Source organism: Flavobacteriaceae bacterium (assembly GCA_014075215.1).
Classification (GTDB): Bacteria; Bacteroidota; Bacteroidia; order Flavobacteriales; family Flavobacteriaceae; genus Polaribacter.
On sequence record CP046177.1, the window covers coordinates 3,111,955 to 3,169,625 of the forward strand.

General features: G+C 33.8%; 52 protein-coding genes, 1 tRNA gene and 4 pseudogenes (2 of these 57 only partly in view). 33 read left to right on the top strand and 24 right to left on the bottom strand.

The window, feature by feature from the left end:
* The 4 genes from GKR88_15495 to GKR88_15510 all read right to left on the bottom strand — a co-directional run.
* Positions 1-1,015 carry the 5' portion of a hypothetical protein gene (locus GKR88_15495; protein QMU65550.1) on the bottom strand. The gene continues 260 nt to the left of window position 1, outside the view, so the window shows 1,015 of its 1,275 coding nt (coding positions 1-1,015); its start codon is at positions 1,013-1,015; its stop codon lies beyond the left edge, outside the window.
* 391 nt (positions 1,016-1,406) lie between these two features.
* The gene (locus GKR88_15500) at positions 1,407-1,826 is read right to left on the bottom strand and encodes a hypothetical protein (GenBank protein ID QMU65551.1); all 420 of its coding nucleotides are present in this window, start codon (positions 1,824-1,826) and stop codon (positions 1,407-1,409) included.
* A 350-nt stretch (positions 1,827-2,176) separates the two neighbouring features.
* Complete coding sequence (locus GKR88_15505; protein QMU65552.1) at positions 2,177-2,380, bottom strand: hypothetical protein; 204 nt, start codon at positions 2,378-2,380, stop codon at positions 2,177-2,179.
* A 125-nt stretch (positions 2,381-2,505) separates the two neighbouring features.
* Entirely contained in the window at positions 2,506-2,694 is a 189-nt protein-coding gene (locus tag GKR88_15510; protein QMU65553.1) for a hypothetical protein, read from the bottom strand.
* Positions 2,695-2,829: 135 nt separating this feature from the next.
* Here GKR88_15510 and GKR88_15515 point away from each other — a divergent pair, with 135 nt between their 5' ends.
* Positions 2,830-3,300, top strand: a complete 471-nt coding sequence (locus GKR88_15515) for a hypothetical protein (protein ID QMU65554.1) — start codon at positions 2,830-2,832, stop codon at positions 3,298-3,300.
* Between the two features lie 22 nt (positions 3,301-3,322).
* On the opposite strand, the gene GKR88_15520 is transcribed toward GKR88_15515, so the two are convergent.
* The 3 genes from GKR88_15520 to GKR88_15530 all read right to left on the bottom strand — a co-directional run bounded on the left by GKR88_15520 (position 3,323) and on the right by GKR88_15530 (position 7,912).
* Positions 3,323-3,787, bottom strand: a complete 465-nt coding sequence (locus GKR88_15520; GenBank protein ID QMU65555.1) for a DNA repair protein — start codon at positions 3,785-3,787, stop codon at positions 3,323-3,325.
* A 296-nt stretch (positions 3,788-4,083) separates the two neighbouring features.
* Positions 4,084-4,156: transfer RNA gene (locus tag GKR88_15525), tRNA-Met, on the bottom strand.
* Positions 4,157-4,480: 324 nt separating this feature from the next.
* On the bottom strand, positions 4,481-7,912 hold the full coding sequence (locus GKR88_15530; protein ID QMU65556.1) for a methylmalonyl-CoA mutase: 3,432 nt from the start codon (positions 7,910-7,912) through the stop codon (positions 4,481-4,483).
* A gap of 220 nt (positions 7,913-8,132) precedes the next feature.
* Between GKR88_15530 and GKR88_15535 the strand changes: the two genes are divergently transcribed.
* The 4 genes and pseudogenes from GKR88_15535 (at position 8,133) to GKR88_15550 (ending at position 13,645) form a co-directional block, all read left to right on the top strand.
* Positions 8,133-10,121 carry a urocanate hydratase gene (locus GKR88_15535; GenBank protein ID QMU65557.1) on the top strand — a complete coding sequence of 663 codons (1,989 nt, stop codon included), beginning with the start codon at positions 8,133-8,135 and terminating at the stop codon, positions 10,119-10,121.
* A gap of 14 nt (positions 10,122-10,135) precedes the next feature.
* The gene (locus GKR88_15540) at positions 10,136-10,669 is read left to right on the top strand and encodes a DUF4136 domain-containing protein (GenBank protein QMU65558.1); all 534 of its coding nucleotides are present in this window, start codon (positions 10,136-10,138) and stop codon (positions 10,667-10,669) included.
* 281 nt (positions 10,670-10,950) lie between these two features.
* A complete protein-coding gene (locus tag GKR88_15545) occupies positions 10,951-11,589 on the top strand; it encodes a DUF4197 family protein (GenBank protein QMU66747.1) in 639 nt (212 codons plus the stop codon).
* Positions 11,590-12,033: 444 nt separating this feature from the next.
* Positions 12,034-13,645 (top strand): annotated as a pseudogene (locus GKR88_15550) (family 16 glycosylhydrolase).
* Here GKR88_15550 and pyrF read toward each other — a convergent pair.
* The 3 genes from pyrF to GKR88_15565 form a co-directional block, all read right to left on the bottom strand.
* Complete coding sequence (pyrF, locus tag GKR88_15555; GenBank protein ID QMU65559.1) at positions 13,642-14,460, bottom strand: orotidine-5'-phosphate decarboxylase; 819 nt, start codon at positions 14,458-14,460, stop codon at positions 13,642-13,644. The pseudogene GKR88_15550 and the gene pyrF sit on opposite strands and share 4 nt — an antisense overlap.
* Before the next feature lie 152 nt (positions 14,461-14,612).
* Positions 14,613-15,470 carry an IS3 family transposase gene (locus GKR88_15560; GenBank protein ID QMU65560.1) on the bottom strand — a complete coding sequence of 286 codons (858 nt, stop codon included), beginning with the start codon at positions 15,468-15,470 and terminating at the stop codon, positions 14,613-14,615.
* On the bottom strand, positions 15,470-15,841 hold the full coding sequence (locus GKR88_15565) for a transposase (GenBank protein QMU65561.1): 372 nt from the start codon (positions 15,839-15,841) through the stop codon (positions 15,470-15,472). Before GKR88_15565 ends, GKR88_15560 begins: the two co-directional genes overlap by 1 nt.
* Before the next feature lie 103 nt (positions 15,842-15,944).
* On the opposite strand from GKR88_15565, the gene GKR88_15570 reads away from it, so the two are divergent.
* The 14 genes and pseudogenes from GKR88_15570 to GKR88_15635 all read left to right on the top strand — a co-directional run bounded on the left by GKR88_15570 (position 15,945) and on the right by GKR88_15635 (position 26,188).
* Positions 15,945-16,913 (top strand): ABC transporter permease subunit, encoded by a 969-nt coding sequence (locus tag GKR88_15570; GenBank protein ID QMU66748.1) that lies wholly within the window; start codon positions 15,945-15,947, stop codon positions 16,911-16,913.
* A 44-nt stretch (positions 16,914-16,957) separates the two neighbouring features.
* A complete protein-coding gene (locus GKR88_15575) occupies positions 16,958-17,443 on the top strand; it encodes a redoxin family protein (GenBank protein QMU65562.1) in 486 nt (161 codons plus the stop codon).
* A 30-nt stretch (positions 17,444-17,473) separates the two neighbouring features.
* Entirely contained in the window at positions 17,474-18,229 is a 756-nt protein-coding gene (locus tag GKR88_15580) for a triose-phosphate isomerase (protein QMU65563.1), read from the top strand.
* Between the two features lies 1 nt (position 18,230).
* Positions 18,231-18,641 (top strand): hypothetical protein, encoded by a 411-nt coding sequence (locus GKR88_15585; protein QMU65564.1) that lies wholly within the window; start codon positions 18,231-18,233, stop codon positions 18,639-18,641.
* A pseudogene (gene prmA / locus GKR88_15590) lies at positions 18,641-19,470 on the top strand (50S ribosomal protein L11 methyltransferase). Before GKR88_15585 ends, prmA begins: the two are co-directional and overlap by 1 nt.
* A 26-nt stretch (positions 19,471-19,496) precedes the next feature.
* Positions 19,497-19,772 (top strand): ATP-dependent Clp protease adaptor ClpS, encoded by a 276-nt coding sequence (locus tag GKR88_15595; protein ID QMU65565.1) that lies wholly within the window; start codon positions 19,497-19,499, stop codon positions 19,770-19,772.
* 1 nt (position 19,773) lies between these two features.
* Positions 19,774-20,046, top strand: a complete 273-nt coding sequence (locus GKR88_15600) for a hypothetical protein (GenBank protein QMU65566.1) — start codon at positions 19,774-19,776, stop codon at positions 20,044-20,046.
* 163 nt (positions 20,047-20,209) lie between these two features.
* The gene (locus tag GKR88_15605; protein QMU65567.1) at positions 20,210-20,953 is read left to right on the top strand and encodes a hypothetical protein; all 744 of its coding nucleotides are present in this window, start codon (positions 20,210-20,212) and stop codon (positions 20,951-20,953) included.
* Positions 20,937-21,278 (top strand): helix-turn-helix domain-containing protein, encoded by a 342-nt coding sequence (locus tag GKR88_15610; GenBank protein QMU65568.1) that lies wholly within the window; start codon positions 20,937-20,939, stop codon positions 21,276-21,278. Before GKR88_15605 ends, GKR88_15610 begins: the two co-directional genes overlap by 17 nt.
* A gap of 119 nt (positions 21,279-21,397) precedes the next feature.
* Entirely contained in the window at positions 21,398-22,726 is a 1,329-nt protein-coding gene (locus GKR88_15615; GenBank protein ID QMU65569.1) for a cation:dicarboxylase symporter family transporter, read from the top strand.
* Positions 22,727-22,746: 20 nt separating this feature from the next.
* Positions 22,747-23,781, top strand: a complete 1,035-nt coding sequence (gshB, locus tag GKR88_15620; protein QMU65570.1) for a glutathione synthase — start codon at positions 22,747-22,749, stop codon at positions 23,779-23,781.
* Positions 23,782-23,855: 74 nt separating this feature from the next.
* Entirely contained in the window at positions 23,856-24,686 is an 831-nt protein-coding gene (locus GKR88_15625) for a hypothetical protein (GenBank protein ID QMU65571.1), read from the top strand.
* A gap of 37 nt (positions 24,687-24,723) precedes the next feature.
* Positions 24,724-24,990: a DUF2442 domain-containing protein gene (locus GKR88_15630; protein ID QMU66749.1), complete on the top strand. Its 267-nt coding sequence runs from the start codon at positions 24,724-24,726 to the stop codon at positions 24,988-24,990.
* 40 nt (positions 24,991-25,030) lie between these two features.
* Positions 25,031-26,188, top strand: coding sequence for a DUF1704 domain-containing protein (locus GKR88_15635; GenBank protein QMU65572.1), 1,158 nt, complete (start codon positions 25,031-25,033; stop codon positions 26,186-26,188).
* An 81-nt stretch (positions 26,189-26,269) separates the two neighbouring features.
* Here GKR88_15635 and GKR88_15640 read toward each other — a convergent pair whose 3' ends face one another.
* Together GKR88_15640 and GKR88_15645 are read right to left on the bottom strand one after the other, a co-directional pair.
* A complete protein-coding gene (locus tag GKR88_15640; GenBank protein QMU66750.1) occupies positions 26,270-27,325 on the bottom strand; it encodes a T9SS type A sorting domain-containing protein in 1,056 nt (351 codons plus the stop codon).
* A gap of 237 nt (positions 27,326-27,562) precedes the next feature.
* Positions 27,563-28,774, bottom strand: coding sequence for a methyltransferase domain-containing protein (locus tag GKR88_15645; GenBank protein QMU65573.1), 1,212 nt, complete (start codon positions 28,772-28,774; stop codon positions 27,563-27,565).
* A 141-nt stretch (positions 28,775-28,915) separates the two neighbouring features.
* On the opposite strand from GKR88_15645, the gene recG reads away from it, so the two are divergent.
* A complete protein-coding gene (recG, locus tag GKR88_15650) occupies positions 28,916-31,015 on the top strand; it encodes an ATP-dependent DNA helicase RecG (GenBank protein ID QMU65574.1) in 2,100 nt (699 codons plus the stop codon).
* Positions 31,016-31,166: 151 nt separating this feature from the next.
* Positions 31,167-33,572: a DUF4968 domain-containing protein gene (locus GKR88_15655; GenBank protein ID QMU65575.1), complete on the top strand. Its 2,406-nt coding sequence runs from the start codon at positions 31,167-31,169 to the stop codon at positions 33,570-33,572.
* Positions 33,573-33,617: 45 nt separating this feature from the next.
* Here the strand turns inward: GKR88_15655 and prfA are convergent, their stop codons facing one another.
* A complete protein-coding gene (gene prfA / locus GKR88_15660) occupies positions 33,618-34,694 on the bottom strand; it encodes a peptide chain release factor 1 (protein QMU65576.1) in 1,077 nt (358 codons plus the stop codon).
* Positions 34,695-35,025: 331 nt separating this feature from the next.
* Between prfA and GKR88_15665 the strand changes: the two genes are divergently transcribed.
* Positions 35,026-35,373: a hypothetical protein gene (locus tag GKR88_15665; GenBank protein ID QMU65577.1), complete on the top strand. Its 348-nt coding sequence runs from the start codon at positions 35,026-35,028 to the stop codon at positions 35,371-35,373.
* 100 nt (positions 35,374-35,473) lie between these two features.
* Here the strand turns inward: GKR88_15665 and GKR88_15670 are convergent, their stop codons facing one another.
* The 4 genes from GKR88_15670 to GKR88_15685 all read right to left on the bottom strand — a co-directional run bounded on the left by GKR88_15670 (position 35,474) and on the right by GKR88_15685 (position 39,674).
* Positions 35,474-36,097: a hypothetical protein gene (locus GKR88_15670; protein ID QMU65578.1), complete on the bottom strand. Its 624-nt coding sequence runs from the start codon at positions 36,095-36,097 to the stop codon at positions 35,474-35,476.
* Between the two features lie 69 nt (positions 36,098-36,166).
* Positions 36,167-36,700, bottom strand: a complete 534-nt coding sequence (locus GKR88_15675; GenBank protein ID QMU66751.1) for a hypothetical protein — start codon at positions 36,698-36,700, stop codon at positions 36,167-36,169.
* A gap of 5 nt (positions 36,701-36,705) precedes the next feature.
* Positions 36,706-38,301 (bottom strand): hypothetical protein, encoded by a 1,596-nt coding sequence (locus tag GKR88_15680; protein QMU65579.1) that lies wholly within the window; start codon positions 38,299-38,301, stop codon positions 36,706-36,708.
* Between the two features lie 194 nt (positions 38,302-38,495).
* Entirely contained in the window at positions 38,496-39,674 is a 1,179-nt protein-coding gene (locus tag GKR88_15685; GenBank protein ID QMU65580.1) for a phosphoribosylformylglycinamidine cyclo-ligase, read from the bottom strand.
* 612 nt (positions 39,675-40,286) lie between these two features.
* On the opposite strand from GKR88_15685, the gene GKR88_15690 reads away from it, so the two are divergent.
* Positions 40,287-41,300: a glutamine synthetase gene (locus GKR88_15690; protein QMU65581.1), complete on the top strand. Its 1,014-nt coding sequence runs from the start codon at positions 40,287-40,289 to the stop codon at positions 41,298-41,300.
* Positions 41,301-41,354: 54 nt separating this feature from the next.
* Here GKR88_15690 and GKR88_15695 read toward each other — a convergent pair whose 3' ends face one another.
* Entirely contained in the window at positions 41,355-42,290 is a 936-nt protein-coding gene (locus GKR88_15695; GenBank protein QMU65582.1) for a calcium/sodium antiporter, read from the bottom strand.
* Positions 42,291-42,730: 440 nt separating this feature from the next.
* On the opposite strand from GKR88_15695, the pseudogene GKR88_15700 reads away from it, so the two are divergent.
* From GKR88_15700 to GKR88_15730, 7 genes and pseudogenes are all read left to right on the top strand, one after another.
* Positions 42,731-44,061 (top strand): annotated as a pseudogene (locus GKR88_15700) (hypothetical protein).
* A gap of 115 nt (positions 44,062-44,176) precedes the next feature.
* Positions 44,177-44,329, top strand: coding sequence for an SsrA-binding protein (locus tag GKR88_15705; GenBank protein ID QMU65583.1), 153 nt, complete (start codon positions 44,177-44,179; stop codon positions 44,327-44,329).
* On the top strand, positions 44,293-44,559 hold the full coding sequence (locus GKR88_15710) for a hypothetical protein (GenBank protein QMU65584.1): 267 nt from the start codon (positions 44,293-44,295) through the stop codon (positions 44,557-44,559). The genes GKR88_15705 and GKR88_15710 overlap by 37 nt, the downstream gene beginning before the upstream one ends.
* A 70-nt stretch (positions 44,560-44,629) precedes the next feature.
* Entirely contained in the window at positions 44,630-45,343 is a 714-nt protein-coding gene (locus tag GKR88_15715; protein ID QMU65585.1) for an IS1595 family transposase, read from the top strand.
* A 128-nt stretch (positions 45,344-45,471) separates the two neighbouring features.
* Entirely contained in the window at positions 45,472-45,825 is a 354-nt protein-coding gene (locus GKR88_15720) for a transposase (protein QMU65586.1), read from the top strand.
* 19 nt (positions 45,826-45,844) lie between these two features.
* Entirely contained in the window at positions 45,845-46,798 is a 954-nt protein-coding gene (locus tag GKR88_15725; GenBank protein QMU65587.1) for a DDE transposase, read from the top strand.
* Between the two features lie 665 nt (positions 46,799-47,463).
* Positions 47,464-48,546, top strand: a complete 1,083-nt coding sequence (locus tag GKR88_15730) for an AI-2E family transporter (protein QMU65588.1) — start codon at positions 47,464-47,466, stop codon at positions 48,544-48,546.
* A gap of 212 nt (positions 48,547-48,758) precedes the next feature.
* Here the strand turns inward: GKR88_15730 and GKR88_15735 are convergent, their stop codons facing one another.
* Positions 48,759-48,899 carry a hypothetical protein gene (locus GKR88_15735; GenBank protein QMU65589.1) on the bottom strand — a complete coding sequence of 47 codons (141 nt, stop codon included), beginning with the start codon at positions 48,897-48,899 and terminating at the stop codon, positions 48,759-48,761.
* Positions 48,900-49,373: 474 nt separating this feature from the next.
* Positions 49,374-49,562, bottom strand: coding sequence for a hypothetical protein (locus tag GKR88_15740; GenBank protein ID QMU65590.1), 189 nt, complete (start codon positions 49,560-49,562; stop codon positions 49,374-49,376).
* Between the two features lie 266 nt (positions 49,563-49,828).
* Here GKR88_15740 and fdhD point away from each other — a divergent pair, with 266 nt between their 5' ends.
* Positions 49,829-50,635, top strand: a complete 807-nt coding sequence (gene fdhD, locus GKR88_15745; protein ID QMU65591.1) for a formate dehydrogenase accessory sulfurtransferase FdhD — start codon at positions 49,829-49,831, stop codon at positions 50,633-50,635.
* Positions 50,628-52,922: an FdhF/YdeP family oxidoreductase gene (locus tag GKR88_15750; GenBank protein ID QMU65592.1), complete on the top strand. Its 2,295-nt coding sequence runs from the start codon at positions 50,628-50,630 to the stop codon at positions 52,920-52,922. The genes fdhD and GKR88_15750 overlap by 8 nt, the downstream gene beginning before the upstream one ends.
* Before the next feature lie 208 nt (positions 52,923-53,130).
* Here the strand turns inward: GKR88_15750 and GKR88_15755 are convergent, their stop codons facing one another.
* The 4 genes and pseudogenes from GKR88_15755 to GKR88_15770 all read right to left on the bottom strand — a co-directional run bounded on the left by GKR88_15755 (position 53,131) and on the right by GKR88_15770 (position 57,454).
* On the bottom strand, positions 53,131-54,396 hold the full coding sequence (locus GKR88_15755) for an outer membrane protein assembly factor (protein ID QMU65593.1): 1,266 nt from the start codon (positions 54,394-54,396) through the stop codon (positions 53,131-53,133).
* Positions 54,396-55,070 carry a hypothetical protein gene (locus GKR88_15760; protein QMU65594.1) on the bottom strand — a complete coding sequence of 225 codons (675 nt, stop codon included), beginning with the start codon at positions 55,068-55,070 and terminating at the stop codon, positions 54,396-54,398. Before GKR88_15760 ends, GKR88_15755 begins: the two co-directional genes overlap by 1 nt.
* 52 nt (positions 55,071-55,122) lie before the next feature.
* On the bottom strand, positions 55,123-56,091 hold the full coding sequence (locus GKR88_15765) for a glycoside hydrolase (GenBank protein ID QMU66752.1): 969 nt from the start codon (positions 56,089-56,091) through the stop codon (positions 55,123-55,125).
* Positions 56,092-56,599: 508 nt separating this feature from the next.
* A pseudogene (locus tag GKR88_15770) lies at positions 56,600-57,454 on the bottom strand (hypothetical protein).
* A 179-nt stretch (positions 57,455-57,633) separates the two neighbouring features.
* On the opposite strand from GKR88_15770, the gene GKR88_15775 reads away from it, so the two are divergent.
* Positions 57,634-57,671: the 5' end (the start) of an NAD(P)/FAD-dependent oxidoreductase gene (locus GKR88_15775; GenBank protein ID QMU65595.1), read on the top strand. Its footprint extends 1,270 nt past the window's final position; only the first 38 of its 1,308 coding nucleotides appear in the window; the start codon lies at positions 57,634-57,636; its stop codon lies beyond the right edge, outside the window.

Here is a 57,671-nt window from a genome sequence, read left to right on the forward strand (position 1 = left end):
TAAAATGTTTCATCAGGTTTTTAGTTAACGAGTTTTTATGGGTAAAAACGATTTGTTTTATTTTAGCATCGTTCTGTATTAGATTTTTTAATATTTCGTTTCCATTAGCTTTACCATTTACTAAAACAGGTTCGTTTTCGGTTTCACAAAGCAAATGTGTGTACCAAGGGAATTTACTTTCTGGCTTGTATATTTTGTTGTTTACAATCACAGCTCGTAAATCCTGTAACATAAAAGCATATTGATGCTGCTCTTTGTTATTTTTAAAATTAGCAGCTTCAGATTGCGATACTTGAAAGGTGTATTTTTTAGTAACACTTCTTTTTAATCTGTTTTTAGATGCTACTTTTATATAAAATACTTGCTTTTCTGCATCATATTTTATTTCTTTAATTTCACTTTCAATATAGCTTTTTACTATTGGCTTATATTTTCTAGTTAAAGCAGAAAGTTTTTGGTTTTTATCATTAACCGCATCTTTAGAGATATATTCTTTTGAGAATTTTTGTAATGAGCCATAGGGTTTAAATAAATTTTCTATTGCTTGGTCGCTTTGCTCAGTAACAGCGTCTCTTTTAGCTTTAAATTTTCTTGCTCGATCCTTAAATTGATCCATCGTTTCAAATTCACTTTTCTTTAGGTACTTTTGAAAAGCAATTTTATAATAATTTTCTCCTCTTAATCTTCTTCGTTGATTTTCTAAAAACTTTCTTTGAAAGCTTTTACTTTTGATACTTTTTGACAAACTTAGATCTTCATAAACAGTGGCGTTTTGAGAATCAAACATTTGTAACTTTATCCCTCTTTCATTTAATAATTTTTTATACTCTTTTTTTACTTCTCTTAATGGTATAATACCTTTAATTCCCTCCACACGCATTTTTATCACTTTGCTTAAAACAGATCGATAATACTTTTGCTCTGCTTTTTCGAATTCTTCAATTTGATTTTGTGCCTGTAGGTTACTTACTGCCATTAGAAAAATGACACTTACTGAAATGATTAATTTCTTCATAAAATTGTTTTTGTTGCTTTTTGAGGAACGCTAAAGCAGATTATTTAAAATGTAAATTGATTAAATAAAGAGTAATAAAAAAGGTGCGAACCTCACCAAATCAGCTAGTAAGGTATCGACAAACACCAAAAGGACTGAAATAGAATATTGGAACACACCAGTATTGGTGTATTACAACTATTTCTTCCTTTGTTTAAAATTTGTCGATTTTTACTAGAGAAACAGTACACGCTTTTTAAAACGCTTGTATGTTGAAATTATTTATATTCTTATAAAATGATTTTTTTATTTAAAAAAGTAAATATATAAAAATCTACCCTTTAAAAAAGAATATGATATAACAAAACCTCGTTTTCTCAAACGAGGTTCCTAAAATTGAGGTGTTTGTCAATTATAACTCGAAAGCTAGTAATTGTTTCTCAATTTCTGCCTTACGATGCTCTAATGTACCTTTTAGATGATTGGTAACTAAATGAATCAAATTGGTATTGGTCGTTTTAAATTCTAAACCACTAGAATCCTTGATACAGAAACTTGCAGAATCTGATTGATTGTACTTAAAACGATTTATATCCGTCAAAGTATCTGACAATCGAGTTCTTTGTTTTGCTAAACCTTGTAATTGCTCAAACTTTTGCATTCTGTCATCTAGATTGATTACAGGAACTTCTGGTTGAATTACTGGTTTAAGTTTAGGAGGAATAGGTGTTTCTTTTTTACCTACTGCTTCATTAGCTAATTTCTTTTGAACCTCTTTTTTTGGAGTTACCGATTTGATTTTTGCTACTCCATTTTTTACTACTGTTGCCATAATTTTAAATTTTTAAGATTAAACATTCTATTTTGTTGGATTGCTGGTGGCTACAGCAATTCCAAAACAAGGCATTTAAAGCCGAAGCGTTGGAAAAGGCAAGGCAGTAGCGGTTATTTTTTCTTTTTGGAGAAAAAATGTTCGGACTCCCGAAGGGTTTAGCCTTGATAAAGCGATGGATAGAGGCTAACTTTGCCCTTGTTTGGAATTTGTGGTCAATAGCCATCTTTATTAGAATGTTTTGTCTCTTTTTAAAATAATGGCGTTTATAAAATATATATTAAAAATTTGTACTACTCTTAAAAAAGGCAGCACAAATTAAATTTCTGTAAAGATGTATGAAAAAAGGGCTATATCTCAACCCCTAATTCATTGGTTAGATTGTAAGCTACAGTTTCGAATGCGAACCAACTCATAAAGTTTTTCAAATCACCATCGATTGTTAATGTTTGACCTGTTTGCGTTTCGTACGCTTCACGAAGCTCTTCTATTTCAGCATAATGTGTGTCATAAAATTTATGAGTATCTACATAATAGGTTAATTCTGAAACCATTCCAGAAATACATCCGTAACGGAACAAATCATCAAAAAAATCTGTGATATTTTCTGAACTGTAGGCGAGAGCTTCTTTTGCTACTAGATTTTTTATCGTTTGAGGTTCATTTTTAACAATAGCGATTACTCATCTAAATCAGTTTGTAAAGTCACGCACTTATTTAAAAGGTAAAAACGACCTTCAGAAAAGGCTTGTATATATAGAATATCCTTGATTTCTTTAATAGCTTCCTCATTTGTTAAAACTTTATCAAAGTGCTTCTTATATAACTCTTGAAACTCAGAAATAGCCTTCGCAGGAAATTCATACATACACGAAATGTTAAAGAGAATCATTTATATCAGTGAAGAGGGGTATTCACCAAAAGAAAATTGTACAATTTAAATTCTTTTAAAAGGTATATCGAGTGTTATAACTTATGTATTATTTTTTAATCGTTATTTAATATGATGGATTTTTGGGGTGCGCCAAGTTTTGATAGTTTATATCAAAAGTTTATTACAGGAAGTACTGGAGGAAAAATATTCATAATGAAAGAATTTAAAAGCGGAGATACTTCTTTAGGTAAAGGAGCAACAGTTCTTTTAGAAAAAGCAAATGGGTTTCTGTTGTCTGTATTGCAAGAACAATATTTAAAGGACAGTTCTTATATGATTGGTGATATTGAATTATTATTCAAATTAGCAGATGAAAACAGCCAAACTTTAATTGAATACTATAATCAAGAAAGAATTAAAAATGTGATTAAAGCTCCAAAAAGACAAAGTCAATTATATGCTATCTTAAGAAAGTATAAAACCTATTCGTTTTTCTTTAAAATTGAGAAAAAAGAAAGAAAAATAAACAACCACTTTAAAACAAACATATACACAAAAAGCGAGGGTGTTCTCGCTTTTCTATCCTTAAAAATATTTTGATAATAAAATCAATACTTTAGGTTTACAATTCTCCATTATCAGCGAAACTGTAATATCTGTCTTCAGTAATGATTAGGTGATCTAGTACTTTTAAATCCAATATTTCTGCTGAACGGATAATTTTATCAGTGATATTTTTATCTGCATTTGAAGGTTTTAATGTATTTGATGGATGATTATGGAATAATAAAAGTCCTACTGCATTTGTTAGTAACGCTCCTTGCATCAAAACTCTAACATCTACCAAAGTTCCAGTAATACCTCCAATACTTAATAATTGATAACCTAGAATATTATTTGAATTGTCTAAATATAATGTATACATACGTTCTCGGTAGCTGATTTGTTCGATTGGAAATATCTTACGGATACATTCATTAGCAGATTGCGAACTTGTAATTTTATAAATGGTAAATTGGTTCTTTCTTTTGTAAGAAAGTTGTACTTCTCCAATTGGAAATTGATCTGTAAACTGTGGATTTTTCATAATGCCAAATATTTTGTGAAATAATTCTTTGGCAATCGAGCAATCTTAAAAACGGAAATAAAACAAGGAGGAATTGCAGAGAAAATCCTTGTTGTTTTTCGTAAAGATTAGCTTTGACAGAGACTTAAAGAGCAAGTCGGCATTATGGAAATTAAAATACGGAAGCAGTTTTCTAATTTTGAAGAATTTATTTTTAGGTCAAAATCAATCAAAGCAAATCAAATTATTCTGTACCTATTCTGTACCCATTCAATAAAAAAAGCCTTTCAATTTCTTGAAAGGCTTATCGTTACTAGTAGCGGGAGTTGGACTCGAACCAACGACCTTCGGGTTATGAGCCCGACGAGCTACCTACTGCTCTATCCCGCGATTTGGACTGCGAATATACGTATTTTTAACATTTTAATACAAATAAATTACTAAATTTTAAATATTCTCTCTAAATATATCATAAGAAGAAAGTCTATTTTAGTCCTATAAGAAAAATCTATTATACAATACTCATTACCCGCGTTTTATATTGAATCTAAAAATTAATTTCACAAAAATTAAATTTAATCAGTTGATATTTAGGAGATAAAAACTCGTAATGATGAATTTAAAATTTGTAATTTATATATAAGCATTTCACCCGCTTCTTTCAAATAAGCAATTCACATTGAACTTGAATGGAACTTGAAACTTTCAACGCTATCACATATTTCTACGATATTGTCCTCCCACTTCAAATAAAGCTGAAGTAATCTGGCCTAAAGAACAAACTTTGGTTGCTTCCATTAATTGGTCAAAAATATTTTCGTTTTGAATGGCAGCTTTCTGGATAAGACTCAACTGCTCTTCAACTTTTTGTTTGTAAACCTTATTGAGGCGTTCTTTTGTTTGAATTTGAAACTGTTTTTCTTCTTCCGTAGCACGAATCACTTCGGCAGGCTGTATGGTAAGAGATCCTTTAGAGTTTAAAAATGTATTTACGCCAATGATTGGAAATTTTCCATTGTGTTTTAACGTTTCGTAATGCAAACTCTCTTCCTGTATTTTAGAACGTTGGTACATGGTTTCCATAGCTCCTAAAACCCCTCCGCGTTCTGTAATTCTGTCAAATTCTGCTAATACGGCTTCTTCAACCAAATCGGTTAATTCCTCAATAATAAACGAGCCTTGAATTGGATTTTCATTTTTTGTCAATCCTAACTCTTTATTGATAATCAACTGAATTGCCATAGCTCTTCTTACCGATTCTTCTGTTGGAGTCGTAATCGCCTCGTCATATGCATTCGTATGTAATGAATTACAATTGTCATAAATGGCATACAGAGCCTGTAAAGTTGTTCTAATATCATTAAAATCTATTTCCTGAGCATGTAGTGAGCGCCCGGAAGTCTGGATATGATACTTTAACATTTGCGCTCTCGGATTTCCATGGTACTTGTATTTCAATGCTTTTGCCCAGATCTTTCTGGCAACACGTCCGATAACAGCATATTCAGGATCAATTCCATTTGAAAAGAAAAACGATAAATTTGGACCGAACTTATTAATATCCATTTCTCTGGATAAGTAATATTCTACATAGGTAAACCCATTTGCCAAAGTAAATGCCAACTGTGTAATCGGGTTGGCTCCGGCTTCGGCGATATGATATCCGGAAATGGAAACCGAGTAAAAATTACGAACTTGTTTTTCAATAAAATACTCTTGAACATCACCCATTAAACGCAATGCAAACTCTGTTGAAAAGATACAGGTATTTTGAGCTTGGTCTTCTTTTAAAATATCTGCCTGGACAGTACCGCGAACCTGTGCTAATGTTGCTGCTTTGATTTTTGCATATACATCAGCAGGCAATACCTGATCACCGGTCAGACCCAGTAGTAGCAACCCCAAACCATTGTTTCCTTCTGGTAGTGCTCCTTGATAAGCCGGCCTTTTCATACCTCTATCATCATAGATTTCCCGGAATTTGGCCTCAACTGTTTTTTCTAATTTATGTTCTGCAATATATTTTTCACAATTTTGATCAATAGCAGCGTTCATAAAAAAACCCAATAGCATGGGTGCAGGGCCATTAATTGTCATAGAAACAGATGTCATCGGATGACTTAAATCAAACCCGGAATATAATTTTTTAGCATCGTCCAAACAACAAATAGAAACTCCGGCATTTCCAATTTTACCATAGATGTCGGGTCTGTGATCAGGATTATTTCCATACAGTGTTACGGAGTCAAAAGCGGTAGACAAACGCTTTGCATCCATCCCTAAACTTACATAATGAAAGCGCCTGTTCGTACGTTCCGGTCCACCTTCGCCTGCAAACATTCTCGTTGGATCTTCACCGGTTCTTTTAAACGGATATAAGCCGGAGGCAAAAGGAAATTCACCCGGAACATTCTCCTGCAAGTTCCACCTTAGCAAATCACCCCAGGCTTCATATTTAGGCAAAGCTACTTTCGGAACATTCGTATGTGATAACGATTCGGTATGCGTCTCTATCTTGATTTCTTTATCCCTGACTTTGAAAGAATAGACAGGGCTTTTGTATTTTTTTACTTTTTCCTGCCAATTTAAAACGATCTCCCAATTGAGAGGTTCAAGGTGTATTTTTATGTTATCAAACTGGGCAAACAATAGCTTGAGAAAAGGTAAATCGTCTTTCCGAACACGTTCCGATATCTTATCTTCTTCCAAACCATTTTTTGACAACTCGGGAGCACTGTCAATAAGTGATTCTATGGTTTTGTATACACCGTATAGTTTTTGAGCAATTATTACCTGCTCCTTTACTTTTTTATCATAAGCCCTGTTATTTTCAGCAATTTCCGACAGATAACGGGTTCTTGAAGGGGGGATTACAAAAATCTTTTCAGACATTTCCCGGGTGATCTCAAACGACGATTGCAAATCGGCACCTGTCTTTGTTGCCAGAGTATCCATAACTGCTTTGTACAGGCTATTCATTCCCGGGTCATTAAACTGAGAAGCAGTCGTTCCAAAAACAGGGATTTCTTCCATAGACGTATCCCACAAATTGTGATTACGGATATACTGTTTTTTTACATCCCGCAGCGCATCCAAAGCCCCGAGTTTGTCAAATTTATTAATGGCTACCAGATCCGCAAAATCGAGCATGTCGATTTTTTCCAATTGAGTAGCAGCTCCAAATTCAGGAGTCATCACATACAGAGCCATATCGGAATGTTCTATAATTTCAGTATCGGATTGGCCGATACCCGAAGTCTCTAAAATAATCAGATCAAATACCGCGGCTTTTAAAACCTGTACTGCCTCATTTACATATGCTGATAAAGCCAAATTTGATTGACGGGTAGCTAACGAACGCATGTACACACGCTCATTGTGAATAGCATTCATACGAATACGGTCGCCCAGCAACGCTCCGCCCGTTTTTCTTTTGGAAGGATCTACTGAAATCAGTCCAACTGTTTTTTTCGGAAAATCAATTAAAAATCGCCTCACCAGTTCGTCTGTTAAACTAGATTTTCCCGCTCCGCCGGTTCCGGTAATTCCCAATACCGGGGTAGTAACTTTCTTATTCTTTTCATGGATCATATCTATATGCTCTCTGGCAATTTCAGGAAAGTTTTCAGCAGCAGAAATTAACCTGGCAATGCTTCCGGCATCTTTTTTATCTAAATGATCTATTTCACCATTTAATACATTTTCAATAGCAAAATCGGATTTTTTAACCAGATCGTTAATCATACCTTGTAATCCCAATTCACGGCCATCATCAGGGGAATAAATACGGGCAATTCCATAATCCATCAACTCTTTGATCTCTTCCGGGAGAATGACACCGCCTCCGCCACCAAAAATTTTAATATGCCCGGCTCCTCTTTCTTGCAACAAATCATACATATATTTAAAATACTCATTGTGCCCGCCCTGATAAGAAGTCATTGCAATGGCATTTACATCCTCTTGAATGGCACAGTTTACCACTTCTTCAACGCTTCTGTCATGCCCCAAATGAATGACTTCCACGCCTGTAGACTGAATGATTCTACGCATGATATTGATAGCAGCATCATGACCGTCAAAAAGAGAAGCAGCAGTTATGATTCGTACTTTGTGTTTAGGTTTATAAGGAGTTATCTGTTCCATATGCTAAATACTATATGCATTAGTTATGTTTCGTTTATGGCAGTAAGATTTTAATATTTTTCATTTCATGCCTGTATGAGTACATTATTCATAAATAATACATGATTTTAGAAACGCAATTTACGGAATTTTCAAAAAATAGCAGCTTTTTTTAAATCAATAAAAATAGTGCGTTTTAAAAAACAATTATCTTTGTGATAATGATAATTTTATCCGATACATGACATTTAAAGAGCAAATACAGCAGGGGATTCCTGACATAATACCTCCTAAAAGGACATATGACCCAACTATAAATCACGCTCCAAAAAGAAAGGAAATTTTAACTGTTGATGAGAAAAAATTAGCACTCACAAATGCACTGCGTTATTTTGATGCAAAACATCACGAAGTTTTATTACTTGAGTTTGCGGAAGAACTGGAAAAATACGGACGTATTTACATGTATCGCTTCCGTCCGGAATATAAAATGTATGCAAGACCTATTTCCGAATATCCCGGAAAATGTGAGCAGGCAAAATCTATTATGCTGATGATTCAGAATAATCTGGATCATACTGTGGCTCAGCATCCGCACGAATTGATTACTTACGGAGGAAACGGCGCTGTATTTCAAAATTGGGCACAATATTTACTAACAATGAAATACCTGTCCGAAATGACAGAAAAACAAACACTGGTAATGTATTCCGGACATCCTTTGGGCTTGTTTCCGTCTAATAAAAATGCGCCAAGAGTTGTGGTAACTAATGGAATGATGATCCCCAATTATTCTCAACCGGACGACTGGGAAAGATTCAATGCGCTTGGTGTAACCCAATACGGACAAATGACAGCAGGAAGCTATATGTATATTGGTCCGCAAGGTATTGTTCACGGAACGACCATTACAGTTTTGAACGGGTTTAGAAAAATTGGAAAATCACCCAAAGGAAGTTTGTTCGTAACTGCCGGTTTGGGAGGTATGAGCGGAGCACAACCCAAAGCGGGTACTATAGCAGGATGTATTACGGTTTGTGCGGAGGTAAACCCTAAAATAACGCAGCTACGTTTGGATCAAGGCTGGATTGATGAAAAGATTACTGATATAGAGGAACTGGTAACGAGAGTTCAATTGGCTAAAGAACAACAAGAAACGGTTTCCATAGCGTATTTAGGGAATGTCGTAGACGTATGGGAAAAATTTGATTCGGCTGATATTTATATTGATTTGGGTTCTGATCAAACATCGTTACATAACCCCTGGGCCGGCGGATATTATCCTGTTGACATTTCTTTTGAAGAGGCTAATACAATGATGGCGGAACGTCCGGTATTGTTTAAGGAAAAAGTACGAGAAACGTTACGAAGGCATGCAAAAGCCATTAATAATCATACCTCAAAAGGAACCTATTTTTTTGATTATGGAAATGCATTTCTGCTAGAAGCAGGAAGAGCAGGTGCAGATGTGATGGCAGTAAATGGAGTTGATTTTAAATATCCCAGTTATGTACAAGACATTATGGGGCCCATGTGTTTTGATTACGGATTTGGCCCATTTCGTTGGGTATGTATGTCGGGTAAACCTGAGGATTTAGAGAAAACAGATGAAATTGCCTGTGAGGTTCTGGAAGAAATTAAGAGCCACTCGCCAAAAGAAATTCGGCAGCAAATGACCGATAATATTCAATGGATCAAAGGAGCCCGGGAAAACAAATTGGTGGTAGGCTCTCAGGCAAGAATCCTATATGCTGATGCTGAAGGAAGAATTAAAATTGCAAATGCTTTTAACAAGGAAATTAAAAAAGGAAAAATAGGGCCGGTTGTTTTAGGAAGAGATCACCATGATGTTTCCGGAACAGATTCCCCCTATAGAGAAACTTCTAACATCTATGACGGATCTCAATTTACGGCCGATATGGCAATTCAGAATGTTATTGGAGATAGTTTTCGCGGAGCTACCTGGGTCTCCATTCATAATGGCGGTGGAGTCGGTTGGGGAGAAGTCATAAATGGTGGGTTTGGCATGTTTCTTGATGGTAGTAAAGCAGCGTCAAAAAGATTAGAGTTGATGCTTTTTTGGGATGTGAATAACGGAATAGCCAGGAGAAGTTGGGCAAGAAATAAGGAAGCTGTTTATACAATAAAGCGGGCTATGCAATATGAAAAGGAATTAAAAGTCACACTTCCCAATAAAGTAGATGACACTTTATTTATAAATTTGTATTAAAAACTAATAAAATTATGAAAGCACTAAAATTCTCTGCCATTTTTTTAATTGCACTCCTTACTTCATGTAGTACTGTAAGAGTAGCTACTGATTATGATACAAAAGCAGATTTTGCTTCTTATAAAACATTTGCTTTTCACAAAAAAGGTATAGACAAAGCAGCACTTTCCGATTTAGATAAAAAAAGAATCATGAAAGCTATTGAAGCAGAGTTGGTGGCGAAAGGGTATACAAAATCTAAAAATCCGGATATTTTAATAAGCATTTTTACAAAATCCAGAGAGCGGATAAATATTAATAATAACAATTTCGGCTGGGGCTGGGGTTGGGGATACAATCCCTGGTGGTTCTATGGAGCCAACAATATAAATGTAAACCAGTATACGGAAGGAACCTTATTTATAGATTTTATAGATAAAGAAAAAAAAGAATTAGTCTGGCAAGGAATTGGTTCCGGAGCTATTAGAATGAGAAATGTAGAAAAGAAAGAACGACGAATCAAAGAGTTTGTCAGGGAAATTATGGCTCAATATCCGGCTGCAAAATAGCTAAGCAGATCATCGTATTAACAATATGTTTAAAAAATATACCCCGCTTACCGATGAAGATTATTATCTAAGTGAGCAGGGTTTCAGAATATTTACCGAAAAGTACCATTTAAAGAGAGGGTATTGTTGTAAAAGCGGTTGTAAACACTGTCCGTATGGATATAATCAAAAGACTGATAGTTTTAAATGAGTCTGTTTTATAAAATAATAGTTTGCACTTCAGAATAAAAAATAAACTAATAATCCTCATTATCGCTGTTCAGTTTTTTGGATGGGTAGAAATGCAAAAGCTTACAGGTCAAATTTCTATATCACAAGAACAAATTGGAAACGGTTTAAAACAAGCACTGCATAATGGTATAAAGAATCAAGTCTCTAAACTTGCTAAAAAAGATGGGTTCTTTAAAAATGAACTGGTCAAAATAACATTACCGCCGGAGTTAAAAAAAGTAGATAAAAAGTTACGAAAAATAGGTTTAGGTTCTTTAGCTGACCAAGGTATTCTTGTTCTTAATAGAGCGGCTGAAGATGCGATAAAAACAGCTATTCCGATATTTATAAATGCAGTAAAAACGATTTCATTTGATGATGCCAAAGATATTTTATTAGGCAGTCAAAATGCGGCGACTTTATATTTACAAAATAGAACGACAACTTCTTTGTACAAAAAATTTAACCCGATTATTAAAAATTCATTATCCAAAGCGGGAGCAGATAAAATATGGAACGAATTAACCAGTACATATAACCGGATTCCCTTTGTAAAGAAAGTAACCCCTGATTTAACCGACTACGTTACTACACAGACTTTAAAAGGTGTTTTTACCATGATAGAAATCGAGGAAAAAGGAATTCGGGAAAAAATCGGGTTGCGAAATACAGATGTATTACGGAGTATTTTTGCATTACAAGATAAATAGTAAAGGTAAAGTATTGAGGATTTTTAGTGTTTGGTTTTTATAATAGATACTTCGTCGATGTTTTCTTTTCTAAAATGACTATTTTTGAGTTGGTATAATTCAGTTAGAGGGTTTGAAAGTATAAAAGTTGAAAGTAGACTAATACACTAGAAAATAGTATTTTTTTGAGAGAACTAAAAAAGTTAAAATAAGAGACCTTTGCAGCATTGATTTGGCAAAAAAGTTCGACACGCGAAGAACAATTTTGAGCCGGAATAACCTGTTGGTTTTGAGGATTTAAAATTTTCGAGAAGGAAGAAATTTGAAGCCAAATCAATTTCAATACGGAATATATCACTATTTTGCAAAGATCTCAATAATATGGATACCTAAAAAGAATCGTTAGAACACTATGAAAATCTTTGAATTTTTTAATCTTTGTAATTCATTAAATACCAACCAAAAATGAGAATTGTTTCACTTATTCTGATAGCTGTAATTTATACAGTACCAGTATTTTCGCAACAAAATATTGAAGATGATTTTGAAGGAGTCGGAACTATAAATACCTGGTATGGAGATGATTGCGATTTGGATACCAGTTTTACAAATCCGTATCAATCAGGTATCAACACCTCTGCCAAGGTTTTAAGATATGGTGATATCGGCGAGCTCTATGCCAATGTACGATTCGACACAGGAGCTAATTTTGATCTATCTGTAAATAACATATTTACATTAAAAATATACGTATCTTCAACCGATATCACAGGAAGTCAAACCAACCAGATATCTTTGAAACTTCAGGATGGAGATTTGGCACAACCGTGGATTACGCAAAGCGAAATTATTAAACCCATTGTTTTGGACCAATGGCAAGAGGTTACTTTTGATTTTGCAAATGATGCATATATGAATCTGTATCCTGCTTCCGAAGCACCTGTTAACAGAACCGATTTTAACAGAGTACTCTTACAGGTTAATGGTGAGAACAATACTGATCGGGTAGTAGCATATATAGACGATTTTTCATACAACGGAACATTAAATATTATAACGGATCCGGTTTTTGATAATTTGGTTTGGTCTGATGAGTTTGACGGAAACGGATCCATTAATACTTCCAAATGGCATCATCAAACACAACTTCCCAACGGAACCAGTTGGTATAACGGAGAAAATACAGCATTATACAAATCGTGTAGATAATTCTTTCGTAAATAACGGGTTTTTAAAAATAACGGCAAAAAAAGAATCATTTACAGATCAGGGACAGACCAAGCAGTATACTTCTGCACGGCTAAATTCAAAATTTGCTTTTACCTACGGCAGAGTGAAAATAAGGGCAAAATTGCCGACAGGAGTGGGCACCTGGCCAGCTATTTGGATGCTGGGGAAAAATATTACAGAGTTGGGAGGCTATTGGGCCGGCACCCACGGAACAACCAGTTGGCCTGCTTGCGGAGAGATCGATATTATGGAACATTGGGGAACGAATCAGAATTATGTGCAAAGTGCCATACATACACCTTCAAGTTCCGGGAATACGGTGAATTTAGGAGGGCAGACAGTAGCAACAGTATCGAATCAATTCCATGTATATGAATTAATATGGACATCGGAAAGAATGGTATTTAGTGTAGACGGCACTGAACACTACACGTACAACCCGGCAGTTAAAAATGCGGATACCTGGCCTTTTGACACCGATCAATACATTTTATTAAATGTGGCAATATTACCAAGTATTATTCCTGCTTTTACGGAGAGCTCAATGGAAATAGATTATGTAAGAGTATATCAGGAAAGCTCTTTATCAACAGATACTAATGATTTTAACAGACAAGTGTTCTTATTTCCGAATCCTGTAACAGATACGTTAACAATTAAAATGTCTCAAAACTTCTTAAGGGAAGCCAAAGCAAAAATATATTCTGTCTTAGGCCGAGAGTTAGGTTCTTTTGTTTTAAATAAGAGTGAAACACTATATGATGTTTCCCATTATAAAAAAGGGATCTATCTTTTAAAAATAGAAACCGGAACAGGCTTTCAGACTTATAAAATTATTAAACGTTAGAAATGGTATAAAACTTCAGCCATTTGTTGCTGTAATGCAGATGCTTTTGCTGCTGCTGCTTCGGCAAAATCAGGTTCTTGAGAAGCATAAATAATTCCGCGAGAAGAATTAATTAATAACCCCACCTGATCATTCATCCCGTACCTGCAAACATCTTGCAAATTTCCACCTTGAGTTCCAACACCGGGAACTAATAAAAAACTATTTGGAATCATTTTTCTGATATCCGTTAAATGTTCGGCTTTTGTAGCTCCTACAACATACATCAGGTTGCGGGAATTTTTCCATTGCTGAGAAACTTCCAGTACTTTTTTATACAGTTCTTTTCCTTGTATATCCCGCATCTGAAAATCAAAAGCACCGGCATTAGAGGTTAAAGCAAGTAAAATAGTGTGTTTATTTTTAAAATTTAGAAAAGGTTCTACGGAATCTTTCCCCATATATGGATTTACAGTAACACTATCAAAGGCCAAATCTTCAAAAAAAGCTCTTGCATACATGGCAGAAGTATTTCCTATATCACTGCGTTTGGCATCGGCAATTGTAAAAATTTCAGGATGTTTTTTATTCAAATATTGAATTGTTTTTTCAAGTGCCCTCCAACCCTTTATACCATAAGCTTCATAAAACGCTATATTGGGTTTATAAGCAACACATAAATGACGGGTGGCATCTATAATGGCTTTGTTGAATTCAAAAATAGGATCAGCTTTTTTCAACAAAAAAGCAGGTATTTTAGTTACATTCACATCCAACCCAATACACAAGAAAGATTTTTTTACCCGTATTTGCGCTACTAATTGTTCTAAAGTCATCGCTACCTGTAAAAGACAAACAAAGGTACATATTTTTAAGACTTTCTGCTATCTTTGCTTTTAATGCTGCAATACATTTTAAACAAAATTTTCTACAGTTTTTTAACACTCTGTCTCGTCCTAAAAATAGGGCTACAGTTAATTATTAAAATTTATGCTACATTTTTGTGCACGTAATTAGGTGTTTTATAATCTAAAGATAAATGTAATCTTTTATTATTATATAATTTGATTGCATTTTTTGTTGCTTTTTTGGCGTGATTGATATTTGTAAATGTTTGGTCGAGGAAGAATTCATCTTTTAAAATTCCGTTAACTCTTTCGGCCATTGCGTTTTCGTAGCAATGATTTTCTTGGGTCATACTGATTTGTATCTTTTTTCTTTTCAAAATTTGAGTATAAACATTGCTACAATATTGTATTCCTCTATCAGAATGATGTATGATTTCTTCGGTATTTTTAGTTTGATAAATAGCTTTATTTAAAGCTCTAACACAGCCTTTAAGTTCTAAACTATCACTAATATCATAGCCTACTATTTTTCTTGAATACATATCAGTAATAAGTGCTAAATAACAAAATCCATTTATAGTTCTTATATAGGTAATATCCGAAGCCCAAACTTGGTTAGGTCTATTAATGATCAGGTCTTTTATGATATTTTTATATTTATAAAAACGATGGTAAGAGTTGGTTGTTTTAGAAGAATATTTTTTCCTTCTAATTAACAAATTATTTTCTTTTAAGATTCTAAATAACTGGTCTCTACCTATATTTATATTCTGTTTCCTAAAATCATTATGTAAGGATTTCATTAGCTTTCTAGTACCTTCTCTGGGTAATGTTTTCCTGCTTTTTTTAACAAGCATTATTACATTTTGTTCTATTTGTTTTTTAAGAACAAACCTTTTTTGATATTTGTAATAAGCATCTCTTTTTAACTCGAAAGCATTACAAATAGTAGCGATGGCGTACCTTCTTTTTTTTCTATTAATCGGTGCTATTTTCATTAAGGCTTTATGTTTAAGTTTTTTTTTAATTCTTCAACATTTTTATAGCCAAGATTTTCAGCAGCTACTTCAAGATAACTATCATTCACAAGTTTATCTAGATCCTTTTTAATAAGAAGATCTTTGAGTTGTTTTAGCTCTTTTTGAAGGGCTTTAATACGGGATAATTCGTCGTCTGTTTGCACGGTTACACGGGTGTTCATTAAATCTTTACGGTCATATTTTTTAATCCATACGTTTATCGTACTAGATTGTATGCCGTAAGTTAAGGCAATTTGTCTTTTGGAATGGTTTCCTTTGGTAAGTTCTGCTAATACTTTGAGTTTAAAACTCTCACTATAACGTCTTACATATCCATCATTTTTATACATATACTTGTTGTTTTTTGTATACATATTTCAGGACGGGTCACTCTTTGGAGTGGTTACGGTAATCTTTTTATTATTTAATATTTTGCCCGGAGATCCTGCAAGAATGATGTTAGATCAAAGAGAAAACTCCGAACAGTTACAGAATATAAAAAAGAAATATGGTTTTGACCAGCCAAAAACGGTACAATATTTTTATTATTTAAATGATATTTCTCCAATATCCTTTCACAGCAAAAACAACAAAGGCTATACAAATCTGGATAGCAAAGGTTATGTATACCATTCGCTTTTTTCAATAGGAAATACCATTATAGTTTTTAAATACCCATATTTGAGAGCGTCTTATCAGAAGCATGGAAAACCGGTGTCGGAAATTATCTCGGAAACACTCCCCAATACAATAATTTTAGCCGTTTTTGCTATTCTGATTGCATTCATATCAGGCATTATTTTAGGCATTTTGTCAGCTATTTTCAAAGACACATGGTTTGATCGTTGTATTGCAATCATCAGTACATTGGGTATGAGTATGCCATCCTTTTTTTCAGCAATACTATTTGCGTGGTTATTTGGTTTTGTATTACATGAATATACCGGTTTGGAAATGACAGGAAGCCTATATGTAGTAGATGATTTTGGAGAAGAGATATTTATTCAATGGAAGAATTTAATACTGCCTGCTATTGTTTTAGGTATCAGACCTTTAGCAGTGGTAGTACAATTGATGCGTAATTCACTATTAGAAACCTTAACACAAGATTATGTAAGAACAGCCAAAGCAAAAGGACTTAAGATGTATCAGGTGATTAAAAATCATGCATTGAAAAATTCGTTAAACCCGGTTATCACTGCAATTTCAGGATGGTTTGCTTCTATGTTGGCCGGAGCTGTTTTTGTCGAGTATATTTTTAATTGGAATGGTTTGGGAAAAGAAATTGTCGATGCACTGAATGCATTGGATTTGCCCGTAATTATGGGAAGTGTATTAGTCATTGCGGCGTTTTTTATCAGTATTACGATTTTAGTAGATATAGTTTATGGCTGGCTGGATCCCAGAATCCGATCGAAGTAAGTTAAAATGAGAGTAAAATGATAATCATTTAAAAAACAGACTATATGAGAAAAATAACTTTGGTACTTATGATCATCTTATCCGGTTGTATATCAGAACAACCTGTTGAGTTTTCGCCCGAAGCACTGGCAGAAAAGTTCATGACCATAGAAGGAAAAGAAGTAACAGCCCAAGACATTTTAGATACCTGCAAAGGGAAAAAAATGCTTATAGATATATGGGCTTCCTGGTGTGCGGATTGTATATCCGGGCTACCTGAGCTTAAAAAGCTTCAACGGGAAAACCCGGATGTAGCGTATGTATTTTTATCCTTAGACAAAAAGAAAGAAAGCTGGAAAAAAGGAATTAAAAAATATCAGATAGAAGGAGCACATTACTTTATGCCCAATGGAAACAAAGGAGCATTTGAAGATTTTTTAAATATTTCGTGGATACCGAGATATGTTGTGCTTGATGAAACAGGAAAGATAGCCTTATTTAAAGCAACTAAAATTACCGATAAAAAAATCATAGAGGCCCTGAAAAATTAGTATTTTTGCAGCCAAACTAAACTGTAACTTATGGGAAAAAATATTGTTGCCGGAAATTGGAAAATGAATAACAATGTGACGGAAACATCAGCATTGATTGAGGATTTAAAAATGGCTATTCGGGATTTTGATACAAATACCAGAGTCATTATATCACCTTCTTTTGTAAATCTGAATTTAGCAAGAGAGAATACAAAAAACACTGTGATTGAAGTCGCCGCACAAAATATGCACCAGGCTAAGAATGGAGCTTATACTGGTGAAGTTTCTGCAAATATGCTAACCAATATCGGCATAAAATCCGTGATATTAGGGCATTCGGAAAGAAGAACTTATTTTAAGGAGGATGATATGTTGTTAACCCAAAAGGTAAAAGCAGCTTTAGAAAATCATTTAGAGGTTATTTTTTGTTTTGGAGAACATTTGGAAGATAGAAAGTCTGGTAACCATTTTTCGGTTGTAGAAAGTCAATTAAAAAATACGGTATTCCATTTAGATGCAAATGCGTGGAAAAATATAGTATTGGCATACGAGCCTGTTTGGGCAATTGGGACAGGAGAAACCGCAAGCCCGGAGCAGGCACAGGAAATGCATGCTTTTATCAGAGGTTTACTCAAAGAAGCTTATACAAATGAAGTAGCAGAAAACGTTTCTATTCTATATGGAGGGAGTGTCAAACCTGCAAATGCTGTGGAAATTTTTTCTAAAGAAGATGTGGACGGAGGACTAATTGGAGGCGCATCTTTGAATGCCGGCGACTTCACAGCCATCATAAAAGCAATATAGCATGGCTAAAAAAACGTGGTTGGAAAAATTTAATTCAAACAGGACATACGTAGTAAAGGTAATTGATACAAAGTTTGCCGATATGGAGGCAGGGGCGGTGATGTTTATTGCTACCCCTAAAATTATTGACAACTATATACAGCAGATCCCAAGCGGGGTAGCGGTAGATATAGTAACCATGCGGGAAGATTTGGCAAATGAATACGAAGCGGAAAAAACCTGTCCGGTTACTACCGGTATCTTTTTAAGGATCGTATCTGAAGTTGCTTATGAGCAATATCAAAAAGGAACTTCCATAGATGATATTACCCCTTTTTGGAGAGTTGTAAATTCCAAAATGCCACTTGCAAAAAAGCTAGCTTGTGGTATTGAATTTATCAAAGAACAAAGGGAAAATGAAGGATTGCTATAATGGATGCTACCTATATAGCATATGATTTTGAGATACAACCGAGAGCACCGGGAACAGAAATACTAATAGCGCAATTAGGATTTGTTGGTTTTGAAAGTTTTGTAGAAACAGAAAGAGGAGTTACTGCATATATTCAAAAAACAATGTGGAATGAAACTATTTTGGAAGACATGTTTGTATTGTATTCCAAAGAGTTTGCTATTACTTATGGTTATAAAGAAGTACCGAAAACGAATTGGAATACCGAATGGGAAAAGAATTTTAACCCCATTGAAGTAGATAATAAAGTGAGTATTCGAGCACCATTTCATGAGAAACCTTACGACCTTATGTACGATATTGTAATAGCACCTAAAATGAGTTTTGGTACGGGCCATCATGAAACCACCCATATGATGATACAGCATGTATTACAATTGGATTTGAAGGATAAAAAAGTGTTAGATATGGGTTGTGGAACCGGAATTTTAGCGATTTTTTCGGAAATGAAGGGAGCAAAAACAGTAGATGCTATTGATATTGACCCTTGTGGTGTTATGAGAATTCACTTGAAAATATAAGGAGAAATAACTGCCGGTACATTTCGGTTTATAAAGGAGATGCTTCATTATTAGGGAGTAAAAAATACGAGCTAATCATCGCAAATATCAATAGAAATATATTACTCTCCGATATGAAAACTTACACAAATTGCCTGGAAGGAAATGGAGTGTTATTATTGAGCGGGTTTTATAAAAAAGATATTCCCATATTGGATGCCGAAGTATCAAAATATGGCTTATTACTGGAAAATAATAACTGGATAGCATTAAAATATGTAAAAAATTAAAAATTCTTTTATAACTTAGCTGCCGTATGAGCACTAAAGAAAAGATAGAGGAAGATATTGATGTATTAGAAAAAGAAGTGCATCAACATGAAATTATTCTGTATAATGATGACGTAAATACTTTTGATTTCGTTATTGGTTCTTTAATCGATGTTTGTGAACATACAATGAAGCAAGCAGAACAATGTACCTGGTTGGTACATTATAAAGGAAAATGTACTGTAAAAACAGGTGAATATAAAGATTTAAAACCACGTTGCTCAAAGCTATTGAGTTTAGGTTTATCCGCTGAATTGGTGTAATATGGAAAGTATTCTTAAATATTACGAATTTTCTCCTTTTATAAAAGATACCTCTCAGACATTTGGTAAAAATGAGATATCTTATTTTGAGTTAAATACAACTCATTTTTTGATTTTCGAAAAAGACGGAGATGAATATAATTTGTATATTTCCAAATTCAAAAATGAAAAAGAAATAGGAAAAAAGCCCCCTGAAATTATAGAATTACTTGTAAAGAGCTATGACAAATCTAATTCGAAACATCGGGTAGCTATTAGAAAATATATAGGGTAAAAGTTAAATGATTGTATTGAAATCGTTTACGCTTTTTGGCTGTAAGCGAAAACGGCAGTTTTTTTAACAGATTAAAAAGAGAGACCTTTGCCAAATCAATTTCAATACGGAATATATCACTATTTTGCAAAGGTCTCAAGATATAAATTTAAAGTTATATAGTATGGATGTATTTTATGAGTTAATACCAATATTAGATATTTTTTTTACGGGAATTTGTATTTTTCTAACCCTGTACTTAGGAATTAAAGGTATTTATAAAAAATCCGTTTTTAATTTAGTAATCGCCGCGGGGCTATTCAACTTTGCAATAGATTTTATCATTTCTGTTTTAGAAGGAGAAGGTAAGAGTTTTATTTTTCCAAACGTTTATAAAATCACAATATTAATTTTATTGATGTATACTCATTTTTTAGCAAATCAAAAAATTACGTTGAAGCTGATTTTGATATCTATTTTAGGTTTTATAGGGTTAATCACATACTTTATAATTCCTGATGATATACCGGAATCAATTGATGTTGTTATTTGGATAATTACCATGGTGATAGATATATCTTTACTATGCGTAGCACTAGCCAATTTAACGAGTTATCAAAACCAAATAAAAAGATATTATTCTTCAATAAGTAAAAAGAGCCTCCACGGATTAAGGTTGGTCATCTACATTTTTATTTTTTTTTGTGCAACATACCTCATAGGTGAAATCAGCTTTTCATATATGGAAGTAACAGGGTCGGAAATAATACCTTCTTCTTATACCTATTTTTCAATTGTTTATTTAGGAGTTTTTGCCTTAAATAATCAATTTCATTTATTAGAATTATCAACAGTTTTTAAAGAATTAAAACAAGTCAGGTTAGAAAATGTTGGTATGAATAATGCAGTAGATACATTTTTTTTTTGATGAAATAAAACAACTGATAAAAGAGCAAAAACTATTTCTTGATCCTGATTTTTCATTAAAGGATCTGGTAGAAAAACTCAATTCTACAACTAAAAAAATTTCACAAACCATTAATTATTTTTCAGGATCTAATTTTTACACGTTGATCAATTATTATAGGGTAGCACATTTTAAAAAATTACTTTTGGAAAATAAAAAAATCGAAATGAACATTGATGAACTGATCAAAGATTGCGGGTTCAAATCAAAATCTACTTTTTACAGCCATTTCAAAAAAGATGAAGGCTGTACCCTATCCGAATACATGGAGAATATCACCCGGTAAATAAATGTGCCAGAAAATTTGTAGTAAAACAGGTATAGTTCATACTTTAATAGCTCTGTAGCGTTAAATATTAAATTATTTTTTTACCTTACAAACATTAAAAAATGTAAAGATAACTTATGAAGAAATTAGCATTGCACTGGAAGATACTGATCGGGATGATTTTAGGAGTCATCTTTGGAATTATTATGTTGCAGGTAAGTTCGGGAGAAAAATTTGTAGCAGATTGGATTAAGCCTTTGGGCGATATTTTTGTAAGAATGTTAAAGCTGATTGCCGTACCTCTTATTTTAGCATCACTGATAAAAGGAATTTCAGACTTAAAAAATATTTCCAAGTTTAAAAGAATGGGGCTCCGCACTATTGGAATCTATATTGTTACTACGGTGATTGCAATTTCCATAGGATTAATAATGGTAAACGCGCTTACACCGGGCAAAGGAATTTCACAGGAAACAGTTGTTAAATTAAAAGAAAAATATGCCACCAATAAAAAAATTCAGGAGCGAATGGCTGAGGCCGGAGATCAGAAACAAAGCGGCCCTTTACAATTTGTTGTAGATATGGTACCGGATAATGTGTTTAAGGCAATGAGTGAAAACAAATCTATGTTGCAGGTAATTTTCTTTACTATACTGTTGGGGATTAGTTTATTACTCATCCCGGAAGAAAAAGCAAAACCGCTAAAAAATATTTTTGACTCACTCAATGATGTCGTCTTAAAAATTGTGGATCTTATTATGTTATTGGCCCCGTATGCTGTTTTTGCACTCCTTGCTACGGTTGTAGTGACTGCGGAAGATCCGGATATTCTGTTTGCGTTATTAAAATATGCGGGAGTGGTGGTAGCCGGCTTACTATTAATGGTTGTATTTTATGCCGTTTTAGTTAGTATATATGCAAAAAAATCGCCATTTTGGTTTTTAACACAAATAGCACCGGCACAGTTATTGGCATTTTCTACAAGTTCCAGTGCAGCTACTTTACCGGTAACTATGGAACGGGTGGAAGAACATATTGGAGTAGACAAAGAAGTATCCAGTTTTGTACTTCCGGTAGGCGCAACTATTAATATGGATGGAACCAGTTTGTACCAGGCAGTTGCCGCAGTATTTATTTTACAGGTTTTATGGCCGGAAGGAATGGTATTTAGCAATCAATTAACTATTGTTTTAACAGCCTTATTAGCATCTATAGGCTCTGCTGCCGTTCCCGGAGCGGGTATGGTGATGTTGGTTATTGTACTGGATAGTATTGGTTTTCCCGCAGATTTATTGCCCATAGGATTGGCATTGATCTTTGCAGTGGACAGGCCTTTGGACATGTGTAGAACAGTAATTAATGTTACAGGAGATGCTACGGTTTCTATGGTCGTGGCAAAATCATTCGATAAATTGCACGATCCGCAACCCAAAGAATGGGATGATAATTATGATAAAGTAAAATAACATCCAATAACCATTAAAAAATGAATGTATGCTTTTTAATGTATCCCTGGGAGCATATCAAATCCCCGGAAAATGATACTTCATTAACCTTAATTCATGAATGTGTAAAAAGAAGCCATGGGGTTGCTGTTTGCAGCCCTTCTAATTTAACTATCAGGAACAGTGTTACCAATGCGTTTTGTACTATTATTAACAGAATGGAAAAAGTCCCTGCCAGTATAAAATCATTTTATAAAAAAGCTACTACCCGGGAAGAAATGCTTCCTTTGGCAGGATTTGATGTAATTTTTATGAGGGCAGAACCGCCTCTGGATCCACTCATGTTAAACTTCTTGGACTCTGTAAAAGATGATGTTTTTATTATTAACTCCGTTAGAGGCATGCGGGAGGCAAACAATAAACTCTATACAGCAGTATTTGAAGACCCGAATAATGAAATTATTCCCGTAACACACGTATCAAAAAATAAAGATTATCTGGTGCGGATGGTTGAAGAATCTACTGCTGATAAAATGATCTTAAAACCATTAAACGGCTTTGGTGGCTCCGGGGTGATTTTAATTGAAAAGTCTGCTATGGGAAATATCAACTCATTACTGGATTTCTATATCAATAAAGGAGATGGAACTTCAGATTATGTAATACTACAAGAATATATTGAAGGAGCAGATCGTGGAGATGTTCGGATATTGCTTTTAAATGGTTTGCCTATTGGAGCTATGAAAAGAATTCCCAGTGATAAAGATCACCGTTCCAATGTGTCGGCCGGCGGTACGGTGGCAAAGCATAAATTAACCCGGGAAGAAAAGGAATTGTGTAGAAAAATTGGCCCAAAATTAGTTAGCGACGGTTTGTATTTTGTTGGGATTGATGTTATTGGAGGTAAACTGGTTGAAGTAAATGTAATGAGTCCGGGTGGAATTACCTATATAAATAAAGTATATAAAACCCGGATTCAGGAAAAAGTAGTAGATTTTATAGAACGCAAATTTTTGGAAAGAAACGCTGCTTTTATCAGAAAAACAGACTTAAAAAGAGTAGTAAGAGATGCTTGATATTGTATATCAAACAGCAACTAAAGTAGTCGGGCTGTCAGTTTAAGAAAAATGAATATATTTCCAAAAAACTTATGGTAAAATTATCCATACAAGAGATTTTAGAAAAAATTCATGCTGCACAGCTTTTTGAAGCAGTTGTCGAAGATTACTCTTTTACTATTAAAATTGAGGAGTATGTTCCTTATGTATGTGCTGCCATACATGACGGTCATCAATTTAGAAAGGAATTATGGAGTCATTGTAAACATACGGAGTATGAGCGTTGGTATGAAGAAGACCCTGCTACCAAAGAAATGATAAAAACACATCCGATTGTTATTTCGGGAATGGATTCCAGGTTTGAATACGACTTAAACAGAGCACCCGAAAATGCAATTTATGAAGATGCATGGGGAAAACAGTTGTGGTACACACCGCTGTCAAACAAAATGAAAGAAAAAAGCCTTGCCAAACATATCCGTTTTTATGAGGTTGTACATACATTGATTTCAAAAATAGAACATATATTTGGTGTATGTGTTGTGTATGACATGCATAGTTACAATTGGAAACGATGGAACAGGGAAGTCCCTGTTTGGAATTTAGGAACCGCTAATGTAGATAAACATCGTTTTGAAGAAGATATTGAATCCTGGTGTATTATTTTGGGTAAGATGCATCTGCCCAATACGATAAAATCAACCGCAAGGATCAACGATACGTTTCAGGGAAATGGTTATTTTTTGAGATATATCGGTAAAAGTTTCAATAATACCCTTGTATTGGCAACAGAAATTGCAAAAATATATTGCGATGAGTTGGCACAGATCCTCTATCCGGAAGTTATTGATGTCGTGGAAAAGTATTTAAAAACCGAATTAAAAAAACATGCGACGGCATTTTATGAACGCCATAAAGGATAATGATGTGGTATGAACTTACTATTTTACTCAAAAATTGATTAATATGGAGATTTCAATTCGCAAAGCACAATATAAAAGCGATTATAAAATACATATACAATTTTCAGATGAAGTTGAACGTACAATAGACTTTGCTTTTTTTCTGTCAAAATCGTTAAACCCTATGACAAGAAAGTATTTGGACAAAAAGGAATTTTTAAATTTTAAAGTTGAATATGGCGATTTAATATGGAATGATTATGAAATGTGTTTTCCGATTTGGGATTTGTATACTGGAGAAATCATACACCACAATAAAATATAAACTGTCTTAAAATACAGTTTTTACTTGACCGATAAAAACAATGAATACTACTTCCACAGCGACGAAAGCACTTTTTGAAATAGATACGTATATTGATACATTGGTTAAAAAGATAGAGCTTTTAAGCTATGTGAACCCTGTTAATACGGAAAAGGAAAAGCAAGTATTTTTTGCTTCCAAGTACTTATCGGAACCTAATTTTATATATCCACCGATAGATTTTGATAAATTTAAATTGCATCGCAAATTTTTTTCCCAGCCCATAGAACTAATAGAAGATAAAAAGCTTAAAAAACTATATGAAGGTATTATTTATTCCTATTCCGGGTTAATTCAATGTATTGAAACCATAGGGGAGGGCAGAAAATTTTATTACAATAGTTTACATTCCTTCGGCACTCCAACAGAACAAGATGTAAACAATGCAAAATTTATTCTCCATTTTGAGACGGAAGATATACAATCCGAAGCCTTTTTACCTAAGTACTCCTGTAGGGAAGCAGATCAGATTTTTAGAGCATATTCAAAAAAATACGATTTCAATTTTGAGATAAAACATTCCTCTACCATAGGGGCTATAGCCATGGTTTTGAATAATACTAAAACATTGGTAATTAATACAAATCATATTTTTTCCGAGAATGAGACGGATGTATTGACCAATCACGAAATCGGAGTGCATATGGTAACTACTATGAATGGCCTGTTACACCCGCTTAAAATATTTTCACATGGTTTTCCCGGCAATGTGGAAACACAGGAAGGATTGGCTGTTTTTAGTGAATATATGTCCGGAAGCCTTACTATAAAAAGATTAAAAGAGTTAGCATACAGAGTAATTGCAGTTGATAGCCTTGCAAAAGGCTACTCTTTTTCGAAAACGTTTAGATTGTTGCATACCACCTACGATTTGGATAGAGATGAGGCTTTTTATATTACGGTAAGAGCACATCGCGGAGGAGGATTCACAAAAGATTATTTATACTTAACCGGTTTAAAAAAGATATATCATTACTACAAAGCAGGAAACGATCTTAGCCTTTTACTAACAGGGAAAGTATCTCTTGAATATATAGACACTATACAATATATGCTGGGGAAAGGGTATGCAGTACAGCCAAAACATTATACCTCATCCTTTAAAAAGGATGCAAATACAAATGAAATAGTCAATTTTATTTTGGATAATTTGAAATAATTAAAAGATTAAAAAATTTAATGACCCTTCTTTAGGCAGGTAAACAGACATTCAAATAGTTGAGTAAAAAGTGAATTGATTTTATTCTATAATGATTTTTTTAGAAACACTTTGTTTATTACTCAGCAACCGCAATACATAGATACCGCTTTTTAAATTTGTAATTGTAAGCTTGTTATTTGTAAAACCAGGTAGTGTGTTTTTATAGATTTGTTTTCCCGGGACAGAATAAATGGCAACTGAGTCTATATGTAATCCTTCTGAAATAGTAAGCGTAATACTATTTGTTGGTGAAGGATTCGGCGAAATAACCACTTTTTTTAATTGAGTATAATAATCGACAGCTAATACAGAGCCCCAAATCATGCTCACATATTCCGGATGATCTATATACGGATTTCGATTTCCCTGAAATGTATATGCCTCGTTATTTCGCGTAATTTCTCTTTGACTTACGGGATCTTCCGTATGCCATTTATGCAATAACCTGATGTACCAATCTTCATATATCTGGTCATTCGTCCCATTTAAAGGATTGTTTACAGTAGTATGTGTATCCCAACTACTATGGGTTACATCATCTTCATACCTTGTGGCAAAATACAACAGCATTCTGGCAATATCTCCTTTAAACTCATCTATAGGCTCAAAGACCACCCCGGTATAGGTATCATAGGTATTTGGGCCAACTTTAGAACCATTGCTAGATGTCCACGTGGGAGTTGAAATCTCTCCAAACGGGTAATTAGCCCTTCTGTTGTTTACAAATCCGTCAGAGGGTACTACATGGTGAATATCGCTTCGCATGGGAAATTGTTCGTTAAAAAAACCTTGAGGAAATATATGCTCACGATTATAGCAGTCGTTTTCAGAATTATAATTACCGCAGTTTCTGTCGTTGTGAATATAGTTGTAAGGATCGGGACCGGCCGGATTTTCGGAATACATGTCCAGTACCGTATGATCGTTTTCGTAGAAAGTATCGGTGTCCGTAGTTGTATAGGCGTTATATAAAGCACTATAACCTCTATCCGTATGCCCGTTGGTAATGATGGTTTTCAACTGCGATTTTAAAATATATCCGCTACCTGTAACTGTACTGTAATATCCCGGAGGTATTTGCGAAAAAACCGGCATAACCAAAAAAAGAGCAGACAGCAAAAGTAACGTTCTTATTACCACAGAAATAAATTTTTAAACTTATAAATTGAAACCTTTGTAAAATATTGATATATTCCGTATTGAAATTGATTTGACTTTAAATTTCTTCCTTCTCGAAAATTTTAAATCCTCAAAACCAACAGGTTATTCCGGTTGAAAATTTTCTTCGGGCGTCGAACTTTTTTGCCAAATTAATTCTGCAAAAACCTCAAACTACTTCTTCTCCAAAAGTGCCATGTAAAACCCATCATACCCTGATAAATGAGCAAACACCTTGTTCTCTTTTACAAAAGTAAAACTTTTCCCTGATTCGGATGTTAAAAATGTATTAACTTGCTCTTGATTTTCTGAGGGAAGTATAGAGCAGGTTGCATAGACTAATTTTCCTCCCGGCTTTACCAGCTTGGCATATTCCTGTAAAATTTCTTGTTGTGTTTTTTTGATAGCATCTAAAAATTCAGGCTGTAATTTCCATTTGGAATCCGGATTACGTCTCAGTACACCTAAACCGGAACAGGGGACATCTATTAAAACCCGATCTGCTTTTTGGTATAATTTTTTTAAAGGTTTTGTAGAATGAATCACGCGATTTGTACAATTATGTACTCCGTTTCTTTTGGCTCGTATTTTTAGCCTTTTCAATTTACTTTCATATATATCCATTGCAATAATCTGCCCTTTGTTTTTCATTAAAGCAGCCAGGTGCAGTGCCTTTCCGCCTGCCCCTGCGCAAGCATCTACTACTTTCATACCCGGTGCTACATCTAAGTAGGGTGCTACTAATTGAGAAGATGCATCCTGTACTTCAAACAATCCGTTTTTAAAAGCTTGTGTTTTAAAAACATTGGCACGTTCCACAAGCTTTAATGCATCAGGATAATATGGGATACATGCTGCATTAATATTTTCCGCACGCAATATTTTCCGTAAATTCTCTTTAGTGGTTTTTAATGTATTGGTTCTTAAAATAACTTCAGCTTGTTTGTTTAATGCTGTTATTTCTTTGATCCAAAGTGCTTCTCCTATTTCCGATATCCCAACCTCATCGATCCAGTCGGGGATAGAGGCACTGAATTTTCTAATTTTTGAGAGCTTGTCAAATCTTCCTTTGATTCTTCTGGACGGTGTAGGTTCAATTTGATTCCAGTCGGGTAGCGGAATCCCTTTTAAAACACACCAAACAGAAAAAAGACGCCATAGATCTTGCCTGCTAAAAGGTTGTTTTACTTCGGCAATTTCGGCATATAAACGCTTCCAGCGTACAATATCATAAATAGTTTCCGCCACAAATTTACGATCTCTGCTTCCCCAACGTTTATCTCTTTTTAGCACTTTCTCCACAGTTTTATCAGCATACATTTCTTCATTAAATATATCCCTGATAGCATCAATAACCGCAAATACCAAATTTCTATGTAACCTCACTTCAGCTTTCGTTAAAAATAATACGCCGCAAAGGTAGGAATATCAGGCGATTTTTAACCCACTCAAAAAATGTACATGAGTTTATTAATTTTTAACAAGAATCTGTATTTTCGTGATGAGCCTTAATTAAACGTTCAAAAATTGAATCTGCTACTTCAACCCATATCTTATATAAAAGGCGTTACCACGTCAAAAGCTCATTTATTATTGGCTGAAGTAGGCATTCGTAATGGAAATGATTTATTGCATTTTTTTCCATTCAGATATATAGACAAAACAACATTTTATAGTATAGAGGAGCTTCTAGATGCTAATTCCGAAGTGCAAATCATAGGAAAAATAACAGAGCTAAAATCCGTTGCTCAAAAGAGGGGAAGCAGGTTAGTGGCTAAATTTTCCGACGGAACAGGAACTGTGGAACTCATCTGGTTCAGAGGTCAAAAATGGATTAAAAATGCACTAAAGATCAATGAAAAGTATATAATTTACGGGAAACCCCATTTTTATAAAGGCACTTTTAGCATTCCGCACCCGGAAATGGAATTGGAAAAAGAAGCCAAAAAGAAGATACAATCCAAATTGCAACCGGTATATCCGTCTACGGAAAAACTTCAAAATAACGGTGTAAGTAATAAGGTAATCAGAGGATATATTCAAACATTATTGCGAGGTGTTATTGAAAATATTTCAGAGAGTTTATCCGGTAATTTTATGTTGGAACACGGGCTCATCTCAAAGAAAGAAGCATTGTTACATATTCATTTTCCCAAGAATAGTCAGCTTCTTTCAAAAGCACAATATAGATTGAAATTTGAAGAACTGTTTTTTATTCAACTCCAGCTACTCATAAAGAAACGTATCAGAAAATATAAAATCAAAGGATATGTTTTTAAAAGTATCGGTGATTATTTTACTACTTTTTACAAACAGCATTTGCCTTTTGAATTGACACATGCACAAAAACGGGTTTTAAGGGAAATACGAAAAGATGTGGCATCAAATGCTCATATGAACCGTTTATTGCAAGGAGATGTAGGTTCCGGAAAAACAATTGTCGCATTGTTGTCCATGCTGATGGCTATTGATAACGGTTATCAGGCAACACTCATGACACCCACGGAAATTTTGGCAACACAACATTATAATGCCATAAAAGAGCTATTGAAAAATACAGATATAGTGGTTGAACTGCTTACAGGGTCTGCTAAAGCAAAAAAAAGAAAACAACTCCATACAAGTCTGGAAGAGGGATATTTAAAAATACTGATAGGTACCCACGCATTGATAGAAGATAAAGTAAAATTTAAAAATCTGGGAATTGCCATTATCGATGAGCAACATCGGTTTGGCGTTGCACAGCGCTCTAAACTCTGGAAGAAAAATGAATTACCTCCGCATATATTGGTCATGACAGCAACTCCGATCCCAAGAACACTGGCCATGAGTGTTTATGGTGATTTGGATATTTCCGTAATAGATGAATTACCCCCCGGTAGAAAAGAAGTAAAAACAGTACATAAATACGATAGTAACAGATTATCCGTATTTAAATTTATGAAAAGCGAAATAGAGAAGGGGAGGCAGATATATATGGTATATCCGCTAATTAAAGAATCTGAGGTGATGGATTATAAAGATTTGATGGACGGTTATGAAAGCATTTCCAGGGAATTTCCGCTACCTAAATATCAAATAAGTATGGTCCATGGAAAAATGAAACCTGAAGACAAGGAGTATGAAATGGGTCGTTTTGTAAGGGGCGAAACCCACATCATGGTAGCTACTACGGTTATAGAAGTAGGAGTAAATATCCCGAATGCCAGTGTCATGGTTATTGAAAGTGCAGAACGCTTTGGGTTGAGTCAGCTTCATCAGTTGAGAGGCAGGGTAGGAAGAGGGGCAGATCAGAGCTACTGCATTCTATTAACGAGTTTTAAATTATCTGCGGATGCTAAAGTCCGGTTGAAAACGATGGTAGATACCACAGACGGGTTTAAAATTTCCGAAGTAGATTTGAAACTTCGCGGCCCCGGAAATATGATGGGTACGCAACAAAGCGGAGTACTGAATTTGAAAATTGCAGATGTGGTAAAAGACACTCATATCTTACAAAAAGCAAGGGCGGCGGCTATCAAATTATTGAACCATGACCCAAACCTTTCCAAATCAGAACATAAAGAAATATTGGATACCTATACAACACTTCAGAAAAAATCAGGGATGTGGGGCAATATAAGTTAGTTGGTGGTTTGCGAAAAACCGAAACTTAAAACTTGAAATTTTCCAACTTGAAACTGCACAACTATACCGTTATCGTTAACAACTTAAAATAAAACATTTTTGCCACTACTAAATTTTTATGTTTTTTTACATATCAAAAATTGAATGACGGATGATTGTAAATACTGAATTAGAACAAAAAGGTAATCAATTTCCTACTTATATTGTAAAATACTCAAAAGATGTTGATAGTTTATACTTCACTGCTAAAAATGGTGTGGTTTTACAACTGACGATTTTTAGAGATAGTGTACTGCGTTTTCGTTATACCACCACGGGAAAATTTGAAAACGATTTTTCTTATGGAATTACTAAATATGCAAGTCGCGGGTACAACAAATTAGAAGTTTTTGAGGAAACGGATCACTATGTAATTACCACTTCAAAGCTCATTTGTAAAGTTAACAAAGATGATATGCGTATTGATTTGTATGATGCAAATGACGGAAAATTAATCAATGAAGATGAGCTTGGTTTTCATTGGGAAGAGAACTATCATTTTGGAGGGAATATTGTTAAAATGAGTAAGGTTTCTTATAAAACAGAAAGTTATTATGGCTTAGGAGATAAGCCCGTACAAGTGGGGTTAAAAGGACGGCGTTTTGAAAATTGGGCAACCGATTCTTACGCTTTTGGAAAAGAAACTGATCCTATCTACAAAGCCATTCCCTTTTACACGGGGATTCATGACAACAAAGCTTACGGAATCTTCTTTGATAACTCATTCAGAACACATTTTGATTTTGCATACGAACGAAGGAATACTACCAGTTTTTGGGCAGATGGTGGTGAAATGAATTATTATTTCATTTACGGACCGAAAATGGAAGATGTGGTGGTTAGCTATACGGATCTAACAGGAAAACCACATCATTTGCCGCCACTTTGGGCCTTGGGTTTCCATCAGTGCAAATGGAGTTATTATCCGGAGAGCAATGTAAAAGAAGTTACCCAAAAATTCAGGAAACTTAATATTCCGTGTGATGCGATTTATTTAGACATTGATTATATGGATGGTTTCCGTTGTTTTACCTGGAATAAAAATCGGTTTCCCGATCCAAAGCGCATGGTAAAAGCATTGGAAGATGATGGATTTAAAATGGTAGTGATTATTGATCCGGGAATTAAAATCGATCCGGAATACGATGTCTTTAAAGAAGCATTGGATAAAGATTATTTCTGTAAACGTGCCGATGGACCTTATATGAAAGGGAAAGTATGGCCCGGAGCATGTTATTTTCCGGACTTCACTAATGCAGAGGTACGCGATTGGTGGTCAGACTTATACAAAGAACTGATTGAAGATATCGGAGTAAAAGGAGTTTGGAACGACATGAATGAACCGGCTGTGATGGAAGTTCCTAATAAAACTTTTCCGGATGATGTACGTCATGATTACGACGGAAATCCGTGTAGCCATCGCAAAGCACACAATATTTATGGAATGCAGATGGCACGTGCCACCTATCACGGGTTAAAGAAATATTCGTATCCAAAACGCCCGTTCGTGATTACACGTTCTGCTTATTCCGGCACACAACGTTATACGTCTAGCTGGACAGGTGATAATATTGCTACTTGGGAGCATTTATGGATTGCGAATGTCCAGGCACAACGTATGGCCATGTCCGGTTTCTCATTTGTCGGAAGTGATATTGGAGGATTTGCAGAACAACCTCAAGGCGAGTTGTTTACTCGCTGGATACAATTAGGTATTTTTCACACATTTTGCAGGGTTCACTCTTCAGGCGATCACGGAGATCAGGAACCTTGGGAATTTGGAAACGATATCACGGACATCGTTCGTAAATTCATAGAAATCCGATACCAGTTATTACCTTATTTGTATACGGCATTCTGGAAATATGCTAATGAAGGAATACCTGTTATAAAATCGCTGGTTCTATACGATCAGGAAGATATTCATACACACTACAGAAGCGATGAATTTATCTATGGAGATCATATTTTGGTCTGCCCTGTTTTAGAGCCTAATGCCAAAGGAAGAAGAATGTACATTCCACGGGGAAAATGGTATAACTTCTGGAGCGATGAAATTGTTGAAGGCGGTGAAGAAATGTGGGTGGATGCTGATTTAGATAGCATGCCGATCTTTATTAAAGAAGGAGCAGTCATCCCCAAATACCCTATACAACAGTATGTCGGTGAAAAGCAATTTGATGAAATTACTTTGGATGTTTACCACAAAACAGGTAAGGAATCTTCTACGTTATATGATGATGCTCACGACGGATACGATTATAAAAAAGGAAGATATAGCTTACGTACTTTTAAATTAACAGGAAAAAAGACAGAAGTTATCTTACAACAACATAAAGAAGGGAAATTTGATGCAAATTACACTAAATTTCATCTCGTTTTTCACAACCTGCCGTTTACCATCACATCCATACAAATTGATAATGTAGAAATTCCATTAAAAAACTTAAAAGTAAACGTTAAAAATTCCATTACCATCAATAAGGAGTTTACGGAACTGCATTTGTTCGGAGAATGATATTTTGGGTTGTTATTGTATGAAGAATCAAACTCTTCATCTTGTCTAAATAGACTCTCTCAACTCTTTAAGTTTATTCATGTTTTCTGCCAGCATCAATTCATCGGTTATCTTTTGAAGATCACCATTGACAATATTGGACAGATTGTATAAGGTCAGGCCAATTCTATGATCGGTAACACGACCTTGCGGATAATTGTAAGTTCTGATCTTTGCAGAACGATCTCCTGACGTTACCATAGAACCGCGCTTTGCGGCATCGGCTTCTTGTTTTTTAGCTAATTCCAAATCATATAAACGAGAACGCAATACTTTAAAGGCTTTTTCTTTATTCTTATGTTGCGATTTCTGATCTTGGCATTGCGCCACTAATTCGGTGGGAATATGCGTTAACCGAACTGCAGAATACGTTGTATTTACAGATTGCCCGCCAGGGCCTGAAGAACAGAAATAATCAATTCGCACATCTTTTGGATCAATTTCCACATCAAATTCTTCTGCTTCGGGAAATACCATACAAGTGGCCGCAGAAGTATGTACACGTCCCTGTGTTTCTGTCTGTGGCACACGCTGTACACGATGTACTCCGGCTTCAAATTTTAGTATTCCATACACATCTTCACCCGTTACTTCAAACTGAATTTCTTTGAATCCGCCATTAGTTCCTTCACTGAAATCTACCGTGGCAACCTTCCAACCTTTACTCTCACAATACTTCGTATACATTCTAAATAAATCACCGGCAAAAATACTTGCCTCATCTCCTCCGGTTCCTGCTCGTAATTCCACTACAGCATTTTTAGCATCTTCAGGGTCTTTTGGAATCAGTAAAAACTTTATTTCTTCTTCCAATTGAGGAATCCTATTATTAGCTTCATCCATTTCCATTTTAGCCATCTCTACCATTTCAGCATCGGAACCATCAGCAATAATTTCTTTCGCTTCTGTAATATTGCCTAACAGCATTTCATATTCTTTGGCTTTTTTAACCATTACGCCCAAGTCTTTGTACTCTTTGTTCAATCGTACATAACGCTTCTGATCAGTAATAATATCAGGTTGAATAATCAAATCGGAAACCTCATCATATCGCTGTTTTACTATCTGTAGTTTGTCTAACATCCTCCGTCGTTATTGGATAGCGAATTTACAATTTTTTATCATAATCTTTTTCTAAAAAAATATTGAATATCAAAAAATGAGCTCTAAGTTAAAATAATACCGGTATAAGGATAATCATCCGGAGAGCATCTTGGAAACCTTTCAATCTTTTCATCTTTAATTTTTATAATTCACTTAATATCTATAAATTACATATCAAAACGGATAACCAAAAAAATAGATACTATCTTTATTCAAAGTTAATAATGTCATGAAAAAACTTATATATATCCTATGTTGCATTTTTCTGATTTCCTGCCATAAAAAAATACATAAAAAACCGGAATTTCTCTTGGGTAACTGGACTCGTTTGAATGATAAATCTGGACAAAAAACCTATGAAAAATGGAACTCTGACTTTACCGGAATAGGATATACGCTACAAGAAAAAGACACGGTTTTCAAAGAAATTCTTAGTATTATCAATAAAAACGACACCCTTTATTTGCAAGTTGAAGGAGTAAATGAAAAGCCTACTTTGTTTCGTTTTACATCTCAAACCCAAATTTCTTTTACCTGCGAAAACCCAAAGAATGAATTTCCAAAAAAGATCAGTTATTATATGCACTCCGATACACTAAAAGCTACTGTTTCAAATGATGACTTTACCATTGATTTTGTCTTTATAAAATCATTATAGTTCAACACACATGAATACTTAGACATTCTTCTATTACGTATTCGATGTCATTTACCACTTGAATCTACCGGTATTATTTTGCTGTTTTTCGGTAAAATAATCAAAACTGTATTCCAATTCCTAAACCATATCCTTGGTGGTAAGTTATTTGTCTGGGAATTTCATTTTCAAGAATAGGTTTTTTTAATTTATAAGAGTCATTATCCCAAAAAATAGTAAGTATTAAGTTAAGCTCATCCATTTTTTCAACCGGAAATTCTAAAGCAAACCTAGCATTTCCAAAACCCGGTGAATTGTCTATTTTCCCAAAAAGGCCAATACTTCTAGCCGTCATAAAGTAAAAATTTGCAGATTCATAATCTTTAAAATAATACCTTAACAAACCACCTACTTTTAAACCAGTTACGCTACCTTGTGATTGATGTTGCATTCCACTTATAAGGCCTAAAGTTACTTTTTTTAGAATGGGGTAATTTATTGTATAAAATGAAGCAAAAGATAGCCTGCTTCGTAAAGTTTCTCCCCCAGATTTATATTGATAATTTATTTTTTGGGGTAAAGAAATTTCAATACTAAAAGATTGAATTAATTTAGGAGATAATTCATCTAAATTTTTAAATTTAGATATTTCTTTTCCTGTTTTTATAGCATCGTAAATGCTTACTTGACTGAAAAGCAACTTTCCAAAAGTTAAGAATAGAAAAAGGCAAAAATTATATCTCAAAATATATTAAAAAAGGATAAGTGAATCTGAAAAAATACGAACAGGTTACCCTTATTGACTTTTAAATAACTACAAATCGAATCCTAAATTAATTTGTAACATTAACGGAAAAAAACCACTTCTTCCCTTAATATCAAAATAATATATGGGACCCATATCAAACAAAAAATGAAAATTTTTACCATATTTTCGCTGAATACCCCAAGTAGGACCTAATGCAAAGTCTAATGTATCGGTACCATTAGAGTTACCAAATAATGATTCTGATCTAATCAATACCCTTCCAGAGATAAAGTTACCAGAATTATTAGAAATATTGAGTTTTTTAGCTTCTCTTTTATTAAAGTTATAAAACCATTTTTGTTGTACATCCAAAAACGGATTAAAAGAAGTGATAAAGCCTGAATCTCCTCCAATATTAGTGTGTGGATAACTAATACTATAACCAATACCTGTAGCTAAAGATAAAGCTGTAGTACTACTTATAGGTAATTCTACTTCAATACTTGGATTAAGAAAATTAATCCTCCATACCTTACTTGTCTTTTGTCCTTGAGAAAATAGACTAAAGGTAACTAATAAAAAAAAAATTAAAATTCTCATATCGCTCAAAACTTTAATCTCAAACCTCTCCATTCGTTACCTCTTCTTGCTAATCCATAAACATCAACTTCTTTATGTGTGTAATTGCCAAGATAATTAAATGCTGCCCCTGATAAATTTTGCAGTCCATAATCAGATGTCCAAGTTTGTCCGGCATCAAGAGTTTTAACTGATGCTGAAAAAGCCCAATCCGAATCAAACTTATTTTCTACTTCGTCAGTATTATATTTTCTATCAAATTTGTCAAAAAGTAAAACATCAACTTTGTCTCCGGTACTTTGTAATGTGATATAAAAAGGTTTATCAGTAGTTCCAAGTTTTGATTCTAGAAAATCTATTCCTAATTTATACAATGCTCTAATATTGGACTCATTTAAAACATTATAATTTATACTAATATTAAGAGGTTTTCCTATGTAAATGTTTAAAACTGCTTCATTCTTAAACTCAAAGAAAGGTAGTTGAGTATTATTTAATACTTTAATTTGGACAGGATCGTAATTTGAATTATTATTTTTAATAAAGAAACTTCCATCATGTATATATAGGGGTTGGAAAAATTGATTGAAAGAATGATTAACGTAATTATGATAAAATAGCAGGTTAGGTTGAGGTAAATTATACTGCAAATGAACTTTATTTATACCGAGAATTATCTCATCCGAATCTACATTATTCCACCAAAACCAACCTTCTTCATGAGTTTCGGCCTCAACACCTAAAGACCTGTATATTAGCCATGTTTGATTCCAGTAATCTAATTCAAAACGATACTCGTCATCACTAAAATACTCATGAGCATATCTATATTCGCCAAATATATTTTGAAACCAGTTATCATCAGGATTGGTAACCACTCTTAAATTTTGGATTAAACTATTTAAGCCAATAGCTGAATACCTTGGATTAGCACTAGGCGTACCCGTAGACACACCTGAACCTCCTCCTGATCCGCCTGAGCTTCCACCGCCACAAATTTCATCATCTTCAACTGGCCTTATAAACCTATGAATACCATCTTCTACCTCTCGAATTCCTCCTTCAGATCTTCTGTATTCACACATAGAAGTCCTAGAAGTACTTCTATTTTGAGAAGAAGTAGATACATAATTTCTTATTCTCAAGCTATCTTTCAGCTCTCCAAAAAATAAACCTCTTGACGAAAATTTATATAATTTACCATCAACAATTATTTCATTATCATCATTTATAAAAGCAACAAAAACCTTATCTCCAATTAGGTTTGAATTATCAGTACTATCGACACTTCTACTCTGTAATTGTTTTTTTTTATTAAAAATCTTTTCTAACAATTCAACATCATGAGAAGCAATAATTGGTTCTTCCATGGGAATAAAACCTTTTTCATAAAACTTCCTAAATAATTTTTCAGCATTTTCTCTACTGCCTCTCTTCAATAATTCAATTTTAGAAGCCAACTCTTCTTTGGATGCAAAGCTAAATTTTCTATTTTCTAGTTTTAGGTCAGATAAATCTGCTCTTTCAATCAAAAGATTTTCGTTCTCATTAAATTCACAAGCTCCTAACAATAGCAAGCTAGTAAATAAATAAGCAATTTTTAGGGTGTTTAGTGGTTTCATCTTTTATATGTATTTATACAATTAGCGGTAAATGTATTAATTTTACCTTAATAATTGGAAAAACCCTGCTCAAATAAAAATAGATCATTCTCATTGAAATGTAATATAGTTGAAAATTTCAAGTTGAGCCACCATATCTCAACTCTTTTAAAACACTAAAAAAAGAGCATTATTTTTTTGAGAAAAAGTCAATATCAATAGATAAACGTTCCATATTCGCTTTGTATGGTGAGCTTTTTAGCATCAGAAGTTTCTACCCTACCTATAATTTGTGCATCGACATAGTACGATTTGGAAATCGCAATCAGATGATCAGCAATTTCCGAAGATACGTATAACTCCATCCGGTGTCCGCAGTTAAATACCTGATACATTTCTTTCCAATCTGTTTTGGATTGTTCTTGAATTAGTTTAAACAATGGCGGAATTGCAAACATATTGTCTTTAACCACATGAACATGCTCTACAAAATGCAGGATTTTAGTTTGTGCTCCTCCCGAACAATGCACCATACCGTGAATGGTCTCCGAATTGTATTTTGATAAGATCTCTTTGATAACAGGTGCATAGGTTCTTGTAGGCGATAATACCAATTTTCCGGCATCAATCGGTGCGTTTTCAACCGTATCTGTCAGTTTTGTATTTCCGGAATATATCAGCTCTTTCGGAACAGAAGCATCAAAACTTTCAGGGAATTTCTCTGCCAAATACTTGTGAAAAACATCGTGCCTGGCAGAGGTCAAACCGTTACTTCCCATACCTCCGTTGTATTCTTTTTCATAAGTAGCCTGTCCATAAGAAGCCAGTCCGACAATCACGTCTCCGGGTTGAATGTTCGCATTGTCAATAACATCCGATCGTCTCATTCTGGCAGTTACGGTAGAGTCGACGATAATGGTTCTTACCAAATCACCTACGTCCGCTGTCTCCCCCCCGGTAGCATGGATAGTAACACCAAAATTCTTTAATTCCGCAATCAATTCTTCAGCTCCGTTGATAATCGCGGCAATCACTTCACCGGGAATCAAATTCTTGTTCCTGCCAATGGTAGAAGACAACAAAATATGATCTGTTGCTCCAACACACAGCAGATCATCCATATTCATAATCAACGCATCCTGAGCAATTCCTTTCCACACAGATATATCTCCCGTCTCTTTCCAGTACATATAAGCCAAAGATGATTTGGTTCCTGCACCGTCTGCATGCATAACCAAGCAATAAGACTCATCATGGGTCAAGTAATCGGGAACGATCTTGCAAAATGCTTTTGGGAACAACCCTTTGTCAATATTTTTGATGGCATTATGAACATCCTCTTTAGAAGCAGAGACACCTCGTTGGGCATACCTTTTAGAAACCTCCTGGCTCATCTTGTGTAGGAATTTTGTACAAAAGTACGGATTGTTTTCATTTCCGAATAAAAAATAGCTGTAAATACTCGTTTACCCCTGATTAAACACTAGAACATTTTTTTAAATCCTCTGATTTTTAAATCTTTCAATTCTTTAATTTTTCAATATTTAATACCGAACTCATCTTGACTTTTTCTATTTCCTAAAAAATGACTGAAATTCACCTATATTTCATTACTTTTCTTACCTATAGCGTTGCTATAGCTTTCAAAAAGCGCCTTATCCAGTTAAATTTCAGCTCATTTTCGGTTAAAAACAAAAAGTCAAGATGAGTTCACCATTTATCACTTGAAATTACTGGTATAATCAAAAAGATCATCAATAAAATATCTTTACTAAAAGGTATTCGTAAAATTTAACAGAAGAGATTCAAAAAAAACCGTTTTTAAATTCTCAAAATAGCTTTCTTTTTTTGAGAAAAAAACATTCTAACACCCTCTTTTTTAGCAAAGTAACAAATGTGAATAATTTTTTGACAAAAAGATGTGAATCGCTCTTTTTTTTTACTGGAAAAACAGGATTTCAGGTATATTTGCTTCCGTTATTAACCAGTAAAAACAACACAACACAATGAGTAAATCTAAATTAGAGTACATTTGGTTAGATGGTTATTTCCCGACTCAGAATATGAGAAGCAAAACTAAAATTGAAGATAATTTTAGCGGAGAACTAGAAGATTGTCCTGTTTGGTCTTTTGATGGTTCGTCAACAAAACAAGCTGAAGGGAATTCTTCCGATTGTTTATTAAAACCGGTAGCTATTTACCCGGATCCTGCGAGAGAAAATGGATACTTAGTGATGACCGAAGTTTTAAATGCAGACAGAACACCTCATCCTTCAAATGCCAGAGCAACCATAGAAGATGAAGATAATGATTTTTGGTTTGGGTTTGAACAAGAGTATTTCATTATGGATACTGAAACCCAGTTACCTTTAGGGTTCCCCATTGGAGGATATCCCGGACCTCAGGGAATGTATTACTGTTCCGTAGGGGGTAAAAACACACATGGTAGAGATTTTGTAGAAGAGCATGCGGATTTGTGTATTGCTGCCGGGCTAAACTTTGAGGGAATTAATCAAGAGGTAGCCAGCGGGCAATGGGAATTTCAATTATTTGCCAAAGGTGCTAAAAAAGCAGGAGATGAAATTTGGGTAGCTCGTTATTTATTAGATAGATTAACAGAAAAATACGGATACTATATTGAGTATCATCCCAAACCTGTAAAAGGAGACTGGAACGGCTCCGGGATGCATGCTAATTTCTCAAACACTACCCTGAGAACTTGTGGAAGTAAGAAAGTGTATGAAAAAATTTGTGAAGCATTTAGACCTGTTGCTTCAGAACACATTGCTGTGTATGGCGAGTTTAACGATCAACGCCTTACCGGTTTACACGAAACTGCTTCTATCCATGATTTTAGTTTTGGTATTTCAGATAGAGGAGCTTCTATTAGAATTCCTATTATAACAGTAGAGAGAGGCTGGAAAGGCTGGTTAGAGGATAGAAGACCTGCTTCAAATGGTGATCCATATAAGATTGCTGCCAGAATTGTAAAAACAGTAAAGTCTGCTGATATCGGTTAATGGTAGTAATAGATATATGATGATATAAAAAAACCGCAAATAAATGCGGTTTTTTTATGGCATGGTTGTATACAAAAACAGTATATATCCCAATAACAAAATAATACCGTTTTTTCGTTCCAATCGCATTTTTTTTGGCATAAATACCAATAATACAATTGAAAAAGAGATAGCTAACATCCAATATATGTCATTTGTCAATAAGGTAATGTCTTCTACTTTTACGGGAGTTATTATAGAGGTAATTCCAAGAACAGCTAACAGATTAAAGACATTAGACCCTATAAGGTTTCCCAAAGAAATTGCTTTTTCTTTTTTGATAACTGCTACAATGGAAGCTACTAACTCGGGAATACTGGTACCTATAGAAAGAATCGTTATTCCGATTAATCGCTCGCTTACTCCAAACTCTTTTGCAAGTTCCGTAGCTCCTTCAATTAATAATTCAGAGCCTCCCCATAGCCCCAGGCTGCCGATAATTAATAATAATGCTGTTTTATAGTTCGGTAACACTTCATCATCTTCAGGCATTTCATCTACAACTGCTTGTTTTTGAAAACGCAATAAATACACTAAAAAAACAACTAGAAATGAGCTTAAAATAATGCCTTCTATGGTAGAAATGACCATGTCATTATACAAAAAATAAAAAAGTAGCAATGAGGCTACCATCATCACCGGCCAGTCTGTAATATAGAAACTCTTGTGCACATCAATTTTAGCAATTAGTAATGTAATTCCCAAAACCAAACCTAAATTTGCAATATTAGATCCTATGACATTTCCAAGAGCCAAGTCGGGAAATCCGTTGATTGCAGATTGAACACTCACAATGAGTTCCGGAGCAGAAGTTGCAAAAGAAACAATCGTCATGCCAATGATAATTTTTGGAATCTGTAATCTCAAAGAAATTGAAACAGCAGATTTTAACAACCAATTCCCTCCAAAAATGAGCAATGTAAACCCCAAAATGATATACAAATAGTTCATTATTTTAATTTGATGCGAAGATACATTTTTATCATGCTACATAATGAACTCATAAAAGATAGATTTGGTAAAAATAGCCGTTTTTTCATTTTTTATTTTCAGAAAACATCAGAAAACCCCTTTACTTTATTACACTTTTATATAATAAGTAATGATAAAAAATATAAATTAAAACCTTTTCGTAGATATATGTATTTCATTTTGTAACATAAAAATCATTTTTAATTTAATTATTAAAATCAAATAAATCCTTTTTTATATTATTATGATAAAAATTGCTTTGCCTTTATATATCTTCAGAAACCAATTTCGGAATTGAATTATGTATTTCACTTAAAAATTATTAAAATGATTATACTAGCGATTAAAATAATTGAGATAACACTTATTGTAATTTCAATTTACTTTATTTAAATTATGAACCATTAAAACCAAAAGCTATGCTAACAACTATTGGAATATTATTTATAATAACAGGAGTTTTAACACTCATCTTAAAGCCTGTTTTTACTACAAATAAGCTCTTGAATCTTTTTACAAAGGCAAGAAGCATACAACTTATATTTATAGGGATACTGATGAGTATTATTACGGGAATGTTTTTTTATGCCGATGCGGGAACTGCATATGCAGTACAATATGTAAGTGGTGGAGATAAGATGATTACCACTCAGGGCATTAAACTAAAATATTGGGGTAGGGTAATTCCGCTATCCTATGAAATCTCTATTAAAGATATCATTGTAGATACTAAAGAAGAGTTGCCTGAAGATGGACAAGGAATTTACAATCGACAGGCACAAAAATGGGAATTCAGTGATGCCATTAAAGCGGAGATAAGTACTTCTGTAATTGTAGGAGTAAATATCAATGATGAAGAAATTTTCTTAAACATGGCTGACAGAAATAAAAGCAAGGGAAAATTGATTTTTGGAAGAGTACTCCCAAATATTGACGCTGCTATTAAAAACACCTGTAAATTGATGGCTGCACAAGACTATATTTCAGGACAAGCGTCGGATTTTGGCAGGTATTTCAGAGATCAACTTGAAAACGGAATGTATCAGGTAGAGCAATATTATGAAGCTGAAAATCCGAATGAAATTGTTGGAGATACTACCGCTATAAGGAAAATAAAAGCGGGGAAACCCAGTAAGCAGAAAAAGTTTAGAATCAAAAGAGATGCAAACGGAAATATTGTACGAGATAATTCAAATACATTAAAACAATACGGGTTAAAAATATACCAGGCACAAGTAACCGGTATGGATTGGGAAGAATCGTTTGATGAAAGATTAGATTTACAAAAAAGTGAAGTAGCGCAGACGCAGCCTGAAAAACAACAGGCAGAACGCGAATATTACAGAGCTAAAAAAGAAGTTACCAAAGGGGAATCTGAAAAAGCCAAAGAAAGAGCTAGTTTGGAAAAAGTTCAGATTCAACAAACCATTGCTGCGGAAACAGAGGTTAAAGTAGCTGAATTTAATTTGATTAAAGAGGAAAAACAATATGAAGTGGAGCTGTATAAAGCAAAAAGTAAAAAAGTAGCTGCTAATGCTCAATACTATGAAAATGCAAAATTGGTCAATGCCGGTCTAACACCACAGGAAAAAGCGGAATGGGAATATAAAACAGCTGTAGGTGTTGCGGGGCAACTAAAAGATCTGAAATTACCGACTACCTATATTGAGGATGGTAAAAAAGTACAGGAAATAACGGGAATTTGTTAGAATCGTTGATTGGCGCAGAATTAGCTAAAAAAATGATTTAGAAAAAGAAATAAAAAAGAGTAAACTATTTAAGACGAACGAGGTGGCATACAAATGCTACTTCGTTCTAATATGGTATATTTTTCGTATTTTTGACATCTGAATGAACACACTGCAATGAAGAAAGTAGCCTTTAAAATACTTACTAAAGTAAACAAAATGATATTACCTTCATACACAAAAAAGCAGCTGGATATTACAAAAGCTTCCAAGCTTCAAATGGCAGTCATTGGATGGAGAGCTTATGTTACTTTAAACTCATTAGATTAAAAAGCTATTGTATGAATCAGGAGCACATAAAAGTATTTACAGGATCACCTATATTCGTCAGAAGGCTTCAAAAAATTTTAGAAGAAAATAATATCTCATCCTTGTCCAAATCTGATAAAATAGTAGGATATGAAATTTCTAATCATATAGATGAGTTATATATTTTGAATGTAGATCTGGCAAAAGCAAAAAAGATTATAGATGATTTTGAACAAGAAATCAATTTATAAAATTTTATTTGATTACACTTAATTATGCCACTAATTTAAAAATTCGTATCTTAATATAAAGTTTAGAATTATGAATTTACTACATTTTATTGAACAATTTCCAGATGAGTTTTCCTGTAAATCACATATGAAGTTGGCTCGTTCAAAAGAAGGAGTCATTTGCAAAAAATGTCAATCAAAAAAGCACTATTGGTTAAAGTCTAAATGGATGTGGCAATGTTCTTATTGTGGTTTTAGAACTACTCTACGCAGCGGTACTATGATGGAGAACTCCAATTTACCTATTCGTACTTGGTATCTCGCTATGGCATTTATGACTTTTAGTAAAAAAGGTATTTCTGCTGCCGAATTACAACGTCAGCTCAACCATACACGTTATACCACTATATGGTCTCTTATGCACAGAATACGTTCGGCTATGGGAAAACGAGATAATTTATACGACCTTGAAGATATGATTGAGTTTGATCAAGATTACTTTACTGTGGCAACAAAAGAATCCGACAGACAAAAGCTTAAAAGAGGCAGAGGCAGTCAAAAACAATCTAACGTAGCGGTAATGGCAGAGTCTGTACCTTTAGAATATTTAAAGACTGGGAAACAATCCAAACAATGTCGTTATTTTAAAATGAAAGTTTTGGATACTCATAAAAAAGAAGAAGTCAACACGCTTATTGATAGTAATTTTGATGATACATGCATTGTTTTTAGCGACAAAAGCACGTCTTATGTAGACATAGGTGATTATGGATCAGTCACAAAAGTTGTGTGTGAGTTCAGATGAAGATTAATTGTTAATTGAAGATTGAATGAAGTGTGTCTTTGCGAGTGAAACGAAGCAATTAGGGATCAGGGTCAAAAGTTTTGTGTGGATTGAATTAAAGTTTTGATCTTTGTAAAAAAAAACAGAGATTGGAATTATCCTTAGACCTTTTAAAATTCATCTTACCTGAGATGCTCGTAGAACATTTTGATTTGGTAAGACACACTCATCGAAATGAGGAACTTCATTTGTATTTTGAAGAGCGTAATGTTGTTCCTAAAGAAGTCATAAATCCTAATGTAATTGCTCATGGTTTCCACAAAGAGATTACTATTGAAGACTTTCCTTTGCGTGGAAACACTGTGTATCTTCACGTAAGGCGACGTAGATGGTTAGATAAAGAGACTAGGCAAATCATTCAAAGAGATTGGAATCTAGTAGCTCAGGGAACTCGCATGACAGGTGAGTTTGCTGCTTTTTTAAAAGAGATTAGTCGATACTGAGAAGAGTGATTGCAAAACCATTGCAAGAATCTATGGCGTGAATGGGAAGAAGTTCCAAAGGCAGTATCGAGATTATTTGAGTGAGTTTAAACAGTGGAAGGAAAAGTCTCATGCCAAAGAGTGGTTGATCTTCCCTGAGAATATAGGAACTCGATTATCTATCGACGAAGTAGCCTTATCAAAAGGAGAACTCTACACCATCGTTACCAATAAAAAAGCTAAAGGAAAGAAAGGAAGTATTGTGGCGATCATAGCTACTACCAAAGCAGAACCTATTATCAAACACCTATTTAAAATCTCATCTGCGAAAAGAAACAAGGTCAGAGAAATTACCCTAGATATGGCGAACTCCATGAAGCTGATTGCCAAACGGTGTTTCCCCAAAGCCATACAAGTAACCGATAGATTCCATGTACAGAAACTAGCTCTAGAAGCACTTCAAGAAATTAGGATCAAACATCGATGGGAAGCCATAGATACAGAAAATGAACGGATCAAACTTGCCAAAACCAATAACAAAGAATATTACCCTGAAATATTAGAAAATGGAGATACCATAAAGCAACTCTTGGCTAGAAGCAGATACTTACTCTACAAAGCACCAAGTAATTGGACAGAAGATCAAAGAGTAAGAGCTAACATCCTCTTTAAAAGATATCCTGATATCAAAACAGCTTTTAAGCTCGTACAAGGACTTAGAAATATCTTCAACACAGCAAACTCAATACAAGTCGCTTATACAAAACTAGCGCATTGGTATAAAGATGTAGAACAAACAGCATACAAGGCTTTTAATACCATAGCAAACTCTATCAGGCTTAACTATAGATCAATATTGAATTACTTCATTAATAGAAGTACTAATGCAGCGGCAGAATCTTTCAATGCCAAAATCAAAGCCTTTAGATTACAATTTAGAGGGGTCAAAAACACAGAATTCTTCCTCTATAGATTAACTACAATTTTTGCATAAACACAACAATTAGTCTTGATCCGAGTTTTGGTCACAAAGAAGTGTTTAAAAAAAAGAAACGGCAGCATTGTGTGTAAAAACTGATAGCTTTGTAGTAGAGAGTAATGTTCATTTTCCAACGGATTACAATTTGTTGTGGGATTGTTCACGTAAAGCCTTGGAGGTTATTGATTGGTTTAAGAAAAAGTATTCAGAGTTGGAAGGTTGGCGTAAATCATACGATTGGTTTAAGCAGGGTGACAATGCACGTGTTCTATCCCTAGAAAGCGGTCTTAACCAAATGACCTTTGACGACCGGACTACTACTTTATCTGTGCACTGTACCAGAAATTAATTTTTTTAACATAAATATTAGTTTAACAAACTGCTTTTTATCTAAGAGCAGTTTTTTTATATTGATCCCCTAATATTTTAAATTATTGAGACCTTTATAAAATAAAAATATCAGTTGAACTTCTTGCTAAATCAACCCTGTAAAAGTTTTATAGACCATTTCAACTTTCAAACTTTTTTAACTTTAAACTGTATTAATATTAAAAATCAAAAAAAATTGTAGTTTTGAAGAATCATGCTTCGACGGCAATAAAACTAATAACGAAAAGTATAAAATTAAAAATTACTCATAAGTAAAATATTACGGAGATACATACAACTAATAGTTCATTATGAATGCAAAAATAATATCAAACGGAATTTTAAGAGCATTAGCAATTCTGTTAGGAATAAGTACTCTGTGCTATTTTTTATATCTGGTCCGAACCGTTATTATTTATATAGTCATTGCAGCAGTAATAGCTGTAATCGCAAGGCCTTTGATTGTTTTTTTGAGAAGAAAATTAAAATTCTCCAAAACATTATCGGTAATAGCTACTATGATTTTATTTGTCGGTCTTTTAGTAGGGTTAATAAGTATGTTTATTCCTTTGATCATGGAGCAAGGTCAAAATTTGTCACTGCTTCAAACAGAAAGTTTAAAAGAAGATGTTCAAAATATTATCAAACAGGCAAATAGTTATTTTAAATCAAAAAATATAGATATTTTGAGTGAATTACAAAACGCTGATATTCTTTCGAGTTTAAAATCTATTCCCAATGTGTTGAATTCTATTGTAGGCACATTAGGCTCTTTTAGTATTGCCATATTTTCTATATTGTTTATCTCTTTCTTTTTTATGAAAGACAGTAGGATTTTTAAAAATAGTATCCTGACCATTGTCCCCAACGGCACCGAAAACAGGTTTTCAAAATCCATAGAAAAAATAAACGAGCTGCTCTCAAGATACTTTATCGGGTTAGTATTACAAATTAGTATTCTCTTTGTCATATATACGATTATTTTATGGATCTTTGGAATTTCAAATTTTATAGTCATTGCATTTCTATGTGCATTGTTAAATTTAATTCCTTATATAGGCCCTCTGATTGGTGCAATTTTAATGATTATTTTGTCAATGACGAGTAATATTGGACAGGATTTCCGAACTGAAATACTTCCAACAACTCTATATATAATGATTGGGTACCTAGTTGCACAACTAGTGGATAATTTTGTTAGTCAGCCACTTATATTTTCCAAAACGACCAAATCGCACCCACTTGAAATATTTCTGATCATTATTATCGGAGGCTTATTAATGGGACCGGTAGGGATGATTATTGCCGTACCAACATATACCGTTTTAAAAGTTATTTTAAAAGAATTTTTATCCGGCAATAAGATTGTTAAGTCTTTAACTAAAGACATCTAAGTACTATTAAACTTATCAATTCTTTAACCGGAAGTACAAGATTGGATGCAACAGCATCTTGACTCGGGGATATTGCAAAACTTATTTTAAAAGGAAGTCCTTTTGCAGGTATTACCTCCCAAGAATTGGCAAATTAAATCATAGCAAAACAAAAGTCAAAAATCAAGCTCCCTATATGGTTCCGTTCGGAAAATATATACTATCCGGATACATTAAGTATAGAGCAGGCCTCTTCCGAAATAACTGCCTATTACAAAAGTACCATCATTTCCGGTAATTCCCTGACTGATATCACCGGAGGTTTTGGTATTGATACATTTTTCTTTGCCAAACACTTTACAAAAGTTACTCATTGCGAAATAGATACCAAACTATCAAAAATTGTAACATATAATAATAAGCAACTGGGAATTACAAACATAAAAACCATTGTAAAAGATGGTATCGATTATATAAAAGGATGTCGTCTATTTGACTAAATATAGACTTGAAATTATTAGTTGTTTTCAAAATAGTTAAATTATTGATTATCAATATAATGTACTAAAAATCAATGACAAAAAAATATTATTTAACTAAATATCAAGTATTTATTCAAATTTTTATAGCCATTAAATCATATCCAAAAAGTATGAGTTTGCCCTGACATTCATCAGGGCAAACGCATTAAACTTTTATGAATATATCAGTAAAACTAATTTTTCATTAAAGAATTGACATTTAATAATGGATTTTATTCGTAATTTTTTAAACTTACCTTTAATGATTATTCATTTTTTTGAAAATAATTACAGGTTAACTTGGATCAAAAAATCATAAAGTATTGATTAAAAACATGTTAACTTTAATGCGTTTACTCTGTGACATTCATTAGATTTTTTTTGCATTTCATTTTTTTGTCTTATATTTATCACTTTAACTTCTACAGTTAAAATGAAGTGTTTTATTTTAGGGGTGTAAAACACTTCAAAAAGCCTTGATATATTCAAGGCTTTTCTTTTTTTAATTTTTTTCATTTGTTTTTTGTGAATTTTCAAATAGAACTCATTTAAACTTCTTCAATTTGCTAAAAAATTGCTGTTTTCTACTCTGTTTTTATCTTTTTTTCCTTCCGTAGCACTGCTATGCAACTCAAAAAAGCTTTCAACAGAGCTAAAACTTCTAATGTTCGCTTAAATCCAAAAAGTTTAAATGAGTTCATAAAAAAATTCATGTACTTTTGTTTAGAACACTGGCTATTTTATGGTTTACTTTACAGTAGAATAGTATAAGATCTATTTTAATGCAAACACTTCTATACGAGGGATTAAAAATATTCGGAGAAAAAATATCTTTTATAGATGATCATCTAGTAATAGAAGCTCCTTTACAAATCAATATCAATGGAAATCCTTATACCGTTGTTATGCGGACACCAAATGATGATCTTCAACTGATCAGAGGGCTTTTATTTGCTGAAGATATCTATAAAAAACAACATTCTTTGCCTTATGAAATAGTAGCACAACACGATGACTTTTCAACCGTAATCAATATTACTATTAACAAATCGGATCTTGGTAAAGGATATTTAAATAAAAGGACTTTATTGTCTGTATCTTCCTGTGGAATATGTGGGAAGAAACAATTAAACGATATAAAAGTAGGAGGAGCAAAAAAATTACGAAAACAAACTTGTAAAGCGGATTTCTTGTTGGAAGCATTTCAGCAGTTAAAAGAAAAACAAAAAGTATTTATAAAGACCGGCGGAAGTCATGCAGCAGCAATTTTTGACATACAACACAAGATGTTAACCATCAAAGAAGATATTGGCAGGCACAATGCCGTAGATAAGTGTGTTGGAGATTTATTGGAAAAGCAAAAACTTACGGATGCCAATTATCTACTGGTAAGTGGCAGAGTATCTTATGAGATAGTAATCAAAGCTTTTATTGCGAAAATACCTGTGATCGTAGCAGTTTCTGCTTGTTCTTCTTTAGCCGTTGATTTTGCCAAAGAATTTGGAATTTGTCTGGTTGGTTTTACAAGAAATCATAAAATGACAGTATATGCAAATGCTTCTTATTTAGAAAAATTAAATCATGGCTAGAAAAAAAATATATCCCCGGCTTCCGGAGAAATTCACCGGAATCAAACTCGACAAAATCCCTACTGCTGCTGCCGGAGTAAAAGCTATTGCATCGGCATTTACTCATATCAAAGATGAAGTTGGTATTAGAAAAGGAATTTCTCTTTTAGCAAAATTAAATCAAAAAGAAGGTTTTGATTGCCCCGGGTGTGCGTGGCCGGATCCTGATGAAAAAAGGGCATTTTTAGCGGAATATTGCGAAAATGGTGCAAAAGCAGTTGCGGAAGAGGCAACAAAAAATAAAGCTACTCCCCTATTTTTTACTACACATGCTGTAAATGAGCTATCGGTGCTTTCTGATTATAAAATAGGTAAAAGCGGGCGTATTACACACCCAATGATTCTCAGAGAAAATGCAGATCACTATGAAAAAATATCATGGGAGAATGCCTTTGAGCTTATTGCAACTGAGCTAAATGCTTTAAACGCGCCTAATGAAGCTGTTTTTTATACTTCAGGCAGAACAAGCAATGAAGCAGCTTATCTATACCAATTATTTGTAAGAGCATACGGCACTAACAACTTGCCCGATTGTTCTAATATGTGCCATGAAAGTAGTGGTGCCGCTTTATCAGAAACACTTGGGATAGGCAAAGGATCTGTTACTTTAGATGATTTCAATGATGCTGACTTAGTGATTGTCATGGGTCAAAACCCGGGAACCAACCACCCCAGAATGCTTACCGCATTGGGAAATACAAAAAAGAACGGGGGTAAAATTATGACCATAAATCCACTGCCGGAAGTTGGATTAATGCGATATAAAGATCCTCAAAACCCAATAAAATGGGTGGGAAAAGGTCAAAAATTAACGGACTTATTTTTACAGGTAAAAATCAATGGAGATGTTGCGCTATTAAAAATCATACTTAAACTTTTAATAGAGAAAGAAAAAGCAGATCCAGGCTCAATTTTTGACCATGATTTCATTAAAGATAAAACACATGGATATGATCATTTCGAAACGGATTTAAACCGCTATAAAATTGAAGATTTATTGCCCCAAACCGGTCTGGATATGACTATTATTAAAGAAGCAACAGAAATGATTGCCTCCAACAAAAAAATAATTGTTTGCTGGGCAATGGGGCTAACACAGCATAAAAACGGGGTAGACAATATCAGGGAAATTGTCAATCTTTTACTACTAAAAGGAAGTATCGGTAAAAAAGGGGCCGGAACCTGCCCTGTCCGCGGACATTCAAACGTGCAGGGAGACAGAACCATGGGCATCTGGGAGAAACCAAAAGATACCTTTCTTGATAGCTTGGAAAAAGAATTCGGATTTAAAGCCCCAAGAAAGCATGGCTACGATGTGGTAAATGCCATTGAAGCGATGTACCAAAAAAAGGTAAAAGTATTTATCGGTATGGGAGGAAATTTTATATCAGCAACACCGGACACCGAATACACAGCTAAGGCCCTGCAAAATTGTAACCTTACCGTTCATATAGCTACCAAATTAAACCGAAGTCACTTGGTTCACGGTAAACAAGCTCTAATTCTACCATGTCTAGGAAGAACGGAAAAAGACATTCAGCAAAGCGGAAAACAATTTATGAGTGTAGAAAACTCTATGGGTGTTGTCCATAAAACATCCGGAAATTCAGAACCTTGTTCTACAAAATTACTAAGTGAACCTGCTATTGTATGCGGAATAGCCAATGCTACTCTCAAAAAATCTAACATCCCCTGGAACCGGTTTACTGAAAATTACGATTTTATCAGAGATAAAATAGCAGCCACTATTCCCGGTTTTAAAGATTATAATAAACAGGTACGAATAAAAGGAGGGTTTTATTTACCCAATAATGCAAGGGATCTTGATTTTTCTACTACTACTACAGGAAAAGCAAATTTTTCTATAAACACACCTTCTGAAATAGTACTTAAGAAAGACCAATTTCTGATGATGACTATCAGGACTCACGATCAGTATAATACCACTATTTATGGGTTAAACGATCGTTATCGCGGCGTATTAAACGAGCGAAGAGTTATTTTTATGAATCCGAAAGACATGAAAAACTTAGGGTTAAACAAATTAGATAAAGTAAACCTAACCTCACATTTTAACGGGGAAAAAAGAGAAGCAAAGAATTTTTTAGTAATTCCTTATTCAATTCCCGAACAGTGTACTGCAACTTATTTTCCTGAAACCAATGTATTGGTACCTTTAAAAAGTAAAGCAGCTATTAGCGGGACACCCACATCAAAAACGGTAATCATTACTATAGAACTCATTTAAACTTTTTGAATTTGCTAAAAAAATAGGTGTTTTCCACTCTGTTTTTGTCTTTTTTTCCTTCCGTAGCGCTATGTGAAATTGCAAAACCTTTTAAAAACAGGCAATAAAAAGTAGATTTTATGGTTTTTATTTGATGAACAGATTGTTAAAGAGATGTTAAAAATGAGGTTTTGTTTTTTATTTAAATATTTTTAAATCAGAAGTGGTATTAGAAATACTGCCCAATACCAAAAACAAAACCACGTGTTGCATTTTTAGTAATTCCATATCCGTAGTCAACCCGAAAAACAGCATTATATATTTTTTTATGAATAAAGCGCAGTCCTAATCCCGGGTAAACCCTTACATTATCCGCTCTGCTAAAATCTCCAAAATTCCCACCCGGATTACGCCAGGAGCCTGCATCTACAAATACATTTCCCTGAACTGTAATATTGTTTTTCTTATAAAGGATATATCTGTACTCCGTATTTAATACAACAACTCCTGTTCCTCTGTCAATGGTATTCCCCACGCCGCGGATATTAATATTATTATCTACGGAAAAAGGCGCAAAAGGAGAATCGCTATTAGTAGCAAAACCAACCCGAAGTCTATTGGCCCAATTCCCTTTTTCTTCTACCCGTTTGTAATAAAAAAAGTCATTCCAGGCTATAGAGAAATTAGGTAAAATTTGATTTCTGGTACTTACATATTGAAAGTTAAAAAGGCTACGAAACCCTGAAACACTTTCGTAGTAATAATCCAGGTCGTTGTATTCATATATTAGTTTAACAAGTGATTTGTTTACAACCAATGCCTGTGGAACATTTGGGTTTGTCGCACCTGATTTATATTGATAATCTTCAGTAAAAAAACTCATTCCTAACTCTACCCGGTTTTTAAAATTAAACTGATAGAGCCCTAGTGCTTCATAAGAAGTATTATTGTATTTGTAATCCGAAGTAGTACCATCAAAAAAAACAGGTTCTTGTGTTGTTAAACTTTGAAAGTTAACAGCTAAACCTAATTTTCTGGTAAACAAATAGGGTGCTCTAAAATTAACGGCATAAGAATTATAGATATCTCGTTGAAAAAAACCACCTATGATAATATTTTTTCCCAGAAAGTTGTACTCATGTAACCCAATTCGATAAGCAAATTCATTATTATTTGTAGTATAGAAATTTACAAATGGGATGATGGTAAAATTGTCTTCGATATCTATGTATACATTATAAAAATTGTCATGTGAATAAAAGACTTGAAAATAGGCATGAGAAATACCTGGTAACCTACGTAAGTTCGCAATATCATTTGTAAGCATTAGTGAGTCTAATTTGTCTCCTGCTTTGGATTCCATTATCTTCTTAATAAAAGATACTCTTGTTCTTTTAGCGCCCCTTATCTTCATATCATAAATAACAGGTTCTTGTGCTTTCAGTTCTGAAAAAACAAGAAATAGACAAAACAAAAAAAGAAATTTCCGTATCATTATTGAGCTGTAAATGGTTTTTCAATAATCAAATTTACCCAATTATCTACACTTACACCCATTAGTGTAAAATTATAATTTTCTCCTAAAACAAGACTCGGAGGCACATTGGTATTAATATCTAATAAAACATTAGTAGTATTTTTATATTGAAACCACCTATCATAAGTATAGGTTCCCGAGAGAAATTGTTGTTGTATATCTATAACCTGAAAATAAATAGTATTATCGGGATATATTCCATCACTCCAGGTAAATAAGGGCATTAAGGATTGCATTTGGTCAATATTTACGGTATTTTTATATTCTGTTGGTTTTGATTCATTTTTTAATCGGATTGGATTCGACCTATGCAACGCTCCTTGAAACATAAAAGTAACAATGCTCCAGGATTCTTCTGAATTTAACCTCACAAATCGTTCTAATTTCCCACCAAAAACAGCTTCTTTTTGCAAACTTTTCATGGTATAATTTGAAAAATCATTTGAATCTACAGAAGTTGTCTCTGTTTCATAATATCGAATATCTGTGGCACCTTCTATAGGGTAATAAAAAATATAAGAGACGCTTTCTCTTTGATTTTCACTCGCTGCACATGCAATAACTTCCCCTAAAGGAGTATCGGAATTTATATTTATGTATTCCTGTAGATTTTGATTTAGAGTAGCCTCCATATCTTTTTTACAAGAAAAAAAGCAGAGGATAAAAATTAAAAAAAATACAATTCTAATTTGCATAGAGCTCTTTTAATAACAGTTCGGAAGGTTTATTTTGAGGTGTAAACCTGTTATTATTTTTACCTCCAACCCGATGATGCTTATGAAACCATTTCCATACAAACCCGCCTGCAAACCAATCTTCTTTCCAAAATTGATTGTAAATTGCTTGTAAACCATTCAATTGAGCCTCTAAATTTACGGATCCTGAAACATGTCTGGAATCCCAAGGCTCTTTTCCTGCATAATCCAGGCTTCTATAACCAAACTCTGTAAATAAAACTGATTTTTTATAGTTAAATTGTATTTTTTTAATTTCTTTTTTATGCTGTTCCCAACCCTCTTCAAATTCCTGAACTGTCGGTGTTTTTTTATCGGTTAAAGGAAAATAAGCATCTATCCCAATATAATCCAGCTGACTCCAAAATGTAACACGTTTAAATTCGTCCCAATTAGCAGCATATGTTAATTTTCCTTTATATATGTTTCTGATTTTTTGAATTAATGACTTCCAGTATTCAGGTCTGCTACTAACAAATTTTTCTAACTCCGTACCCATACAAAATAGATCAGCCTCAATTTCCTGCGCAGTCTTTGCATAGGTTAAAATAAATTGCTCATAGGAATTTTCAAGAGTTTTCCATTTTTTTTTGGTATTCATGGCAATAAAACCTGTATACTCTCCTCTCCAGACCCATATTTGAGGTTTTACCATAATCTTGATACCTTTTTTTTGTAATTCGTGAGCATACTGTTTAATGCCCTCTTCTCGTTCTCCATACCATTGTCCTTTGGTATTAAAACGGATTTCAGGCGATGATAATTCTCTGATAAAGCCGAAAGGCATTAATGCAGCATAGTTGGCATTGATATGAACTATCGGATTTGTGTCCTTACTTGTAATACTATCACTAGAGGATACAAAACTAACCCCATTAATCTTCTGGGCGTTTCCCTTAGAAAGAAAATTGAAGGCAATGAAGGAAAATAAAAAAAAGAGCCTGATTATTCTCATAATATAGACCCTAAATTAGTTAATCTCACTAGAACAATGCTCTTAAACCAATGTTAAATGTTTCCCCTAATCCCGTATTATGACCTCTTATAAAATTGGTATATAAAGTTTCTATATTTAAAATTTTGCTTATCTGGTACTTCGCTCCGCTTCCCAAAGCTGTGAAATCTTGAGAAAAATCGTTTCCTAAATCGAAATGTTTCCCCTAATCCCGTATTATGACCTCTTATAAAATTGGTATATAAAGTTTCTATATTTAAAATTTTGCTTATCTGGTACTTCGCTCCGCTTCCCAAAGCTGTGAAATCTTGAGAAAAATCGTTTCCTAAATCGAAATGTTTCCCCTAATCCCGTATTATGACCTCTTATAAAATTGGTATATAAAGTTTCTATATTTAAAATTTTGCTTATCTGGTACTTCGCTCCGCTTCCCAAAGCTGTGAAATCTTGAGAAAAATCGTTTCCTAAATCGAAATGTTTCCCCTAATCCCGTATTATGACCTCTTATAAAATTGGTATATAAAGTTTCTATATTTAAAATTTTGCTTATCTGGTACTTCGCTCCGCTTCCCAAAGCTGTGAAATCTTGAGAAAAATCGTTTCCTAAATCGATTCGTTGAGTGTGCTGTATTAGTGCTAAAATTGTAAATTTAGTGTTTGGGAAATAGCTTAAGAAAACTCCCGGAGCTAAATTCCAACTATTATTAGCGAAACTATCTGATTTCTTTCCAAAATTAAACTCAGAATTTAGCTCTGTAAATAATTGCCAATCACCACTTGGGAAAGTATAATCATAAAAAAATCTATTTTGAAAAATATATCCCTTTTGGTCTAAAAAGACACCATTTATTGTTTCCTGACTTATTAAGGGAATATGAAATGCCATTTGGACTGTAAAATTGGTTATCTTCTTAAACGGATTAAACTTTACTGCCAGTGCAAATGAGGTGATACCGGAGCGTGCAGTTCCGTTTTGACCATCAAAACCAAATACATCTAAAGCATTTCTTCCTGCGATCACATTAGAACGAACTTCTAACAACAATCCGAAATTAAAAGAACTTCTTTCTGAAATTCCGGTAAAAATATCTAGCGATGATGTAAAAAATGTTTGCCTGGGCTCTGCTCCATTGGTAAAAGTACTTTCCGTCTGCGTATATAAATTGTTAAACCATTTAATATCCCATTGTCCTTTCTTTAATAATTTAGAAGGTGTATAGGTTTGAATGACGCTTTTTGAATCCGAATCATTATCCTCGTCCTCTTGGGAAAACCCTTGATAGCTATAACTTATAAATAGTGTAATAATTAGTAAAAATCGTTTCATAATACAGGTTTAATAAATAGTTTTTAATTAAAATTTTGTTTTTTCATCTTGTTTTTCAGTACACAGTCGGAGGAATGTTAAATTAATTTCATAAATATATAATATATATTTATTATAAATTAAAAAATACTTTAAGAAATTCTTATTATTTTCGACAGATATGTTAACTATATAAAATTATGCATCATATTATTATTATTGGAAATGGAATTTCCGG

Excerpts from the sequence above, each read along its gene's own strand:
- GKR88_15585 (QMU65564.1), top strand. The coding sequence starts at position 18,231 with ATGGCTAAAAAAACGTGGTTGGAAAAATTTAATTCAAACAGGACATAC.
- GKR88_15740 (QMU65590.1), bottom strand. The coding sequence starts at position 49,562 with ATGAAAAAAATTAAAAAAAGAAAAGCCTTGAATATATCAAGGCTTTTT.
- GKR88_15520 (QMU65555.1), bottom strand. The coding sequence starts at position 3,787 with ATGAAAAATCCACAGTTTACAGATCAATTTCCAATTGGAGAAGTACAA.
- GKR88_15530 (QMU65556.1), bottom strand. The coding sequence starts at position 7,912 with ATGGAACAGATAACTCCTTATAAACCTAAACACAAAGTACGAATCATA.
- GKR88_15680 (QMU65579.1), bottom strand. The coding sequence starts at position 38,301 with ATGAAACCACTAAACACCCTAAAAATTGCTTATTTATTTACTAGCTTG.
- GKR88_15565 (QMU65561.1), bottom strand. The coding sequence starts at position 15,841 with ATGTATAAAAATGATGGATATGTAAGACGTTATAGTGAGAGTTTTAAA.
- GKR88_15595 (QMU65565.1), top strand. The coding sequence starts at position 19,497 with ATGAGCACTAAAGAAAAGATAGAGGAAGATATTGATGTATTAGAAAAA.
- GKR88_15675 (QMU66751.1), bottom strand. The coding sequence starts at position 36,700 with ATGAGAATTTTAATTTTTTTTTTATTAGTTACCTTTAGTCTATTTTCT.
- GKR88_15515 (QMU65554.1), top strand. The coding sequence starts at position 2,830 with ATGATGGATTTTTGGGGTGCGCCAAGTTTTGATAGTTTATATCAAAAG.
- GKR88_15690 (QMU65581.1), top strand. The coding sequence starts at position 40,287 with ATGAGTAAATCTAAATTAGAGTACATTTGGTTAGATGGTTATTTCCCG.
- GKR88_15575 (QMU65562.1), top strand. The coding sequence starts at position 16,958 with ATGAGAAAAATAACTTTGGTACTTATGATCATCTTATCCGGTTGTATA.
- GKR88_15735 (QMU65589.1), bottom strand. The coding sequence starts at position 48,899 with ATGAGTAACTTTTGTAAAGTGTTTGGCAAAGAAAAATGTATCAATACC.
- GKR88_15635 (QMU65572.1), top strand. The coding sequence starts at position 25,031 with ATGAATACTACTTCCACAGCGACGAAAGCACTTTTTGAAATAGATACG.
- GKR88_15570 (QMU66748.1), top strand. The coding sequence starts at position 15,945 with ATGATGTTAGATCAAAGAGAAAACTCCGAACAGTTACAGAATATAAAA.
- prfA (QMU65576.1), bottom strand. The coding sequence starts at position 34,694 with ATGTTAGACAAACTACAGATAGTAAAACAGCGATATGATGAGGTTTCC.
- GKR88_15730 (QMU65588.1), top strand. The coding sequence starts at position 47,464 with ATGAATGCAAAAATAATATCAAACGGAATTTTAAGAGCATTAGCAATT.
- GKR88_15715 (QMU65585.1), top strand. The coding sequence starts at position 44,630 with ATGAATTTACTACATTTTATTGAACAATTTCCAGATGAGTTTTCCTGT.
- GKR88_15750 (QMU65592.1), top strand. The coding sequence starts at position 50,628 with ATGGCTAGAAAAAAAATATATCCCCGGCTTCCGGAGAAATTCACCGGA.
- GKR88_15705 (QMU65583.1), top strand. The coding sequence starts at position 44,177 with ATGAAGAAAGTAGCCTTTAAAATACTTACTAAAGTAAACAAAATGATA.
- GKR88_15510 (QMU65553.1), bottom strand. The coding sequence starts at position 2,694 with ATGTATGAATTTCCTGCGAAGGCTATTTCTGAGTTTCAAGAGTTATAT.
- GKR88_15560 (QMU65560.1), bottom strand. The coding sequence starts at position 15,470 with ATGAAAATAGCACCGATTAATAGAAAAAAAAGAAGGTACGCCATCGCT.
- GKR88_15760 (QMU65594.1), bottom strand. The coding sequence starts at position 55,070 with ATGGAGGCTACTCTAAATCAAAATCTACAGGAATACATAAATATAAAT.
- GKR88_15545 (QMU66747.1), top strand. The coding sequence starts at position 10,951 with ATGCAAAAGCTTACAGGTCAAATTTCTATATCACAAGAACAAATTGGA.
- GKR88_15695 (QMU65582.1), bottom strand. The coding sequence starts at position 42,290 with ATGAACTATTTGTATATCATTTTGGGGTTTACATTGCTCATTTTTGGA.
- GKR88_15605 (QMU65567.1), top strand. The coding sequence starts at position 20,210 with ATGGATGTATTTTATGAGTTAATACCAATATTAGATATTTTTTTTACG.
- GKR88_15540 (QMU65558.1), top strand. The coding sequence starts at position 10,136 with ATGAAAGCACTAAAATTCTCTGCCATTTTTTTAATTGCACTCCTTACT.
- GKR88_15685 (QMU65580.1), bottom strand. The coding sequence starts at position 39,674 with ATGAGCCAGGAGGTTTCTAAAAGGTATGCCCAACGAGGTGTCTCTGCT.
- GKR88_15500 (QMU65551.1), bottom strand. The coding sequence starts at position 1,826 with ATGGCAACAGTAGTAAAAAATGGAGTAGCAAAAATCAAATCGGTAACT.
- GKR88_15535 (QMU65557.1), top strand. The coding sequence starts at position 8,133 with ATGACATTTAAAGAGCAAATACAGCAGGGGATTCCTGACATAATACCT.
- GKR88_15600 (QMU65566.1), top strand. The coding sequence starts at position 19,774 with ATGGAAAGTATTCTTAAATATTACGAATTTTCTCCTTTTATAAAAGAT.
- pyrF (QMU65559.1), bottom strand. The coding sequence starts at position 14,460 with ATGACTTTAGAACAATTAGTAGCGCAAATACGGGTAAAAAAATCTTTC.
- GKR88_15655 (QMU65575.1), top strand. The coding sequence starts at position 31,167 with ATGATTGTAAATACTGAATTAGAACAAAAAGGTAATCAATTTCCTACT.
- gshB (QMU65570.1), top strand. The coding sequence starts at position 22,747 with ATGAATGTATGCTTTTTAATGTATCCCTGGGAGCATATCAAATCCCCG.
- GKR88_15580 (QMU65563.1), top strand. The coding sequence starts at position 17,474 with ATGGGAAAAAATATTGTTGCCGGAAATTGGAAAATGAATAACAATGTG.
- GKR88_15505 (QMU65552.1), bottom strand. The coding sequence starts at position 2,380 with ATGGTTTCAGAATTAACCTATTATGTAGATACTCATAAATTTTATGAC.
- GKR88_15640 (QMU66750.1), bottom strand. The coding sequence starts at position 27,325 with ATGCCGGTTTTTTCGCAAATACCTCCGGGATATTACAGTACAGTTACA.
- GKR88_15625 (QMU65571.1), top strand. The coding sequence starts at position 23,856 with ATGGTAAAATTATCCATACAAGAGATTTTAGAAAAAATTCATGCTGCA.
- fdhD (QMU65591.1), top strand. The coding sequence starts at position 49,829 with ATGCAAACACTTCTATACGAGGGATTAAAAATATTCGGAGAAAAAATA.
- GKR88_15710 (QMU65584.1), top strand. The coding sequence starts at position 44,293 with ATGGAGAGCTTATGTTACTTTAAACTCATTAGATTAAAAAGCTATTGT.
- GKR88_15615 (QMU65569.1), top strand. The coding sequence starts at position 21,398 with ATGAAGAAATTAGCATTGCACTGGAAGATACTGATCGGGATGATTTTA.
- GKR88_15755 (QMU65593.1), bottom strand. The coding sequence starts at position 54,396 with ATGATACGGAAATTTCTTTTTTTGTTTTGTCTATTTCTTGTTTTTTCA.